The following is a 56,163-nucleotide window of genomic DNA, read 5'->3' as shown; positions in this document are numbered from 1 at the left end:
GAGGTCTACAAGGACAGTTGGGACAGCGGCATTGGTGCTCACAAACTGGGGGGGCGCTGGAACCCTCCGGGTCGATATGTTGTTTACGCCTCGGCTGATCCCTCGACTGCCATTCTGGAAGTAGCGGTGCACGCCGGCTTTGACGCGCTGGATACCGTGCCGCACGTACTCACCTGTTTTGAAGTACTTGATCAGAGCCTCATCAAGACGGTGCAGCCCGAGGACGTTCCCAATCCTGTCTGGCTGACGAGCGCATCTGCGTCACCGAACCAGCAGAAGTTTACAGACGCCCTTTTGGCCAGGCATCCATTTTTACTGATCCCGTCTGCTGTCACACGCCACTCCTGGAATTTGCTGATCAGCTGCGAGCTGGCCAAAGGCAAGTATCGTGTGATCCATCAGGAACGCTTTGGTTTGGATACGCGGCTTGTGAGGGTTTGAGTGCCCATCGGATGGGCCTTCCAATCGCCTCACAGCCGTCGCTCAATGCTGCGTGTTGACCAGGTATCCACGCAGTGAGACAGCAGGGACATATATTTGCGTTGCGCCTGCGGGCTGTTCGAATCTCAACTCACACCCTGTATCCATTCCCCACTCACCCTCACCCCCCAAATAAAGCACCATACCCGCCCATCGCTCATATCAAGGAATGATCCATGTCGCTGGCTATCGTCCATAGTCGTGCCCAGGTTGGAGTGGAAGCACCGGCGGTTACGGTTGAAGCACATTTGACCAATGGCCTGCCAGCCCTGACGCTGGTCGGTTTGCCGGAAGGCGCGGTCAAGGAGAGCAAGGACCGGGTGCGCAGTGCGATTCTCAATTCCGGGCTGGATTTTCCGGCGCGGCGTATCACGCTTAATCTTGCGCCAGCTGATTTGCCCAAGGATGGTGGTCGTTTCGATCTGGCCATTGCATTGGGTTTGCTGGCGGCCAGCGGGCAGATCCCGTTGGTTGCGTTGCAGGATGTCGAGTGCCTGGGCGAGCTGGCGCTGTCTGGGGCACTTCGGCCTATTCAGGGGGTGCTGCCTGCTGCCCTGGCGGCGCGTGCAGCGGAGCGGACGTTGATCATTCCGGCAGTGAATGCCGAGGAGGCCTGTCTGGCGTCCGGGCTGCGGGTGATCGCGGTGAGTCACCTGCTGGAGCTGGTCGGGCATTTCAACGGGCGCACGGTGATTGCGCCTTATCAGTCCAGCGGTCTGCTGCACCAGCCCAAACCGTATCCGGATTTAAGCGAGGTGCAGGGCCAGACCGCTGCGAAGCGCGCGCTGGTGATTGCCGCTGCCGGGGCGCATAACCTGTTGTTCAGCGGGCCACCCGGCACCGGCAAGACGCTGCTCGCCAGCCGCCTGCCGGGTTTGTTGCCGCCGCTGGATGAGCACGAAGCGCTGGAGGTGGCGGCGATTCAGTCGGTCGCCAGTCAGATACCGTTGACCAGTTGGCCGCAGCGGCCGTTTCGGCAGCCGCATCACTCGGCTTCGGGGCCTGCATTGGTGGGCGGCGGCAGTCGTCCGCAACCTGGCGAGATCACACTGGCGCATCACGGCGTTCTATTCCTTGATGAGCTGCCGGAGTTTGATCGCCGTGTGCTGGAGGTGCTGCGCGAGCCACTGGAGTCAGGGCATATCGTGATTTCCCGTGCGCGGGATCGTGTGCGCTTTCCAGCGCGGTTTCAGTTGGTGGCGGCGATGAACCCGTGCCCCTGTGGATATCTCGGCGAACCGACCGGGCGCTGCCGTTGTTCCACCGAGCAGGTGCAGCGTTATCGCAACAAGCTGTCCGGCCCGTTGCTGGACCGCATTGACCTGCACCTGACCGTCGCCCGCGAAGCCACCGCCCTCAACCCCGACCCGACTACCAGCGAAAACACCGCAAGTGCCGCGGCGGTGGTGGCTCAGGCACGCGAGCGTCAGCAACGTCGACAAGGCTGCGCAAATGCCTTTCTCGATCTACCGGGGCTGCGTGAATACTGCGCGCTGTCGAGCGTCGACGAAAGCTGGCTGGAAACGGCGTGCGAGCGTCTGACCCTGTCGCTGCGTTCAGCGCATCGGCTGTTGAAAGTAGCGCGAACCCTGGCAGATCTTGAGCAGGTGGACGCGATCAATCGCAGCCACCTGGCCGAGGCGTTGCAGTATCGACCTTCCACCAACTGACGCGCCCAAACGCAAAAACTCGCCGTCAACGATCAAGCCGGCGGCGAGCCCGTTTCGCTATGGGCATACGTTTTATGGGAACTCCTTATCGCGGATCGCCACTCAGCAGGCCGTAAAGGGAGATTACCCAATGAATATAACGCCGCTCACATCAACCACCAGCAAGGGATTGGCCGTTCAAGACGCAAGCAAAATTGCCATTCCCAACTCCACGCGCATGATCAATGCAAGCTCGATGAGATGGTTAAACAAGGGGCGTTGCGCCATCGGTAACCACATCAGCACCAGTATCGAGAAAGGGAAACTGTTCGAGTTGACCTCCTTGGGGGACAACATGTTCGGTGTCCCGGCCATTTCAGAACGCAACTCGACTCACCATCCCGTTTTGAGGTTTGAGCCCGACCCTGATCACGACTTGAACCTTGTCCGGGCTTATATGCAGGACAGCGCTGGCAAGCTCAGTCCTTGGGAGCCGTTACCTGACGCAGTCACCACGCCTCCGCCTCAATCGCTCCCAGACGCGCAAGCCCATTCTGCGTCGTCTTCATTACCCAGGCGGCCACCCGCAGACTCTGGGCTGAGTTCGTCACGCGTCGCGTTGAATCAAGCGCAACGCGCCGAAGCTTTTCTCAAGACAACATTAGCTTTGCGAGCCCGGAACGCTGCGCGTAAACAGCTCATGGACGTGCGCGATGCCATCCAGTCTGGCCGTGAAGACTCCTTCAACAAGAAGATCAGCGCCACCGAAAAGAACGCCAAGGGCATTAATTACGTGTGATCGAGCGCCGGCAACACAGGCTGCTGAAAGTGGCTCGGCCGTCGAGCAATTGAATACCCCAAACGCAAAAACTCGCCGTCAACGATCAAGTCAACGGCGAGCTTTGGGGGTAGCTAAAGAAGCTTACATGCTGCTATAGAACGGGAAGATCCCCATCAGCAGCGCGGCAACCAGGATGCACATGCACACCAAAATTGCCCATTTCAGGGTAAAGCGCTGGTGGTCACCAAACTCGATACCGGCCAGAGCAACCAGCAGGTAAGTCGATGGCACCAGTGGGCTGAGCAAGTGGACCGGCTGACCGACAATCGAGGCGCGGGCCATTTCCACCGGGCTGATGCCGTAGTGGGCAGCGGCTTCGGACAACACTGGCAGTACGCCATAGTAAAACGCGTCGTTGGACATGAAGAAGGTGAACGGCATACTGACCAGCGCGGTGATGACCGCGAGGTAAGGGCCCAGCGCATCCGGGATAACCGCCAACAGGCTTTTCGACATCGCGTCGACCATGCCCGTGCCGGACAGGATACCGGTGAAGATACCGGCAGCGAAGATCAGACCGACCACCGCCAACACGCTACCGGCGTGAGCCGAGACGCGGTCCTTTTGATCCTGCAGGTTAGGGTAGTTGATGATCATCGCGATGCTGAACGCGATCATGAACAGGACCGGCAGCGGCAGCAGGCCCATGATCAGGGTGACCATCAGCGCCAGCGTCAAAGCGGCGTTGAACCAGATCAGTTTCGGACGACGGGCATCCGGGAACTGCGAAACGCTGATTTCGCTATGGTCGACTTCGTCGCCCTGCAGGTGCAGTTCACCCAGACGAGCGCGCTCGCGTTTGCCGTAGAAGTAGGCAATCGCCAGGATCGCGATCACACCGGCGAGCATGGCCGGGATCATGGGTACGAAGATGTCCGATGCATCGACATGCAGCGCGCTGGCCGCACGAGCGGTCGGGCCGCCCCATGGCGTCATGTTCATCACGCCACCGGCCAGAATGATCAGACCGGCCATGATGCGCGGGCTCATGCCGACGCGGCTGTACAGCGGCAGCATGGCGGCAACGCAGATCATGTAAGTGGTTGCGCCGTCACCGTCGAGGGACACCACCAACGCCAGTACCGCAGTACCGACCGAGATGCGCATCGGGTCGCCTTTGACCATTTTCAGGATCTTGCGCACAGCCGGATCGAACAGACCGGAGTCGATCATCAGCGCAAAGTACAGAATGGCGAACATCAGCATCACACCGGTCGGCGCGAGCTTGGTGATACCTGCGAGCATCATCGGGCCGATCTGCGACGCGAAGCCACCGAACAGGGCGAAGATGATCGGAACCAGAATCAGGGCGATCAGCGCAGTCAGGCGCTTGCTCATGATCAGGTACATGAACGCAATAACCATGGCGAAGCCAAGGAAAGTCAGCATGGGAATACTCCAGACGTAATACGGCTACAGAACGTTGAAATGAACGATTCAGCTCAGTAGGAGCGGTACGTGGAGTGGTGGCGCAAGGGGGGTACGGATCGAGAAATCAGCAAGCATCGGAATCACCATTATTGTTGTTAATTGGGCCTGAAACACCTTGGAGTCCGTTCCTGGCTAACCGGTCTTTGTGCCGGAAGTGAGCTGATGCTAATGGCCTAAGCTTTCACCGACCTTTCAATCGGTGGTTATGGGTTTTTTATTGTCACAGGAGTAATAGCGCACAACAGGGAGACGCGCCGATGAGCCAGAGCCATTCAGGTGGCTGCCATTGCGGCAGCCTTCGCTATCAGTTCGACGCCCCGTTGCGGGACATTGCGCACTGTCACTGCTCCATCTGCCGACGCACCTCGGGCGCAACCGTGATGACCTGGATAAGCGTGCCACTCAACTCTTTCCAGTGGCTGACAGGCAGCCCGTCCACGTACGATTCCGCCTCGACCTGCGTCCGCTATTTCTGTGGCAACTGCGGAGCCCACCTGGCGCTGTTCACTCGCAACAGCCCGAACGAAATAGACGTCACCATCGCAACGCTCGACCAACCCGAACGGGCAACGCCATCTCGCCACATATGGATAGAGAACAGATTGCCATGGCTGCATCTGGATGAGGATCTGCCGGGAGATGAGGGCGAGCCTTAGTGAGCCGGGCGACGCTTCGCCTGTTCACAAACAGGCCTGTGCGAGCAAAGCAAGTCACTGCCAGGCTCGCTCCTGCGTGGCAAGTTTGTCAGGTGTCGATCACTGACTGAACTGCGACGCCAGTTCGCGCAGCAGTACTTCGGCCTCCAGCACTTTCCTGACCGATTCATTGGCTTTTTCACGGGTCAGGCCCAGGCGCTCGAAGAGCTCGTCAGGAATCTCCTGCTGAGGCCCCGCCCCTACGCCATTGGCCCGCAACAGGCGCACAGCCAGGAAAACCAGATTGGCGTAAGCGTAATGCTCGCCCGCGTAGTCGGGATCGTGCTGGAAGCGCAGCGCGGTAGCGAGTTCGTCGGGCATGTCCCAGTAGCGCATCAGCCAGGCACCGATCTGCTCGCGGCTGATGCCCAGCAGGTGGTGCTCGATGTAGCTGTGATGCAGGTGCGGGTTGACCTCCAGCTGGCGACAGATCAACGAGAAGTGTGGCGGAAACACATGGGCCAGCAACAAATAACCGAAGTTGTGCAGCAAGCCGGCGAGGTAGGTCAGGCCGCCTTCCGGGCGCTTGGCACGCGGGATGGCACGGGTCAGGCCTTCGATGACTGCCGCAGTGTAGATCGACTGCTGCCAGTAGGGCGTGGTCTGTTGCGGTTGATCCTTGGGCAGACTCAGGGTCTTGCCCAGCGCCAGACCCAGCGCCAGATTGATCACCAGGTCGAAGCCCAGCACCCGAACGATCGCATCTTCGACCGAACGAATCTTGCCGGTCGACGCGTAATAAGGCGACGCCGCCCAACTGACAACCTGTGCCGCCAGCGCCGGGTCGGTTTCCACCACGCCGGTGATGTCGTCGATGGTTGCATCGGGATCAACCCGAAGCTTGATGATTTTCTGGGCGGTGCCCGCCAGCGGTGGAATTTCCAGGGTCGCTTCCAGACGTTGCTGGATACGACGCGCCGTGAAGGCATGCATGGCCTGAGTGATTTCTGCGCGATCGTCGTGAGGCCGGTCCAGATTGGGGTGAATCCCTGCAATGGATTGACCGAAATGTGCGGCGCTGGCCTTGCTCAGCATGGACTTGAAATCATCACTGCTGATTTCCAGCCACAGACCCGGCTCACCCGAACCGACCAGCAGCAATGGCTCCTGCAACAAGCGTTCGTCATAGAGGCACGGCGAACTGGTCAGGGCAGGGAGACCCGGCAACATTTGCAGGTTGTGCTTGGTCAGCATGCGCGCCAGTCGCTCGTGCGGCACGGCGGTCAGCTGGCGCCCGGTCAGTTCGGTGATGCGGCTGAGGTCGAGCAACTGGCTTTGCGGAAACAGAATCAGCAGGGCGCCGACAGCGTCCTCGACCAGTACGGCCTGGACCTTGCGAGCGGGTTGCAGGTCTTTGTCGTCCAGGACTTCGTGATAGCTGATCGCCAACTTTTCAAGCAACTGCCGGATAACAGGCGGTGCGTGGTGCGGATCATTGACGTGCGCAACTTCTGTCATGGTCTTTGTCCAAATTCCTACATTTTTTGAAGTATAACCACGTTATTCGCTTTGGGTCTCACGCGGTTTCCAAAGCGTAGCCTGCATCACACCTGGCCATACTGCTGGCCATGACGCAGCCATCGATCCAGCAATGGGCTGACGTGTTGCGGCCAACGCTCAAGCAGGGCCTGAGCTGCGTCGCGCACGGCCGGCAGCAGGTCCGCGTCGCGCATCAGGTCAGCGACCTTGAATTGCAGCAGGCCCGTTTGTCGCGTGCCCAGCATTTCGCCCGGTCCGCGCAACTCCAGATCCTTCTCGGCGATGATAAAACCGTCATTGGTTTCGCGCATGATGCCCAGCCGCTGCCTTCCGATCTGGGAAAGTGGCGGGTGATAAAGCAGCACGCAATGACTGACCGCACTGCCGCGCCCTACACGACCGCGTAACTGGTGCAGTTGCGCCAGCCCGAGGCGTTCCGGGTTTTCAATGATCATCAGGCTTGAATTCGGCACGTCGACGCCGACCTCGATCACCGTAGTCGCCACCAGCAACTGCAGCGCGCCCTGCTTGAATTCAGCCATGATCGCGGCTTTTTCTGCGGGCTTCATGCGCCCGTGAATCAGCCCGACGCGCACTTCGCCCAGGGCGCTGCTCAGTTCTTCATACGTGGTTTCAGCGGCCTTGCAGGTCAGTTCTTCGGACTCTTCAATCAGCGTACAGACCCAGTACGCCTGACGACCCTCGGCGCAGGCGGCACGCACGCGCTCGACGACCTCCAGACGGCGGCTGTCGGCGACCAGCACGGTATTGACTGGCGTCCGTCCGGGCGGCAGTTCATCGAGGATCGAGGTGTCCAGGTCAGCATAGGCACTCATGGCCAGCGTGCGCGGGATCGGCGTGGCGGTCATGATCAACTGGTGTGGGCACATCAGGCCGCCGACGCCCTTTTTGCGCAGCGCCAGACGCTGCTGAACACCGAAACGGTGCTGCTCGTCGATGATCACCAGGGCCAGGTTCTTGAACTGCACTTCGTCCTGAAACAGCGCATGAGTGCCCACCACCATCGGTGTGCCAGTAGCTATCTGCTCCAGCGACGTCACGCGCGCCTTGCCCTTCAGCTTGCCCGCCAGCCAGGCCACACCGACGCCCAACGGCTCAAGCCAGCGCTGGAAGTTGATGTAATGCTGCTCGGCCAGAATCTCGGTAGGCGCCATCAGTGCCACCTGATAACCGGCTTCCAGCGCCTGCAAGGCAGCCAGCGCAGCGACTACCGTCTTGCCCGAGCCCACGTCGCCCTGAATCAGGCGCAGCATCGGCTCTGGCTGGCTGAGGTCATAGGCCACTTCCTTGCCGACTCGTTGCTGAGCACCTGTAGGCGCAAACCCAAGGTTGGCAAGAAATTGCTTCGGCAGCTTTTTCGCCACAGGCAGTGCCGGAGCGCGCTGTGAGCGCAGGCTTTCACGCAGGCGTTGTTGAGAAAGCTGATGGGTCAGGAGCTCTTCGAACGCAAGACGATGCTGTGCCCAGTGGTGTCCCAACGCCAGTTCGTCGACGTCAGCATCGGCGGGCGGATGATGCAGGTAGCGGATCGCATCATCCAGCGGTGCCAATTGATAATCGCGGGCCAGCTCTTCAGGCAGCCAGTCCGGCAGGCTTTTAGGGCCGAGCATTGCCAGGCTTTGCTGGCATAACTGGCGCAAGCGCTGCTGAGTCAGGCCTTCGGTGGTGGGATAGATCGGCGTGAGCGTCTGCTCGACAGGCGCAGGCTCATCACCGGTAATCGCCCGGTATTCCGGGTGGTAGATTTCCAGGCCGGAAGCGCCGGGCCGAGCTTCACCGAAGCAGCGCAGGTGCGTGCCACGCTTCATGCTCTCTTTCTGGGCATTACTGAAGTGATAAAAACGCAGACTGACCACGCCCGTACCGTCACCAAGGCGCACCAGCAGGCTGCGCCGCTTGCCCATCACCACATCGGCGCCGCTGACGACACCTTCGATCACCGCATCCTGACCGGGACGCAACGCACCGATGGGCACGATGCGGGTCCGGTCCTGATAACGCAACGGCAGATGGAACAGCACGTCCTGCAGGTTTTCCAGACCGACCCTGGCCAGCTTTTCTGCCATCGCCTCACCGACGCCCTTGAGCGCGGTGACCGAGACTCTGGAAAGCTCGCTCATTGTTTTTCTGCCTAGCTCGCTTCTGTTTTCGGACGAGCCACTGAGCACAGACGTGCGGAGTCAGCGAGAATCTCGATGGCTTTGGGCCGTGGGAAACTTGCGCGCCACGCGATGGCGACCGTGCGAAACGGCACGGGCGGCGTCAATGGGCGTACTTCGATCACGCCGGGAGCGTAATGATGGCTGTCGACCGCCGACAGCGGCAGGATCGAAATACCCAATCCCGATGCGACCATGTGGCGGATGGTTTCCAGCGAGCTGGACTCGACCGTCGTGTGCTTCGCGCCTTCGTTGCCCTTGCCCAGCGTCGGGCAGGCTTCCAGAACCTGATCACGGAAGCAGTGGCCTTCACCCAGCAACAGCAGGCTCTTGTCATTGAGCGCCGCAGCATCGATGGTCTCTTTCTGAGTCCAGGGATGGCCGGCCGGCATCAACACCGAGAATGGCTCGTCGTAGAGCGGCAGGGTCAGCACGTCCGCTTCGTTGAACGGCAAGGCAATGATCACGGCATCCAGCTCGCCGTTACGCAGTTTGTCGCGCAGGACGTGAGTGAAGTTTTCTTCGATGTACAACGGCATCTGCGGGGCAACCCGGTGCAGTTGCGGGATCAGGTGCGGAAACAGATAAGGGCCAACGGTGTAGATTGCACCGACTTTCAGCGGCGCGGTCAGTTGATTCTTGCCTGCCTGGGCCAGTTCGCGAATGCCCTGAGCCTGCTCCAGCACCTTCTGTGCCTGGGCCACAATTCCTTCGCCCACCGGGGTAAGACGCACAGCACTCTTGCTGCGCTCGAAAATCAGCACACCGAGTTCGTCTTCCAGTTTCTTGACACCCACCGACAGCGTTGGCTGGCTGACGTGGCAGCGCTCGGCAGCGTGGCCAAAGTGTTGCTCTTGGGCGAGCGTAACGATATAGCGCAATTCTGTAAGGGTCATAACGGGCGTCCATGAAGTTGCGGGCCCAGCATAGCGGGTGCAATCGATAGACGCACGTTATCAGAAGCACTCATGCGTAACAAAAGTGCGATTCAGCGTTTATCCAGCGAATAAACGAACGGTGCGAGGATTTCAATGGTGCCGTTGTTGAGAATTTCCTTGGGTGGCTTGGGCAGCGGCTGAGCGCGACGGATCATTTCCATGGTCGCTCGATCCAGCGCCGGGCTGCCTGAAGTATTGGCGATCGAGTAAGACAGCACGTTGCCATCAGCGTCCACCACGAAGCGCAGGCGAGCCACACCTTGCATGCCACGACGGCGTGCGTCCTCAGGGTATTTTTTGTACTTGCCGAGATGGCTCAGCAAATCGCCCTGCCAGTTTGGCAATGCGTTGCTGGGCGGCGAAGGCGCAGCAGCAGGCGGCGTCGGGGCAGCCGACTTCTCTGGTTTGGCCGGCGTCGGCGGAGTATCGACCGGCTTCTCTGCAGCAGGCTTTTCCTGAGGCGGCTCAGGCTTTTTCTGCGGCTTGGGCGGCTGCGGCTTCGGTTTGGGCTTTTCGACTTTTTTGGGCACCACGATTTCCGGCTTCGGCGCCTCGGCGACCTCCGGCATCGGTGTCTGCTCTTCCGGTGCGGGCGGCTGTGGTGGCTGAACAACCTGGGGAGGTGGCGGCGGTGCAAGCTCTGGCACTGGTGCGAGTTCGACCATCATGGCAGCCGGTGGCAGCTCGATCGCCTGAGAGGCGGGCCACCGAAGGGCAACAATGATCGCAATCGCGTGCACGGCCAGCACCAACAACAGACTACCGCTATAGCGCGTCAGTTTTTGGCGCGTACTGATCATTTCTTACCAGCCGTCTCAAGACCCACCAGACCGACCTTCAGGTAACCCGCACCCCGAAGCGTGTTCATGACTTCCATCAGATCGCCGTAATCCACACCCTTGTCGGCCTGGAAGAAGATCGTGGTGTCCTTCTTGCCCTTGGTGCGGGCATCCAGGATCTGACCGATCTGCTCGCGCGCCACCTTCTCGTCGCCCAGGTACAGGCTCTTGTCCGTCTTGACGCTGAGGAAGACCGGTTTTTCAGGTCTGGGTTGCGGCTTGGCCGTGGAGGCTGGCAGGTCGACCTTGATGTCCACGGTCGCCAGCGGGGCCGCCACCATGAATATGATCAACAGCACCAGCATGACGTCGATGAACGGCGTCACGTTGATTTCGTGGTTCTCGGCGAGATCGTCGCCGCCTTCGTTAAGATGCAGGCCCACGTGTTAGCCCACCTTGACCATGTGCGGTTGTTGTTGATTGCGTTCGGTCGGCTCGGGCAGGTGATCCAGATCGCGGCTGACCAACAGCAGAACGTGCGCAGAGGCATCGGAAACCTGAGCCTTGTAACCGGCGATGGAGCGGGCGAACACGTTGTAGATGACCACCGCCGGAATCGCGGCAACCAGACCGAGCGCGGTTGCCAACAGCGCTTCGGCAATGCCGGGCGCAACCACGGCAAGGTTGGTGGTCTGGGTCTTGGCGATGCCGATGAAGCTGTTCATGATGCCCCACACTGTGCCGAACAGGCCGACGAAAGGTGCGGTCGAACCAATGGTCGCCAGCACGCCGGTGCCCATGCTCATGTTACGGCCGCAGGCAGCCACCAGACGCTCAAGGCGGAAGCTGACACGCTCTTTGATACCCTCACGCTCACGGCTGTTGGCCGAGAGGCGCATCTCTTCGAGGGCATCGTGCACCAGCAGGTGGGCAAGGGTGCCTTCCTTGCTGGCGGTGGCGCTCGCTTCGTTGAGGGAGCGGGCTTTCTTCAGGTTGACGATCTCGCCACGCAAGCGGCGCTTGGCACCCAGCAGCTCGAAGCCTTTGGAGATCCAGATGGTCCACGTGATGATCGAAGCAATGGCGAGGCCGATCATGACCGCTTTGACGACCACGTCAGCGTTCTGGTACATGCCCCATGGCGACAGATCGTGCGCCATGCCCAGGCTGTTGTCTTCGGCGACCGGCTCAAGCGTCTGCGCAGGAACGGCGTCAGGTGCAGCGACACCGGTTGCAGCTGGTGCAGCCGCTGCCGGAGCAGTGGCAGGCGCAGACGTAGGTGCCGATTGATCCGCAAGCGCCATCGGCGCGAGCATCAGGCTCAAGACTAGGGCCGCGATACCGCGCCATGCGCGGGGCAGTCTGGTTGGCGAAGCGATTGATTGATTGCGTGTCATGCTGGCCGGACCTGAGAGAGAAATAGGGAGGGTTCCTGTACGTCGCGTAGTGCTTTCGACGCTCACGGGGAACAAATGGGCTGCCATTATTGCAAATCGTTCTTGTTAACAAAAGCAATGTGGTAGCTTTTTTACATATCAGCGTGAATGATCCTGTTTTTAAGAAGAGTTTTACGGTGCTGATACCACCTTCATCTGGAGATTTCGAATGACTGCGCCTTCCCTCCTGATCGCTGGTTGCGGCGATATCGGCTCTCGACTCGCCACCCGGCTGATGTCGGATGGCTGGGCTGTGCATGGGCTGCGACGTACGGTTTCCGAGCTACCGGACGGGGTGATCGGCGTTGAGGCTGATCTGTTCAAGGCTGAAAAACCGGATAGCTGGCCCACTGCGCCGCTCGATTACGTGGTTTATTGCGCCACACCTTCACAGCGTGACGAAGCGGGCTATCGAATGGCTTATGTCGAAGGGCTGAGAAACGTATTGGGCTGGCTGAAGCAGGCCGGTCAGCAGCCTAAACGGGTGATCTTCGTCTCCAGCAGTGGCGTCTATGGCCAGCAGGACGGCGAGTGGGTCGATGAGCACTCGGCTACCGAACCCGGCAGCTACACCGGCACGGTGATGCTGGAAGCCGAACAGCTGGCGCTGAACAGCGGGCTACCTGCCACTGCGGTGAGACTGACGGGCATTTACGGCCCTGGTCGCAGCGACCTGTCGAATCGTGTACGTCAGGGGCATAGCGTCAGGGTCGATCCGCCGGTCTACGCCAATCGCATTCATGCCGATGATGCAGCCAGCCTGCTGGCGTACCTGCTGCAAGCGGATCAGCGCGGCGTGGCGCTGGAAAGCTGTTATCTGGGCGTCGACGACGATCCTGCCGCGCTGGCCGATGTGGTGGCGTGGATACGTGAGTATCTGGGTGTCAGCGAATGGTCGGAGGAGGTCAGCCTGCAGCGTGTCGGCAGCAAACGCTGTAGCAATGCCAAGGCGCGCGCGTTGGGATGGGCACCGGTGTACCCGGATTACCGGGCTGGCTATGCGGCTCTACTGGGGTAACACTTCAAGGGTAGAGCGAGTGCAAATCAGGAGCGCCTCGAACGGCACTCCTGGTTCATGAAGCAATGATTCATGAAGCGCTTACTGCTGTTCCAGCAACCAGCGACGTGGGCCAGGACGCAATTCAGGCATCTGGTCTGCACCGGCATTGTTCACCGCCTGGAAGATTTCCAGTTGCTTACCCTTACGGGCAAAGATCCACGGGTTACCTTTCTCGGCTTTTTCCAGCCACATGCTGTCGTATTCGCCGCTCATCGCCGCACAATCACCGGCAAGGCAGAGTGCGAAACGATCGTTTTCCGGAAGCCCCTGCACGCCGCCGTCCGGCATGAACTGAACAGTGCTGCCTTGACCATCACCCTCGACAATCGTCCACTTGCCACCCATGTAGGCGCCGTACAAGGCTTGTTCGAAGCTGCTGCCAGGCTGGGCGCCTTCAGGAGCCGGTTTCTCAGGCTTCTGGAAGTGCTGCTCAGGACCCGACTCGCTGGCGGCCTGAACCAGCTCATCGCCCTTCACGCTCAGGTCTTCGAAGAAGTTGCCGTAGAAGTCGATGTGCAGCTTGCCTTCGGCAGCACTGACGATCTTGCCTTCGCCCAGTTCGAAACCATTGGAGTAGATAGCCTGGTTGGCCTTGGTGTTGACCTTCCATTCCAGGTTGGGACCATTGGCAAGCAGTGCCTGACGCAAGTTGCCTTGTTTGACGGCAGCATCAATGGCTGTCTGGTTGATCCAGGTGCCGTCCGGGTTGCGGTCGGCTTGGCTGGCGCAGCCGCCTAAAATGACGGCGAGCAGCGAGATGACGAGCGCGGAGCGCATAACGGATTCCTTCCTTCAGGGAAAACGGAGCGCACGGCACGCCCCGTCGGGGGATTTATTCGATGACGAGAATCGCGTCCATTTCAACCTGAGCACCACGCGGCAGTGCAGCAACGCCAATGGCGGCGCGGGCCGGGTAAGGCTGCGAGAAGTAAGTGCCCATGATTTCGTTGACCTTGGCAAAGTGAGACAGGTCAGTCAGAAAGATGTTCAGCTTGACGATGTCCTTGAAGGAGCCGCCTGCGGCCTCGGCCACCGATTTCAGGTTGTCGAAGACCTGAATGATTTGCGCCTCAATGCCCTCGACCAGCTCCATGGTGGCTGGATCCAGCGGGATCTGCCCGGACATGTAGACGGTATTGCCAGCTTTGATCGCCTGGGAATAAGGGCCGATGGCCACCGGGGCTTTTTCGCTGGTGATGACAGTCTTGGTCATGAAGAACTCCTGATAATTGAAAGACTTACGCGCGCATCCGGGTGATACGAGTCACCCCGGCAAGGGCGCGCAATTTCCTGATCACGCGGGCCAGGTGCACACGGTCGTGTACGCTGACCACCAGTTGGACCACGCTGATGCGACCATCACGCTCGTCCATGCTGATTTTTTCGATATTGCCATCGGCGGCGTTGACGCTGCTGGCCAGCAGGGCGATCAGCCCACGCTGGTGCTCCAGTTCGACACGCAATTCGACGTTGAATTCGCCAGTGACGTCCTTGGCCCAGGAAAGCTGGATGCATTTTTCCGGGTTGTGACGAATTTCACTGATGTTGCGGCAGTTATCCAGGTGCACGACCATGCCCTTGCCCGCAGACAGGTGGCCGACAATAGGATCGCCCGGGATGGGCGTACAGCACTTGGCGTAGCTGAGTACCAGACCTTCGGTGCCGCGAATCGCCAGCGGACCTTCCGGGCTTGGCAACTGATCGCCTTCACCCAGCAGGCGGCGGGCGACGACATAAGCCATGCGATTGCCCAGGCCGATGTCTTCCAGGAGGTCTTCCAGCACTTCGACACGGTATTCGGTCAGTACCAGCTGGATGCGCTCCTGAGAGACCTTGTCCAGGCTGCATTCGAAACCGTTGAGAACCTTGTTCAGCAGCCGCTCGCCGAGATTGATCGACTCGGAACGGCGCTGCAGCTTGAGCGCGTGACGAATGTGCGTACGCGCCTTGCCGGTGACGACAAAGTTCAGCCATGCCGGGTTTGGACGTGCGCCGGGAGCGCTGACGATTTCGACGGTGGAGCCGCTTTGCAGCGGTTCGGACAGCGGCGCCAGCCGGCGGTTGATACGGCAGGCGATGCAGCTGTTGCCGACGTCGGTGTGTACCGCGTAAGCAAAGTCCACGGCGGTGGAGCCTTTAGGCAGCTCCATGATCCGGCCTTTCGGCGTGAACACGTAGACCTCGTCCGGGAACAGGTCGATCTTGACGCTTTCGATGAATTCCAGCGAGTTGCCCGCGCGCTGCTGCATCTCCAGCACGCCCTTGACCCACTGCCGGGCTCGAGCGTGAGTGCCCTTGGGCTGCTCGTCGTCACTGGACTTGTACAACCAGTGCGCGGCGATTCCGTTGTTGGCCATTTCTTCCATTTCGCGGGTGCGAATCTGGATTTCAATGGGCACGCCATGCATACCGAACAAGGTGGTATGCAGCGACTGATAGCCGTTAGCCTTGGGAATCGCGATGTAATCCTTGAAGCGTCCAGGTAACGGCTTGTACAAATTATGTACAGCGCCCAGTACGCGATAGCAGGTATCAACCTTGTCGACGATGATGCGGAACGCGTAAACGTCCATGATCTCGTTGAAGGCGCGACGCTTGCCGCGCATCTTCTTGTAGATGCCGTAAAGATGCTTTTGCCGCCCGCTGACATCGCCTTCGATGCCGTCAACTGCCAGGCAATGGCTCAGGGATTCTTCGATCTTGTTGACCAGCTCCTTGCGATTGCCCCTGGCGCGCTTGACCGCCTGGTTGATTCGCGAGGAACGCATCGGGTACATGGCCTTGAAGCCAAGGTCCTCGAATTCGATACGCACGTTGTGCATGCCCAGCCGATTGGCGATAGGCGCATAGATTTCGAGGGTTTCCTTGGCGATGCGTCGACGCTTTTCGCCAGACAGGACTTCCAGCGTGCGCATGTTGTGCAGGCGATCAGCGAGCTTGACCAGGATCACGCGAATGTCGCGCGCCATGGCCATGGCCATTTTCTGAAAGTTTTCCGCCTGGGCCTCGGCCTTGGTCTCGAAATTCATCTGGGTCAGTTTGCTGACCCCGTCGACCAGTTCCGCGACGGTCTCGCCGAACTGCGCACTGAGCGCTTCCTTGGCAATACCGGTGTCTTCGATCACGTCATGCAGCATCGCAGCCATCAGGCTCTGATGGTCCATGTGCATGTCGGCAAGAATATTGGCCACCGCGAGCGGGTGGGTAACATACGCTTCGCCGCTGCGACGGCGCTGGCCGTCGTGGGCTTGTTCGGCGTAGAAGTACGCTCGGCGAACCAGATTGACCTGGTCCTTGCCGAGGTAAGCCGACAGTCTGTCGGCGAGGGCGTCTATGCTCGGCAAGGCGCTACCCCCTGCCAATGGCTTTTACCCTGCGCCGTACTACGTCGACCCGGCATAGGCTTAGACGGCCTCGTTTGACTCGTCCTCGAACGCTGCAAACAATGGCTCATCTTCGACGATCTCGGCTTCTGCGATTACATCGTAGCTCATCACGCCAGCCGCGATTTCGCGCAGGGCCATGACGGTAGGCTTGTCATTTTCCCACGCCAGCTTTGGCTCTTTGCCGCCGGTTGCCAGTTGACGGGCACGCTTTGTGGAGAGCATGACCAGCTCAAAGCGGTTATCCACGTGTTCTAGGCAGTCTTCAACGGTTACGCGGGCCATGGGTATTCCTCGTAGCAAATGCGGATGCGCGATGCCCGGATGGGCGAGCGGACTCGGTAGTTTACAAGCGGACAAGGTCAGGCATCAAGCGGCAAGCCACAAACGGTAAGGTTTTAAACTGTAACCCGATGCCCGAAAAGGGCTCGATCAGGCCAGCAACTCCTGAAAAAGCTCGCTGTACTGTTCCTGCTGGTGCTGCTGGGTCAGGCGATTGGCGCGAAAAATGGCCTTGAGGTCTTCCAGCGCGCCAGCAAAATCGTCGTTGACCACGATGTACTCGTATTCGTTGTAGTGGCTCATCTCGCTGACCGCTTCACGCATCCGCGCCTCGATGATTTCATCGCTGTCCTGGCCGCGGTTGGTCAGGCGTTGACGCAAAGCCTGCTGGGTGGGCGGCAAAATGAAGATCGATCGGGCCTGCGGCATTTGCGCGCGAACCTGACGGGCGCCTTGCCAGTCGATTTCCAGAATCAGGTCGTGACCTTCATCCAGCGTCTGCTGCAAGTGGCTTTGCGAGGTGCCATACAGATTGCCGAAGACTTCGGCCTGCTCAAGAAAGTCACCATGCTCGATCATGCGCAGGAACTCGGCACGATCGACGAAGTTGTAATTCACGCCATCCACTTCACCCGGACGCATCGCGCGGGTAGTGTGCGAAACCGACACGCGGATCTTTGCCTGCGCGCCGTGCTGGGGCTCTTGCTGAGCGTCCATCAGCGCCTTGACCAGACTGGTCTTGCCCGCGCCGGACGGGGCGGAAATGATGTACAGGGTGCCAGTGATATGGGTCATGTCAGGTTTAGCCTTACTCAATATTCTGCACTTGCTCACGCATCTGCTCGATCAACACCTTGAGGTTGACGGCAGCTTGCGTGCTGCGGGGATCAAAGGCTTTGGAGCCCAGTGTGTTGGCTTCGCGGTTAAGCTCTTGCATTAGGAAGTCGAGACGGCGACCCGCCTGACCGCCAGCCTTGAGCACGCGGCGTACTTCGGTAACGTGAGTGCCGAGACGGTCCAGTTCTTCGGCGACATCGCTCTTCTGCGCCAGCAGGACCATTTCCTGCTCCAGCCGCTGCGGGTCCAGCTCGGCCTTCATGTCGGCAAAGCGATCCAGCACCTTCTGGCGCTGGGCGGCCAGCATCTGCGGCACCAGAGTACGCAGAGTGGCCACTTCCTGAACGATGACAATCAACCGTTCGTCGAGAAGTCTGGCCAGGTCGGCGCCTTCGCGGCCACGACCGCTCTTCAATTCGGTCAGCCCTTCATTGAAAAGCGCCAGTGCTTCGGCGTTCAGCGCCTGCGGATCGCTGGCGTCAGCCACCAGCACACCGGGCCAAGCCAGCACTTCAAGCGGGTTCAGCGCAGCGGGCTGCTTGATCAGACCGGCAACCGACTCGGCCGCCGCGATCAATTGAGCGGCGCGCTCACGGTTCACTTGCAGCGGCCTACCGGCGGTCTCTTCGACAAAGCGCAGGGTGCATTCGACCTTGCCGCGCGAAAGCCCTTGGCGCAGAGCTTCACGAACCGCGCCCTCCAGATCACGAAACGATTCAGGCAGGCGCAGATGCGGCTCAAGGTAACGGTGGTTGACCGAGCGCAACTCCCAACTCAGCGTGCCCTGGGCGCCGGCCCGCTCTACCCGGGCGAAGGCGGTCATACTGTGCACCATGCGAAGTACCTCTTGATTCAGTCCATGAACGCGACGAATCGGCTGTCATGGGTGTCGTGAAAGCCGACTGGCTGCAGAGGCGCAGGATTGTAGCGCAGTGCGACGCCCGCTCCCAATCCGGCAACGTGACTGGAAATGCAAAGCGCTGTAAATCGCCCGGCCCTGGCATCCAGCGCTGTTTTTGGAGCGTGCGAATCATGCGGGTTCGGCCGCCGCGAGTTTTAGAGATGCCCAGCAGCAGTTGTGGCCCCTATAATGGTCAGCAGTTTTCCGTCTCAGTACAGGTATCCCAGATGAAACGTCCAAGTGGTCGCGCCGCCGATCAGCTCCGCTCGATTCGCATCACCCGCAACTACACCAAACACGCCGAGGGTTCTGTACTGGTCGAGTTTGGTGACACCAAGGTGATCTGCACCGTCAGCGTCGAAAACGGCGTACCACGCTTCCTCAAGGGCCAGGGCCAAGGCTGGCTGACCGCCGAGTACGGCATGCTGCCGCGCGCCACCGGCGAGCGTAACCAGCGTGAAGCCAGCCGTGGCAAACAGGGTGGTCGCACCCTGGAAATCCAGCGCCTGATCGGTCGTTCGCTGCGTGCAGCGCTGGACATGTCCAAGCTGGGCGACGTCACCCTGTATGTCGATTGCGATGTCATTCAGGCCGATGGCGGCACGCGTACCGCGTCCATCACCGGCGCGATGGTTGCACTGGCCGATGCGCTGAAAGTGATCAAGAAGCGCGGCGGCCTGAAAGGCGGCGACCCGCTCAAGCAGATGATTGCCGCGGTTTCCGTGGGCATGTATCAAGGTGAGCCGGTGCTTGATCTGGACTACCTTGAAGATTCCGCTGCCGAAACCGATCTGAACGTGGTGATGACCAGTGCTGGCGGCTTCATCGAGGTCCAGGGCACTGCCGAAGGCGCGCCATTCCAGCCTGAAGAGCTGAACGCGATGCTTGCACTGGCCCAGAAAGGCATGACCGAACTGTTCGAACTGCAGCGCGCCGCGCTGGCCGACTGATACCCCAGGGGAGTCTGAAAATGAGTGACAGCTTGCAACCGTTGAGCAAACCGCCGCAAAGCGCTCGTCAGTGGGCGATGTTCTGTCACTTGTCAGCATTTGCCGGGCTGATGTTTCCGTTCGGCAACCTGCTGGGACCGCTGATTATCTGGCAGTTGAAGAAAGACTCTGACCCGTTTATCGATGCGCAGGGCAAGGAAGCGCTGAATTTTCAGATCACGGTGGCCATTGCGGCGACGATCAGCATGCTGCTGATACTGCTGGTGATCGGTTTTGCGCTCTTGACGCTGGTAGGGATTGGCGCAGCAGTGCTGGCCATCATCGCCGGGATCAAGGCCAACGACGGGGTGGATTATCGCTACCCGTTTACCTTGCGGCTGATTAAATAGCGCTCACTGCGAACAACGCGAAAAGCCGACGTCAAGTCGGCTTTTTCGTATGCGCTGCCGCCTGACTGTCAGATAGTCAGGGTCCAGTCGTAGTCCACAATCAGCGGCGCATGCTGCGAGAAGCGTGGCTGACGCGGCAGACGGGCGCTACGCACGAAGCGGCGCAAACCCGGTGTCAGGATCTGATAGTCAAAGCGCCAGCCCAGATTCAGCATCTCGGCCTGCTCGTTATCCGGCCACCAGCTGTACTGATCGCCTTCGCGACTGACTTCACGCAGGGCATCGACATAGCCCATGGTGCCGACAATCTCGTCCATCCAGGCACGTTCCGGCGCCAGGAAACCAGGAGACTGCTGGCTGTCACGCCAGTTCTTGATGTCGAGCTTCTGCTGCGCCACATAGAGCGACCCGCAGTAGATGTACTCGCGACGCTTGCGGCGCTGCTTGTCCATGTACTTGCCGAAATCGTCCATGAGCTTGAATTTCTGATTCAGGTCTTCATCGCCGCTCATCCCCGAGGGAAAGAGCAGGGTGGCAATACTGACCTTGTCGAAATCTGCTTGCAGGTAACGCCCGTACCGGTCGGCTGTCTCGAAGCCCAGCCCGCTGATGACCGCCTTCGGCTGCAACCGCGAATAAAGCGCTACACCACCCTGAGCGGGAACCTCGGCTTCGCAGGCATAGAGGAAGTAGCCATCCAGCTGAAAAGCTGGATCATCCAGTTCAAAGGTGGAGGCGCGGGTGTCCTGTAAGCAGATGACGTCGGCATTCTGAGCTTGCAGCCAACTGAGCAAACCGCGCTCGACTGCCGCCTGAATGCCATTTACGTTCACACTGATGATCCGCATAAATGGCCCCAAAAATCACGTGCGTGTATGATACCCGAGCTCAAACCAATTAGCTAAATCCGTGGTATTCGGGGCTTTTTTCATGCAGGCGTATCAACGCGATTTCATTCGTTTTGCCATCGATCGCGGTGTTCTGCGTTTCGGTGAGTTCACCCTCAAGTCCGGGCGCACCAGCCCGTACTTCTTCAATGCCGGGCTCTTCAACACCGGTTCGGCGCTGGCACAGCTGGGGCGTTTCTACGCAGCGGCAGTCGCTGAAAGCGGTATCCGCTTCGACGTGCTGTTCGGCCCGGCCTACAAAGGCATACCGCTGGCGTCCGCGACAGCCGTGGCGCTGGCTGAACATCATGGCCGGGATCTGCCGTGGTGTTTCAACCGCAAGGAAGCCAAGGCACACGGCGAAGGTGGCAGCCTGGTCGGCTCTCCGCTGGCAGGTAATGTGCTGATCATCGACGACGTGATCACTGCGGGCACTGCGATTCGCGAAGTCATGCAGATCATCAAGGATCAGGACGCGACGGCGGCCGGCGTACTCATCGCCCTCAATCGCCAGGAACGCGGCAATGGCGAGCTGTCGGCGATTCAGGAAGTCGAACGCGACTTCGGCATCCCGGTGGTGAGCATCGTATCGCTGAATCAGGTGCTCGAATTCCTCGCTGACGATCCGCAGCTCAAGCAGCATCTGCCGGCTGTCGAGGCTTATCGCGCGCAATACGGGATCTGAGGAAGGCCTATGGCAGTCGTCGGCAGGGTGCAGGGTCTGGTTTCAGGCAAGCTGAGCGCTGCGGGGCTCTGGCTCTCGCTGGGTATTCTTGCGCCCTTGGTCTCCCAGGCCGCCGACGCGCCAGAGGTTCGCCTTTATCGCTATGTCGACAGTCGTGGTGTAACGGTGATTGATACGCAAGGCGTGCCGCCCGACTACGTGGCCAAAGGTTACGAGGTGCTCAACGGGCGTGGCCGGGTGATACAGGTCGTGCCGCCCGCACCGACGGCCGAGCAGATTCGCCAGGCCGACGCAGACAAGCGCCAGGCCAGCGCCGATGCTCAACTGCTGAGCCTGTACAGCAGCGTTGCCGAGGTAGACCGCGTCAAGGCTCGCAAACTGGCCGAACTGGACGCACTGGTCGGCGTGGCCCAAGGCAACATTCAGGGGCTCGCCGCGCAGCAGCGCAGCCTGCAAGGCCAGGCCGCCGACCTGGAACGCGCAGGACGCCCGGTTCCGCAAGCGCTCATCGATCAGTTGAATGACCTGCGCGACCAACAGCAGAAGCTGCAAGCCGATATCGCCGGGTATCAGGCTGCACAGGTGAAAGCCGAAACAGACTTCGCCGCCGCCCGCGCTCGAGTGCAGCGGCTGACGCAGTAGCCGCTGCACTGCGCCGCGCCTTCAACATCGGACGCGGAGCGTCCAGAACTGCATGCCCACGCGGAGCATGGGCACGAGAATCAAAAGCCCGGACACCTCTCGTTCCGCATGCTCGCGCGGGAACGCCTCCCTAGACGCTCCACGTCAAAGATCTGCCCCGCGCTACGAGCTTAAGCCCTAGAGCAATCGCCCACAAAAAAACCCCGTCAGCGTCGGCTCACGGGGCTTTGGGTGTTACGGCTGAATCAATGCCGCTTGCGATTAGTGATCTGGGTGCCGACGCCGCTGTCGGTGAAGATCTCCAGCAAGACCGCATTGGGTACTCGACCGTCGATGATGTGCGAGCTGTTGACCCCGCCCTGTACCGCTTCCAGCGCGCAACGGATCTTCGGCAGCATGCCGCCGTAGATGGTGCCGTCGGCGATCAGGCCGTCGACCTGCTCGGTGGTCAGGCCGGTCAGGACTTCGCCCTGCTTGTTCATCAGGCCGGCGATGTTGGTCAGCAGGATCAGCTTCTCGGCCTTGAGAGCCTCGGCAACCTTGCCCGCCACCAGATCGGCGTTGATGTTGTAGGACTCGCCTTCCGGCCCCACACCGATAGGCGCGATGACCGGAATGAAATCCCCTTTGACCAGCATGTTCAGCAGACCGGTATTGACCCCAACCACTTCGCCCACCTGACCGATGTCGATGATTTCAGGCTTGGTCATTTCCGGTGTCTGGCGCGTGACGGTGAGCTTTTTCGCGCGAATCAGCTCAGCGTCCTTGCCGGTCAGACCGATGGCGCTGCCGCCATGGCGGTTGATCAGATTGACAATGTCCTTGTTGACCTGGCCACCCAGCACCATTTCCACCACATCCATGGTCTGCGCATCAGTCACACGCATGCCATCGATGAAGTGGCTCTCGATGGACAGGCGCTTGAGCAGATCACCGATCTGCGGCCCGCCGCCATGAACCACCACCGGATTGATGCCCACCGCTTTCATCAGCACGATGTCGCGCGCAAAGCCGGTTTTCAGCTCTTCGCTCTCCATGGCGTTGCCGCCGTACTTGATAACCAGCGTCTTGCCGACAAAGCGGCGAATGTACGGCAGCGCTTCGGAAAGGACCTTGGCTACATTAGAGGCGGCATCGCGTTCGAGGGTCATTCAGGGCTCCAGTCAAAAGGAAAAGCAATCAAAATGGCAGGTCGAGGTCCGGTGCAACTTTCTTCAGCTCGGCGTGGAACACATCCTTGATGCGCTGCAACTCGGCCTCGGTTTCGGCTTCGAAACGCAGCACCAGTACCGGCGTGGTATTGGAGGCGCGAACCAGACCCCAGCCCTTCGGATAGTCCACACGAACACCGTCGATGCTGGTCAGTTTGGCGTCGCCCCATTGCGCGTTTTTCTCAAGGGCTTCGATGATGCTGAACTTGGTGACATCCGTCACCTTGATGTTGATCTCGGGCGTCGAAATATCGTTCGGGAAAGTCTCGAACAGGTCTTCGGCATTGGCCGATTCCTGGCTGAGGATCTCCAGCAGGCGTGCAGCGCTGTAGATGCCGTCGTCGAAACCGAACCAGCGCTCCTTGAAGAAGATGTGCCCGCTCATTTCACCGGCCAGCAGAGCGCCGCTTTTCTTCATCTCTTTCTTGATCAGCGAGTGACCGGTTTTCCACATGACTGGACGGCCACCATGCTCACTGATCAGCGGCGTCAGGCGACGGGTGCATTTGACGTCGAAAATGATGTCAGCACCAGGGTTGCGCTTGAGTACATCCAGTGCAAACAGCATCAACAGGCGGTCCGGGTAGACCACATTACCGGCGTTGGTCACCACGCCGACGCGGTCGCCGTCACCGTCGAAAGCCAGGCCCAGATCGGCGCCGGTTTCCTTGACCTTGGCGATCAGGTCTTGCAGGTTTTCCAGCTTGCCCGGGTCCGGGTGGTGGTTGGGGAAGTTGCCGTCCACTTCTGCGAACAGGGAAATCACTTCGCAACCCAACGCTTCGATCAGTTGCGGAGCGATCACACCCGCTGCGCCGTTGCCACAATCGACCACAACCTTGAGCTTGCGCGCCATGACGATGTCGTCCTTGATCTGCTTGAAGTAGCGATCAAGGATGTCGACTTTGGTGATGCTGCCTTTCTGCGAGGTCAGGTTGTTGGTCTTGATACGCTCGTGCAGCGCCTGGATCTGCTCGTTGGCGAGGGTATCGCCTGCGATGACGATCTTGAAGCCGTTGTAGTCCTTCGGGTTGTGGCTACCGGTCAACATGACGCCGGTCTTGCCCGCCAGCACGTTGGCTGCGTAATACAAGGCAGGCGTCGGCACCAGGCCAACGTCGCTGACGTGGCAACCACTGTCGTGGAGGCCTTGAATCAGTTGCTGCACCAGCTCCGGACCGGAAAGACGACCGTCACGGCCAACGCTTACGTTAGGCTCGTTCTGCGCCAGGCTTTCAGAGCCAATCGCACGACCGATCCAGTAGGCCGTTTCGGCGTTGAGCGTATCCCCGACGACACCACGGATGTCGTAGGCGCGGAAAATAGTCTCGGGAAGTTGGGGTGCAACGGATGCTGGGCTATTCATAACGAGGGGATGCTCCGATCTCAGGAAGTCCTGGTTTTCATCGAGAAGGTCGATATCTAGAATATCGGTATCTTGAAACAGCGGATCGGTCCAGTCAGTGCGCGACGCAGCGACTGTGGGCGAAGCACTGCCTATGGTAATTTCTGCAGCGCGCTGCTCGCCCGCCGCCGAGGCAGAAACGGCCTGCGGCTGGCTGCGTAGCGAAACACGAGCAAGGGCCTGAGCCAGACCATTGAGGGCCGGCAGGCTCAAACCGAAGGGTTTGACGGCTTTTCCGCGCGAGAGTTCTTGAAGCAGCTGATCCAGTTGCCGTGCATCGGCACAAATCCGCCGCTGCAACGCCCGCTCATGAAGGTAAAGGCCAAGCAACACGCCTGCTGCAGCGCTAAACAAGGCCAGCAACAGGAGCAGGACGGGCGGTGAAGTTAGCAGCGCCGGCCCCGGCGTAAACTCGAGTTTCCAGCCCGCATACCCGGTGTCGAAGCTCTGCGGCTTGCCATCTCCAGCCTGACCGCGCTGCAGGAAAACCTGAGCAGGCGCACTGCCAAACTGTTGACTGAGGATAATCTGCCCGGCGTCGGCGGGAAGTGCCGGCACGGAGCCGAGCAGGCGTTGCATGTCGAATGCCAGCAACAACGTGCCAGCGACCGGCCGGGTTGCATCCGCTCGCACCGGCGCAACGCTGTAGATCAGCCAGCGCTCGCCAACCTTGCGGGCCTCGGGGGCAACGCTCTCGCCCTGCGCGGCCTTGTTGAGCATATCCAGCGTGGCGAAGCTGACCGGCAGCGCGCCTTGCTGATCGACGTCAGCCAGCCCCTTGGGGAAAAGCCGCGCACCTGCCACACCACTCCACTGAGTGAGCCCCGCCTGTGCCGCCACCAATGCCGCTGCGTTGTTGTCCTGCAACGCCTGAACAAGCACCGGGCCGGAGGCGGCAGCCTGAGTGTTGGCGTTGATCTGCCGCAACGTCACATTGACAGCGGCCGCCTGGCTGCCGCCCCATGCCTGGGCAAGTTGATTCTGCTGCTGCGGACCGGTCATCAGCGCGATCCAGACGATCGCCGCAGCGATGACCAGGCCGATCGCCGCAGGCACAAGACCCGGAGCGAGGGCGCCAAGGTTCGCGGCCGGAAGTGAGTGATCGGCCGGTGTAGCTTGCTTTGAAGCACTGTGCTGACTGCCTTTCACCGACCTCTCCCTGAGCCTGACCCGAAACCGGACTGTTTTTGTCGACTGACGATCAATGACTTCCGGAATGACCGAAACCGCCAGCGCCACGCTGACTTTCGTCGAACGCTTCGACCAGCTCGAAGTGCGCCTGCACCACCGGCACCAGCACCAACTGGGCGAGGCGCTCGCCGACGGCGATGTTGAAAGCGGTCTGGCCACGGTTCCAGCAGGAAACCATCAGCTCGCCCTGATAATCCGAGTCGATCAAGCCCACCAGATTGCCCAGCACGATGCCGTGTTTATGACCCAGACCGGAGCGCGGCAGGATCAACGCGGCAAGGCCTGGATCGCCAATGTAGATCGACAGGCCGGTAGGGATCAGCAAGGTCTGGCCTGGCTCGAGCACAGTGTCTTCCTTGAGCATGGCGCGCAGGTCCAGGCCGGCCGAACCGACGGTGGCGTAAGCCGGGAGCGGAAATTCGTTGCCAATGCGAGGGTCGAGGATCTTGGCTTGTAGAGCGTGCATTCGTAATTAAACCTGAGTCATGCGGTCGGCGATAAAAGTGATCAGCTGGCGAGCAATCTTGGCCTTGCTGGTCTGGGCAAAAAGCGTTGCGTGCAACGCCCGGTCAATCACACTGCAGGCGTTCTCCTCGCTGTTGAAGCCGATGCTGGGGTTGGCCACATCATTGGCGACGATCAGGTCGAGGTTCTTGTCCTTGAGCTTGCGCGCAGCGTAGTCGAGCAGGTGTTCGGTCTCGGCAGCAAAGCCGACGCTGAACGGGCGATCCGGGCGCGTGGCGATGGTGGCCAGAATATCCGGGTTACGAACCATCTGCAGCAGCAAGCCATCACCCTTTGCAGGATCTTTTTTCAATTTGTGCGGGGCGACCACTTCCGGGCGATAGTCGGCCACCGCCGCCGAGGCGATGAACAGGTCGCACGGGATCGCATCTTCACAGGCCGCCAGCATGTCGCGAGCACTGACCACATCGATACGCGAGACGCGATCCGGCGTGGGCAGGTTGACCGGGCCGGTGATCAGCGTGACCCGGGCACCGGCCTCGACCGCGGCTTCGGCGAGGGCAAACCCCATCTTGCCGGAGCTGTGGTTGGTGATGTAACGCACCGGGTCGATGTTTTCCTGAGTCGGGCCAGCGGTAATCAGGACGTGCTTGCCGGTCAGGCTCTGCCGCTGGAAGCAATCGGCGGCGCACTGGGCCAGATCGTCGGCTTCAAGCATGCGTCCGAAGCCGACATCGCCACAGGCCTGACTGCCGGAGGCCGGGCCGAATACCCGAAAGTCACGCGCTTCAAGCAGGCGGGTATTGGCCTGCACCGACGTGTCACGCCACATGGCCTGGTTCATCGCCGGAGCGATGGCGACGGTCGCATCAGTGGCCAGCACGATGGTGGTCAGCAGGTCATTGGCGATGCCTTGAGCAAGTCGGGCGATCAGGTCGGCGGTGGCGGGAGCGATCAGGATCAGGTCGGCCCATTTGGCCAGTTCGATATGGCCCATCGCGGCTTCGGCGGCCGGGTCGAGAAGGTCCAGATGCACCGGATGCCCGGACAACGCCTGCATGGTCAGCGGCGTGATGAACTCCGCTCCGCCCTTGGTCATCACCACACGCACTTCAGCGCCCTGATCGCGCAGACGACGGACCAGCTCGGCGCTCTTGTAGGCCGCGATGCCGCCGCCGACGCCCAGAACGATGCGTTTTCGATACAGCCGCTGCATAGACCTGCCTTTTTGATCGAGTGAATTACGCGACGGCCATGACGCCTCCCCAGGCCAGATCGTCGCGCAAAAAAGATGGGCTAAGATAGCACAGCGACCGCAGCGGGACAGCGGCGCCCAATCACATGGAGGTGCTATGAGTATTCGCAGTTGGCCCGCGGCAGAACGCCCGCGGGAGCGCTTGTTGGAGCTGGGAGCAGAGGCTCTTTCCGATGCCGAGTTGCTGGCTATCTTTTTACGTACCGGAGTGGCCGGAAAGAGCGCTGTAGACCTCGCGCGTCATCTTCTGAATCAATTCGGCGGGCTCAGGCCATTACTGGATGCAGACCTGTCTGCCTTTACCTCTCAGCTCGGTCTGGGGCCTGCGAAGTTTGCTCAGTTACAAGCCGTAATGGAAATGGCGCGGCGGCACATGGCCGAGTCGTTGCGCCGGGATTCAGCACTGGAAAACCCGGCCCAGGTGCGCAGTTACCTCAAGGCGCTGCTTCGCCATGAACCCCATGAAGTGTTCGGCTGCCTTTTTCTGGACACCAAGCACCGGGTCATGACCTTCGAAATACTGTTTCGCGGGACGATCAACGCGTCCTACGTGCATCCGCGCCAAGTGGTGAAGCGCGCCATGGCTCACAACGCTGCCAGCCTGATCCTCTGCCACAACCACCCCTCAGGCATCACCACGCCCAGCCGCTCGGACGTCGACCTGACCAAACGCCTCAGGGAAGCGCTGCTGCTTATCGACGTCCAGGTGCTGGACCACGTGATCATCGGCGACGGCGAGCCGCTGTCGATGGTGGAGAAGGGGTTGATGTAGCGAATTCAGGCGAGCCCGGAAAGGGAAACATGACCCGGAGCGACGACCCGCATTGCCGCAGATCGTCGTCAAAGCACCCGAACCGTAGGAGCGAACTTGTTCGCGAAGGGGCCGGTGCAGCCCCCGAAAATGAAGCGCTTGAACCATTGCCTTCGCGAGCAAGATCCCACGGCTTCAGTGCTTTCTGGACGCTCTGCGTCAGCTTTCGAGGTGACGCAGAGCGAGGCCAGACCAGCGACTTACTTGACCTGCACCTTGTAGAAATCCTGGCGTCCGAACGGGCTGACCTGATACCCCGTCACGTCCTTGCTGACCAACGCTGATGCCGTCGGGTGAGCGAGGGGGATCCACAGTGCCTGTTGCTGGATCTGTTGCTGGGCCTGGTGATAAAGCTTGCTGCGCACGGCCTGATCGCTGGTGGATTTGCCATCGGTGATCAGCTTGTCCAGCGTCTTGTCGCAATAACGGGCGAAATTGGTGCCCGATTGCACGGCAGCGCACGAGAACTGCGGCGTCAGGAAGTTATCCGGATCACCGTTGTCGCCCGCCCAACCCATGAACAACAGATCATGCTCACCGGCCTTGGCGCGTCGAATCAGCTCGCCCCACTCAATGACCTTGATTTCAGCATCGATACCGACCTGCTTCAGGTCAGCCTGCAACAGTTGGGCACCCTGCGTAGGGTTGGGATTCAGCAGGCTGCCGGAAGGCCGCGTCCAGATAGTAGTTTTGAAACCATCCTTCACACCCGCCTTGGCCAGCAACGCTTTGGCCTTGGCAACATCGTGCGGGTAACCCGGCAGATCCTTGGCATAACCCCAGGTGTTGGGCGGGTAAGGGCCGTTGGCGGCTTCGGCGGTGCCTTCGAACACCGCTTTCAGGTAGTTGTCCTTGTCGAACGCCAGGTTGAGCGCCTGGCGCACTTCCGGCTTGTCGAACGGTGGGTGCTGGCTGTTGATCGCGACGAACGCGGTCATGAACGCTTCGGTCTTCTCGACCTTGAGCGAATCGATCTTGCTGGCGGCCTGGATATCCAGAGGCTTGGGGGAGAGGGCGATCTGGCATTCGTTCTGACGGAGTTTCTGCAAACGCACATTGGCGTCCGGCGTGATGGCGTACACCAGCGTGTCGACATCAGACTTGCCGGCGAAGTAGTCCTTGAACGCTTCATAGCGCACCACAGCGTCTTTCTGGAAACGCTTGAAGACAAACGGCCCGGTGCCGATCGGCTGGCTGTTGAGCTTTTCCGGAGTGCCCGCTTTCAGCAGTTGCGCGGTGTACTCAGCCGAGTAGATCGAAGCGAAACCCATGCTCAGTGTGGCGAGAAAGGTCGAGTCAGCATGATTGAGCGTAAAGCGCACAGTGTGCGGGTCGGGCGCTTCAATACGCTTGATCAGCGCAGGCAGCTGCATGGACTGCGCGTGCGGGAAGCCGCTTTGGGCAATCTTGTGCCAAGGGTTCTGCGGGTCGAGCATGCGCTGGAAGCTGAACAGCACATCGTCCGCCGTCAGTTCGCGAGTCGGCGTGAAGTAGTCCGTGGTATGGAATTTCACCCCGGAACGCAATTTGAAATCGTAGGTCAGGCCATCGGCAGACACGGTCCAGCTTTCTGCCAGGCTCGGCACCAGCTTGCCGCTCTTGGCGTCGAAGTCCACGAGACGATTCATCAAGACATCGGCCGATGCATTGGTGGTGGTCAGCGAGTTGTACTGTACAACGTCAAAACCTTCAGGGCTGGCCTCGGTGCAGACGGCGAGACTGGATGCCTGAGCTGCAATCGGAAGCAACAGCGGGACCAGCAAAAACGGGAGTGCAGCTAGACGCATGGCGATATTTCCTGTTCAGAAAGGGGCCCATCTGCCGGTGCAGTCTGGTGAGGGACTTACCCTAGACTATGTGCTGACACAGAACAATCGTCATGGCGCGACGAGCGGTCGGCTTCCCGGCGCCCCCGCCAATGCTTGAGCGCACAGCAATGCAAGGGCTGCCCAGTTGTACTAAAGTGCTTTGCCTGTTGTTGCGCCACAGGGTTTCTGGTATAAAGCAGCGCTCTTTTCTAGGGGCCCGGTTCCTTCACTGTAGGTGTAGCCGGTAAGACCCTTAAAGAAACGCGGCGCCTGGCGCCAAATGACTGAGAGATTAAGCGGCCAACCCATGCCGGGTTGGGCATGTGGTTTTAGAGGGCTGAGGCATGTCGAGAGTATGTCAAGTTACCGGTAAGGGTCCGGTGACTGGGAATAACATTTCCCACGCAAACAACAAAACCCGTCGTCGTTTCCTGCCAAACCTGCAGCATCACCGCTTCTGGGTTGAAGGCGAGAAGCGTTTTGTTCGTCTGCGCGTATCTGCTAAAGGCATGCGTATCATCGACAAGCGTGGCATCGAAGTTGTGCTCGCTGAACTGCGTCGCGACGGCAAAATTTAAGGGAGAGAATCATGCGTGAGTTGATCCGTTTGGTGTCGAGCGCTGGTACAGGCCATTTCTACACCACCGACAAGAACAAACGTACTACCCCGGATAAAATCGAAATCAAAAAATTCGATCCGGTTGTACGCAAGCACGTGATCTACAAAGAAGGCAAAATCAAGTAATTGATTATGTCGGCTACAAAAAAACCCACCTTCCGGTGGGTTTTTTTGTGCCTGCCATAAAATGAGAAGCTGCTGGCTCAGCCTGCTTTAGCCTCGAACACCACATAAATCTTGCGGCACGCTTCCAGCACTTCCCATGTCCCTTTGAAGCCTGCCGGAATCACGAAGCGGTCGCCTGCGCGCAGGGTTTTCGCGTTGCCCTGCTCGTCGCGCAGGACTGAAACACCCTGCACAATCTCGCAATACTCGTGCTCCGAATAATTCACCTGCCACTGCCCGGGCTCACCATTCCAGACGCCTGCACTCATCTGGCCGCAGGGGCTGTTGTAGTGGTTGTAGAGAGTCTGAGCCGGATCGCCCTTGAAGACTTTCTCCGCCGCAGGACGATAATGTTCGGCGCTGGTGCTGGCTTCGCTGAAGTCGACGATGCTTGCGATACTCATGATGACCCCTTGTCTTGAACACGTTGACGATTTGACGAACAAACCCGGCAATAGTGCCTTGGCTACTGATCTCGACTGTTTAATAAAATCAACAAAAAAGCGCTCTAACGGCTATCTCTGTCAAATATATTGGTTTTGACCCGTCGGCTGGTTTAGGGTGATGCCTGCCCTGAACTTCAGATTGTGTCTGCAATCCATCATGACACGCCAACACTCAAAGAGGAGGACATGCCGATGACCACCCTGACTCGTACTGACTGGGAACAACGTGCCCTAAATTTGAAGATTGAAGGCCGCGCCTTCATTCAAGGTGAGTACACCGCTGCCGCCTCCGGCGAAACCTTCGACTGCATCAGCCCGGTCGATGGCCGCCTGCTCGCCAAGGTCGCCAGTTGCGACGCTGCCGATGCCCAGCGCGCCGTAGACAGCGCTCGCAGCGTTTTCGAATCAGGCGCCTGGTCACGCCTGGCCCCGGCCAAACGCAAGGCCACCATGATCCGTTTCGCGGGGTTGCTTGAGCAGAATGCTGAAGAACTGGCCCTGCTTGAAACGCTGGACATGGGCAAGCCGATCAGCGACTCGCTCGGTGTCGACATACCCGGCGGCGCCAGGGCCTTGAGCTGGAGCGGCGAGGCTATCGACAAGCTGTACGACGAAGTGGCCGCAACGCCCCATGATCAATTGGGTCTGGTGACACGCGAACCGGTCGGCGTAGTCGCCGCCATCGTGCCGTGGAACTTCCCACTGATGATGGCCTGCTGGAAGCTCGGCCCTGCGTTGTCTACCGGTAACTCGGTGATCCTCAAGCCGTCAGAAAAATCCCCGCTGACCGCGATCCGTATTGCGCAACTGGCTATCGAGGCCGGTATTCCGGCAGGCGTGCTCAACGTCTTGCCAGGCTATGGCCACACCGTAGGCAAGGCGCTGGCCTTGCACATGGATGTCGACACCGTGGTGTTCACCGGTTCGACCAAAATCGCCAAGCAGTTGATGATCTACGCGGGCGAATCGAACATGAAGCGCGTCTGGCTGGAAGCTGGCGGCAAGAGCCCGAACATCGTATTTGCCGATGCGCCGGACTTGCAGGCCGCCGCCGACTCCGCTGCCAGTGCGATTGCGTTCAACCAGGGCGAAGTGTGCACTGCCGGTTCACGCCTGCTGGTCGAGCGCTCCATCAAGGATCGCTTCCTGCCGATGGTGATCGAAGCGCTGAGCGCCTGGAAGCCCGGCAACCCGCTGGACCCGGCGACCAACGTCGGTGCGCTGGTCGATACCCAGCAGATGGACACGGTGCTGTCCTACATTGAGGCCGGTCACACTGACGGCGCCAAACTGGTCGCAGGCGGCAAGCGCATCCTGCAGGAGACTGGCGGCACTTACGTTGAGCCAACGATTTTCGACGGTGTGAACAACGCGATGAGAATCGCTCAGGAAGAGATCTTCGGCCCGGTACTGTCGGTGCTCACATTCGACAGCGCCGAAGAAGCGATCCAGATCGCCAACGACACGCAATACGGCCTGGCCGCTGCGGTGTGGACCTCGAACATTTCCAAGGCACACCTGACCGCCAAGGCATTGCGCGCGGGCAGCGTCTGGGTCAACCAGTACGACGGCGGCGACATGACCGCACCATTCGGCGGTTTCAAACAGTCGGGTAATGGTCGTGACAAATCACTGCATGCGTTTGATAAATACACCGAACTGAAATCCACCTGGATCAAGTTGTAAGTCCGCTCTTGAATATGCAGCGCGGCGCAGACCTGTGACGCGGAGCGTCACGCAAGGCATGCCCACGCCGGAGCGTGAGGAACGATAGGCGTCCGAAAGAATACCTATTGTGCCCATGCTCCGCGTGGGCACGCAGTTCTGGACGCTCTGCGTCCGCTCTTGAATGTGCCAGCGCGGCGCAGATTTGTGACGCGGAGCGTCACGCAAGGCATTCCCACGCTGGAGCGTGAGGAACGATAGGCGTCCGAAAGAACACCTATTGTGCCCATGCTCCGCGTGGGCATGCCGTTCTGGACGCTCTGCGTCCAATCCTGAATGTGCAGCGCGGCGCAGATTTGTGACGCGGAGCGTCACGCAAGGCATGCCCACGCTGGAGCGTGAGGAACGATAGGCGTCCGAAAGAACACCGAATGTGCAACGAGGGTTGCAGGAGCTTCAAAATGCGTTGGGGTACTTACTTTGCCGTGCTGGCGTCGGTATTGGGCGTCGGTCTGGCAATGGGCGTCAGCATGCCGCTGGTTTCATTGCGCCTGGCAGGCTGGGGCTATGGCTCATTTGCCATCGGCATCATGGCGGCGATGCCCGCAATAGGCGTGCTGGTGGGGGCTGCACTGGCCAGTCGCCTGGCCGCACGCTTCGGCACAGCCAATCTGATGCGTCTGTGCCTGTGGACCGGGGCTGTATCGGTCGGCGCGCTGGCGCTGTTGCCGTACTACTGGGTCTGGCTGGTTCTGCGCCTGATGCTCGGGGTGATTCTGACCATCGTTTTCGTCTTGGGCGAAAGCTGGATCAACCAACTGGTGATCGAGCGCCTGCGCGGGCGACTGGTCGCGCTGTATGGCAGCACTTATGCGCTGAGCCAACTGGCAGGCCCGTTACTGCTGGGGGTTATCGGTACGCAGGCAGACTATGGCTTCTGGATCGGTGTGCTGTTGCTGGTCGGCTCGCCTTTTCTGCTTCTGGGACGAACCGGCGCACCGTCGACCGAATCCTGCAACGTCACCTTCACCGATCTGCTCGGCTTCTGTCGCGGCATGCCCGCCATTGCCTGGGCGGTGGCGCTGTTCGCCGCGTTTGAAGCGTTGATCCTGACGCTATTGCCGCTCTACTGCATACGCCATGGCTTCACCCCGGAAATCGCCCTGATCATGATCAGCGTCGTGGTGGTCGGCGACGCGCTGCTGCAACTGCCAATCGGCATGCTCGCCGACCGCATCTCGCGGCGCGCGATGTTCACCGGCTGTGCGTCGTTGCTGCTGGCGTCCAGTCTGCTGGTGCCGCTGCTGATCGACACCGTTCTGATCTGGCCGCTGTGGACCGTGTTCGGGGCCAGCGCTGGCGGGCTGTTCACCTTGTCGCTGATCCTGATCGGTGAGCGTTATCGCGACGACGCGCTGGTGCGTGCCAACGCGCACGTCGCTCAGCTCTGGGGCATCGGCTGCCTGATCGGGCCGCTGGCAGCAGGTGCAGGCAGCCAGTGGGTCAGCGGAGAAGCCTTGCCGCTACTGATGGCGGCGGGCGCGTTCGGGCTGTTGATTCTGATCAGGCGGCGCGGCGCTTTCGGCACACAGGCTGCACCCGCCTAAAGCATTCTTTCAAGACCGATGGCGCGGCTCATCCACGCATTGAAACGCCGCCACACGTCGCCCGGCTCTGTGTGCAAGGTGTGGATCCGGCCGTTGTCTTCGGTCACCCACACCACCTTGCCGTCTTCCAGCCGAGCCTCGTAAGTGAGCGATGGCGCCATCCCCTGCAAGGTCAACTCACGCAGCTCTTCGGCCAGTTGCGGACTGTCGACCAGCACCCCGACTTCGGTGTTCCACAGCACCGAACGCGGGTCGAAGTTGAACGAGCCGACGAACACCTTCTGCCGATCAAAGATCATCGCCTTGCTGTGCAGGCTCGACTCGGAACTGACCAGCGAGTGGCTTTTCTTGAACAAATGAGGACCGCTGCTGCGCATGGTTTCGGTATCGCCGGGCTGACGGCGCAGTTCAAACAGCTTCACCCCATGCTCCAGCAGCGCCTTGCGATACGGTGCGTAGCCACCATGCACAGCGGGCACGTCGGTAGCTTCCAGCGAATTGGTCAGCAGGCTGACCTTGACGCCTGCATCGGCACGGCCAGTCAAGTACAGCAAGCCTTCCTGACCCGGCACGAAGTAGGCGGAGATCAGCATCAACTCCTTGCGCGTGTTCAGCAGCTCCGGCGCCAGTTGCGTGGTCAGTAACAAGTGCGGGTCCGGCTCGCCCTGCGCCAGCACTTTGGTCGGTGCATCCCACAAGGCCTGGTTGTAGGCCCAGACCAACTCGTTGAGCCAGGTTTTCATGCGTGGCTGAGTCTTGTAGGCCATCAGTCGCTCATAAAGTGCCTTATGCTGCTGGTGCGCCTGTTCCAGCGAGTCGTCCAGCTTCTTGCGGGCTTCGGCCAGGTCCTGGCCGTCCGGCAGGAAATACATGAAGTCACCGATAGGCTTGCTGAGCGTGCTGTTCCAGTACTGATCGAAACTGTGCCCCAGCTGCTCGGCGACCGGGCCGACACTCAGCATGTCGATATCGGTGAAATTCAGGTTCGGCTCGGCGTCGAAATATTCATCGCCCAGATTGCGGCCGCCGACAATCGCCACGCTGCTGTCGGCCAGCCACAGTTTGTTGTGCATGCGCCGGTGCTGACGCGACAGGTTCATCAGGCGTCCGAGGCTGCGCGTTATGCCGGTCTCACGGCCCAGGTTCTGCGGGTTGAACAAACGGATCTGTATGTTCGGATGTGCCGCCAGCGTGGCGATTGCCTGATCCAGGCCGTCGCTGGTGGTGTCGTCCAGCAGGATGCGCACGCGAACGCCACGGTCAGCCGCCTTGAGCAGCTCGTCGATCAGCGCGCGCGTGCTCAGGCCGTCATGGACGATGTAGTACTGCAGGTCAAGACTGCTTTTGGCATTACGGATCAGTTCGGCGCGCGCCTTGAACGCATCACTGCTGTCAGGCAGCAAGCGAAAGCCCGAGCGCCCTTCGTGCGGCATCGCCATGGCCTGAATCGAACGGCCAAACGCAGAGCCCGAGGGCGGCATGGCCTGGCTCGGCTCGCCAGCGATCTGCTGATGTGCGCAACCGCTGACGCACATCGCAACCAGCAAGCAAAAGGGCAAGGCCCATGAGTTATTCAAATTGATTTCCGCGTCTGGACATGGCTCGACTTGGCGATATGACCCGCAAAACCGGGAAAGATTTGCCAGGCTCAGTCAGTTTGCGCAATCAGTGACGAAATTGTCTCGCCCACGATCCGCACAGCACTCTCGATTTCCCGCGTCGGCTTGGACGCGTAGTTCATGCGCAGGCAGTTGCGGTACTTGCCCGACGCCGAAAAAATACTGCCCACTGCGACCTGCACACCCTTGTCCAGCAAGACGCGATTCAAGCGCTGGCTGTCGAAGTCTTCAGGCAGCTCCACCCACAGCAGGAAAGCACCTTGCGGGCGACTGGCACGCGTGCCTTCGGGAAAGTAGCGCATCACCCAGTCGATGATCTGATCGCGACTGCGCTGGTATTGCGCGCGCATACGCCTGACGTGTGGCTCGTAATGACCGCCCTCAAGAAAATCGGCAATCGCCAGTTGCGGCTGCGGCGCCGTCGAACCGGTGCCGATGTACTTCATGTGCAGCACCTGCTCCAGATAACGGCCCGGCGCGACCCAGCCAACGCGCAATCCGGGCGCGAGGGTCTTGGAAAACGAACTGCACAGCAGCACGCGGCCGTCTTCGTCGAAGGACTTGATGGTGCGCGGGCGAGGGTAGTTGTAGGCCAGATCGCCATACACATCGTCCTCGATGATTGCCACGTCAAAGCGTTGTGCCAGGCTCAACAACGCACGCTTGCGGGCCTCGGGCATCACGTAACCCAGCGGGTTATTGCAATTGGGCGTGAGCTGGATGACCTTGATCGGCCATTGCTCAAGGGCCAGTTCCAGCGCCTCCAGGCTGATGCCGGTCAAGGGGTCGGTCGGGATTTCCATGGCTTTCATGCCGACGCCCTTGAGAGTCTGCATGGCGCCAAAGAAGCTCGGCGAATCCACCGCCACGATGTCACCCGGCTGACAAAGGGCGCGAATACTGGCCGACAGCGCTTCGTGGCAGCCGGTCGTGATGATCAGGTCGTTGGCGGTCAGGTTGCAGCCTGAATCAAGCATCAGACGGGCGATCTGCTCGCGCAGTCTCGGCACACCGTAGATGTTGTCGTAATACAGGCCCGGCATGTCCTGATGGCGACTCAACTGGCCCAGGGCACGCATCAACGGCTTGAGGGTAGGGCTGGTGACGTCAGGCATACCGCGCCCCAGCTGGGTAACCGCATCGCGAGGCGCAACCCGAATCAGATCCAGCACCTGGTCCCATTGCGAGATATCCACAGGCCGCTGTACCGGGCGCCCGACAGCGGGCAGCGCGGGTGCCCGCTTGCTCACCGACACGAAATACCCGGACTTGGGTTTCGGCGAGGCGAGCCCGTTGTCTTCCAGCACTCGATAGGCTTGCTGCACGGTACTCAGGCTGACGCCATGTTCGACGCTCAAGGCGCGCACGGAAGGCAAGCGGTCGCCAGGACGATAAAAGCCGTTTTCGATGCGCGAGCCGAGCAGCTCGGCAAGATTGACATAGAGCGTCATGGCGTACTCTTGAATTTTATGAACGTCTGGACCATACAGATGAAGCCAAAATATAGCATTCAGTCAGGATTTCAAACTGTCTGTATGGAAAATATAAATAGTTTTTGAATCTGTAATGGTTTAGCTATCCGTTTCATCATGAACCCACACCCACCCAGGATGAGGGAACCGTAAATGAACGGGTTCAGCGATGTACGCCTAGCGCTTCACAGTCAGGAACTGAATGAATACCGGCCGAAGCACCTCACGACGGCCCGTGCCGAGAAGGCTGATCTGCTGACGGGCATGAGCCGCTGGGCGCTGTATCAACACCGCTGGGCATCGCGCCGCACCTTGCTGGAGATGACCGACGATCAACTGCGCGATATCGGTCTTGATTTCCAGCAGGCCAGAGCCGAGGCACTGAAGCCTTTCTGGAGAACGTGAGCGTTCAGCGCAGCTCTTTGAGTCGATGCCAGAGCATGCCCAGCGCCAGTAACGGAGAGCGCAAGTGCTTGCCGCCGGGGAAGGTCATGTGCGGCACGCTGGCGAACAACTCGAAGCCATCGCTATGCTGCCCGGCGATGGCTTCGGCCAGCAGACGACCCGCCAGGTGCGTGGCATTCAGGCCGTGCCCCGAGTAAGCCTGGGCGTAGAACACGTTCGGGTGCTGCTTGAGTTGGCCGATCTGCGGCAGGCGATTGGCACCGATACCGATCATACCGCCCCACTGATAATCGATCTTCACACTGGCCAGTTGCGGAAACACATCCAGCATCTTCGGTCGCATGTAGGCCGCAATATCGTTCGGGTCACGCCCGGAATAATGGCAGGCACCGCCGAACAGCAAGCGGCGGTCGGCGGACAATCGGTAATAATCCACCGTCACGCGCTGATCGCAGACCGCCATGTCCTGCGGCAGCAACTCGCAGGCCTGCGCCTCGCTCAGAGGCTCGGTCGCAATGATGTAACTGCCCGCAGGTAACACTTTGCCGCTGATTTCCGGGTTCAGGTCATTGAGATACGCATTGCAGCCCAGCACCAGGGTTGTCGCCGATACCGCACCTTGCGCCGTGTGCACTTTGACCTGCGGGCCATAGTCGATGCGGGTCACAGCGGAATGCTCGAACACCTGCACGCCCAGCGACTGCGCAACAGCCGCTTCGCCCAGCGCCAGATTCAACGGATGCAGATGCCCCGAACCCATGTCGATCAGCCCGCCGACATAGCGCGTGGAACCCACCACACTGTGCATCTGATCGGGTTGCAACAGTTTCAGCTCGTGGCGATAGCCCAGGCTGCGCAGCTCATCCGCATCTTCGGCGAGGCTGATCAGGTCACGCGGTTTGTTGGCCAGATCGCAATAACCCCATTTCAGGTCGCAATCGATGCCATGCCTGGCAATACGCTGGCGGACTATCTCGACCGCTTCAATGCCCAGCAGCTTGAGCTGACGCACACCTTCGCTGCCGATGACGTTGGCAAATTGCTCGACGCCATGCCCGACGCCGCGAATCAACTGACCGCCATTGCGCCCGCTGGCGCCCCAGCCGATCTTGCGGGCTTCCAGCAGGGCGACGCTGAAGCCTCGTTCAGCCAGATCGATGGCGGTGTTGAGCCCGGAAAATCCGCCGCCCACCACGCACACATCCACCTTCAAGTCGCCTTGCAGCGCAGGATGATCCGCTTGCGGATGGCTGCTGGCGGCGTAATAGGAAGCGGTGTGCGAGTCGTGACGGGCTGGCTGCTGAACGCGGGCGTTCATGGATTTGTCCTGTTGGCGGCGTCTGGGTGGTCTGGAGGATAAGCCGCTGTCATGCGCCTGCCAACTGAGGCAAACTCCCGGCATTGCGTCCAGGTGGTCAATTCAATGAGCTGCAACCGTCAAAAAGTCCTCGATTTACGACGTCAGATTCCCTCGTTCGAGTGCGTACCTGGCTGTCATGACTGCTGCGGCCCGGTCACGACGTCCTCCGAAGAAATGTCACGCCTGCCGCGCAAGACTGCCGCCGAGCAGGAAGCCGCGCTGGACGAACTCAACTGTGTGCACCTCGGCCCGCAGGGCTGCACGGTGTATGAAGAGCGTCCGCTGATCTGCCGTCTGTTTGGCACCACTGCAAGCCTGCCATGCCCCAACGGCCGTCGCCCGGTCGAACTGATCCATCCGCGGGTCGAGAAACAGATTCACCAGTACATGGCGTCGACCCGACAGGTACTGGTGTAACCCGGGCCTGCGACATCAGTCGGCAATCGGCAGGTTCAGGCTCTCTTTCACTTCTTCCATCACGATATAGCTCTTCGACTCGCGCACGTGAGGGAGCTTGAGCAGGATGTCGCCCAGCAGTTTGCGATAGGACGCCATCTCGGAAATCCGCGCCTTGACCAGATAATCAAAGTCGCCGGACACCAGATGGCACTCCAGTACATGCGGCAGCTTGAGCACGGCGCGGCGGAACTCTTCGAACGTATCGCCGGACTTGTAATCCAGGCTGATTTCCACGAATACCAGCAGGCTGGCCTTGAGGCTTTGCGGGTTCAGGCGGGCGTTGTAGCCCATGATGATCCCTTCGCGTTCCAGCCGGCGGACCCGTTCCGTACAGGGTGTGGTCGAGAGGCCGACCCGCTCGCCCAGCTCGGTGAACGAGATGCGCCCGTCCGCTTGCAGGATGCGCAGGATATTGCGGTCGATCTTGTCCAGCTCGCGGTTTGACTGGTGTTGAGTGCGCACGGGTACATTCCCCTCTGGCAAAGCGTTGTTGGCCGTGAATAAACGCTGAATATAAATGTTTATACAGTGAGAAGCACTGCCTATTGCTCAATATACTGCGCACATTCTTGCTTAAAACTTCGAAATATCAGCGGATATCCGCGATGAGGTTATCGACATGCGTGTTCTGGTCCTTGGCAGTGGTGTGATCGGTACGACCAGTGCTTACTATCTGGCGCGTGCCGGCTTCCAGGTGACTGTGGTTGACCGTCAGCCTGCAGCGGGCATGGAAACCAGCTTCGCCAACGCCGGTCAGGTCTCGCCGGGCTATGCCTCGCCCTGGGCTGCGCCGGGTGTGCCGCTGAAAGCCATCAAATGGCTGTTGCAGCGCCATTCCCCGCTGGCAATCAAAGCCACCGCGGATATCGATCAGTACCTGTGGATGGCGCAAATGCTGCGCAACTGCACGGCCAGCCGCTATGCCGTCAACAAAGAGCGCATGGTGCGTCTGTCCGAGTACAGCCGCGATTGCCTCGACGAACTGCGCATCGAGACCGGTATTGCCTACGAAGGTCGCCGCCTGGGCACCACCCAGCTGTTCCGCACCCAGGCGCAACTGGACAATGCCGCCAAGGACATTGCCGTGCTGGAGCAGTCGGGTGTTCCTTATGAATTGCTCGATCGCGCAGGCATCGCCCGGGTCGAGCCCGCGCTGGCGGGTGTCACCGGTATCCTCAGCGGCGCACTGCGCCTGCCCAACGACCAGACCGGCGATTGCCAGTTGTTCACGACCCGGCTGGCCGAGATGGCGATAGCGCTGGGCGTCGAGTTCCGTTACGGACAGAACATCGAGCGCCTCGACCACGCCGGCGACCGCATCAACGGCGTATGGATCGATGGCCAGCTGGAAACAGCCGACCGCTATGTGCTGGCGCTCGGCAGTTATTCGCCACAGCTGCTCAAGCCACTGGGCATCAAAGCCCCGGTGTACCCGCTCAAGGGCTACTCGCTGACCGTGCCGATCACCCGCCCTGACATGGCGCCGACGTCGACCATTCTCGATGAAACCTACAAGGTGGCCATCACCCGCTTCGACAACCGCATCCGGGTCGGCGGCATGGCAGAAATCGCCGGCTTTGATCTGTCGCTCAATCCACGTCGACGCGAAACACTGGAGATGATCGTCGGTGACCTCTATCCTCAGGGCGGCGACCTGACCCAGGCCAGTTTCTGGACCGGGTTGCGTCCGACAACGCCCGACGGCACGCCGATCGTAGGTGCCACAGCGTTCCGTAACCTGTTCCTCAATACCGGTCACGGCACGCTGGGCTGGACGATGGCGTGCGGTTCCGGCCGCCTGCTGGCCGATCTGATTGCCTGCAAGACGCCTCGAATCAGTGCCGAAGGTCTCGATATCTCTCGCTATGGCAACACCCAGGAGAATGCAAAGCATGTCAATCCAGCGCCAGCTCACCAATGAGCGCATGAGTCAGGTGGTTGTCCACAATGGCACCGTGTATCTGTCGGGCCAGGTGGGCGATGACCTGACTGCGGGTGTCGAGCAGCAGACCAAAGAAGTCCTGAACAGCATCGAGCGCTTGCTCGATCTGGCCGGCACCGACAAGACACGCATTCTGTCGGTGACCATTTACCTGAAAGACATCGATGCTCACTTCGCTGGCATGAACAGCGTATGGGACAAGTGGCTGCCCAAAGGCTTCGCCCCTGCGCGTGCGACGGTCGAAGCCAGGTTGTGCGAGCCGGAAATCCTCGTCGAACTGTCGGTGGTTGCTGCGCTGCCATAACGTTGCACACCTGCCCGGCGAGCGGTATACCGCGTCGGGCACTTTCCTCTGCTCACTTTCTTCAGGCGATCAACGTCACCATGCGTCCAGCCCGCGCCCTTATCGATCTCCAGGCACTGCGCCACAACTATCAACTGGCCCGTGAAAGCAGCGGTGGCAAAGCCCTCGCGGTGATCAAGGCCGACGCCTACGGTCACGGCGCAGTGCGTGTGGCCCAGACACTGGAGGCGCAGGCCGACGGTTTTGCAGTGGCCTGCATCGAAGAAGCGCTCGAACTGCGGGCGGCGGGTATCCGCGCGCCGATTCTGCTGCTGGAAGGGTTTTTCGAGGCCGACGAGCTGGCCCTGATTGTCGAGCATGACTTCTGGACAGTCGTGCATTCGCCCTGGCAACTGGACGCCATCGAACGGGCACACCCAGGCAAGCCGCTGACGGTCTGGCTCAAGCTCGACACCGGCATGCACCGCGTCGGCCTGCATCCGTCCGAGTATCGCGCGGCGTATCAACGCCTGCTGACAACCGGTAAGGTGGCGAAGATCGTATTGATGACCCACTTCGCCTGCGCGGACGAGCTGAACAGCCCGTCGAGCGCAGCACAGTGCGCCGTTTTCGAAACCACCTGCCAGGGGCTGGCGGCGGAGACCAGCCTGAAGAATTCTCCGGCGGTGATGGGCTGGCCGAAAATCCCCAGTGACTGGTCGCGCACCGGCATCATGCTGTACGGAGCGACACCGTTCGATCAGGCGCAGCCCCTTGCCGACCGCCTGCAACCGGTCATGACCCTGGAATCGAAGATCATCAGCGTCCGCGAGCTGCCAGCCGGTGCAGCCGTCGGCTACGGCGCAACGTTCGTCACCGACAAGCCATCGCGTATCGGCGCGGTTGCGATGGGTTATGCCGACGGTTATCCGCGCCATGCCCCGAGCGGGACGCCGGTGCAGATCGACGGCCAACGCTCAACACTGGTTGGCCGGGTATCCATGGACATGCTCTGCGTAGACCTGACCCACCTGCCGCAGGCTGGTATCGGCAGTCGGGTCGAGCTGTGGGGCAAAGCAGTGCCGGCCAGCGAAGTCGCTGCGCAGGCAGGCACGATTCCTTACCAGATATTCTGCAACCTGCGGCGAGTCCCGCGGATCTATTCCGAACACTGATTGCTGATCATTCTTGCGGCTCCCTGGCTGCGTCGGTGCCTGTCGAACTGTTGTAAATATTGAACGCTGTTGCCATGATGGCGTTCATACCGACTTGACCTGACAAAGACTGAGGGAATACCGCATTGGACGTGGGTGAACGGCTGCAATCGATCCGCAAGCTCAAGGGCCTGTCCCAGCGTGAACTCGCCAAACGGGCAGGCGTGACCAACAGCACCATCTCCATGATCGAGAAAAACAGCGTCAGCCCTTCGATCAGCTCCCTGCGCAAGGTACTGAGCGGCATCCCCATGTCCATGGTCGAATTCTTCTCGGAAGAGACCGTTCCGGAGAATTCGGCTCAAGTGGTCTACAAGGCCAGTGAGTTGATCGATATCTCGGACGGTGCCGTAACCATGAAGCTGGTCGGCAAGTCGCATCAGGGCCGCGCCATCGCCTTCCTCACGGAAACCTATCCGCCGGGTGCCGATACCGGCGAAGAAATGCTGGTTCACGAGGGCGAAGAAACCGGCATCCTCGTGGAAGGGCGGCTTGAGCTGGTGGTCGGACTCGATACCTACGTGCTCGAAGCGGGCGACAGCTATTATTTCGAAAGCACCCGGCCGCATCGCTTTCGCAACCCGTTCGACGTCCCGGCGCGCTTGATCAGCGCCGCGACGCCTGCCAATTTCTGAGCGCCTTCGCGATGAGTGCAGCGTGAGACTGACCCGCAAGATTCTGAGCATCGCAGTCGTTCTGACGTTGTGGGCCTTCAACGTGCAAGCCGCCGATACCGCCCGAGACCCTGACGGCATCATCGCCGCCCATTGCGTCGCCTGTCACAGCGTAGGCCTGCTCAACGCGCCGAAGATCGGCGATACCCAAGCCTGGGAAGCACGCGCGCAAAAAACCGGCGGCCTCGATGGTCTGCTGGCCAGCACTATAAAAGGCATCGGCATCATGCCGCCGAAAGGCACCTGCGGCGATTGCACCAACGACGAACTGAAGAGCGCCATTCAGAGCATGTCCGGGCTGAAGTAAGCGTAGATTCTCGTTCCCACGCTCTGGTATGACCCCCGAAGGTTGGACGATTATCTCTACGCTGCCTGAGCGGCCTGCATTCTGTATTCCACAGGGCTCAGGCCGTTAAGTTTCAGTTTGATGCGTGAGTGATTGTAATACTCAATGTACTCGTCGATGCCGGCATGAAGCTCATCCAGATCGTTAAATTTGTTCAGATAGAAAAACTCGGACTTCAGCGTGCCAAAAAAACTTTCCATAGCCGCGTTGTCGTAGCAGTTGCCCTTGCGCGACATGCTGCATGTGATCGAATGCTCATTGAGTAATCGTTGGTAAACAGGCATCCGATATTGCCAGCCCTGGTCTGAGTGCAAAATAGGCTTTTCATGCGGCTCAAGCTTCTTGAACGCTCCTTCAAGCATTTCGTCGACCATGGAGTACAGCGGGCGCCTGGCGATTGCATAGGAAATGATTTCGCCGTTGTACAGATCCATGATGGGCGACAGATAGAGCTTCTGGCCTCCCACTTTGAACTCGGTCACGTCCGTGGCCCATTTTTCATTAAGGTGTTGGGCCTTGAAATCACGCTTGAGAATGTTGGGCGCAGCCTTGCCTACTTCGCCCTTGTAAGAACGGTATTTCTTCACACGCACCAGGCTCTTCAGGCCTAGCTGCCCCATCAGTTTCTGCACCGTCTTGTGGTTCACAAGATGGCCTGCGCGCCGCAACGCTGCCGTGATACGACGATAGCCATACCGGCCTTTATGCTCGTAGAAAGCTGTCTGAATCAGGTCTTTGAGCCCGGCGTACTTATCGCCCGCTTGCAGTACCTTTTGTTGATAGTAAAAAGTGCTGCGCGCCAGACCGGCAAGCTTCAGCAGGCCATCCAGAGAATGCCCCAGTCTCAGTTCGGTTACGATTTGCGCTTTTTCTGTTGCGCTATTCGTTGCTTCTTCTGAGCCAAGGCATCGAGCTTTTTTAGATAGTCGACCTCCATCCGCAGTTGCTTCACCTCGGCAAGCAACTCGTCACGCGAGCGCGATTCATCGTCGATTGAGGGGGCGTTCACAGGGGGAAGTGCAGTCGTCATCTTTCTTGGGCGTCCGGCTTTTGTGGGTGGCTTGGAGGAGGCATCAAAGGCTCCCTCTTCATAATAGCGCTGCCATAGACCGATGATGCCGAACTGACGGATATCGAACAAGGCCGCTGTCTGGCGCAGAGATAAACGCTCATCATGCATGCGCTTCAAAACAGTCAGCTTGAACTCGTCACTGTAGCGCTGGCGTTTTTTCTCTTGCAGGCCCGCTACGCCATGAATCTGATAGGCCGCAACCCACTGCCTAAGACAGGAAAAATCCACATCGTGGCGATGTGCAACATCCCTCAAACCGGCCTTGCCGGCACAATATTCCTGCACGGCCGCGAGTTTTGCCTGTTCTGTATATCTACCCATGATGCCTCCAAAGGTTGTATCCAACCTTCGGGGGTCATACCACTCCGCGTGGTAATGCATTTCGTGACGCTCTGCGTCACATTGCAGCCATGACGCATCACTCAACCCGGCCCGATATACAGGCAGCGCCAAAGCCTGAGACTTCTTTGCGCTTGATACCGCGCCAGGCTGCAGATGTGTGACGCGGAACGTCACCCAATGCATACCAACGCGGAGCATTGGCACGAGAGTCAGCTGGACGTGTATATAACGCTGGAACGAGAGGGAGATGATGCTCTGCGTGTCGAGCATGCAGCACTTTTGCTTCGTCACCGGTCCAACCTGCACCCAATAATAATTCAGGAGAGCTTGGATGCCGTATTCCTGTTCCATCCAGCAAGCCGTCGACCACGTTCTGGCGCAGTTACCCGAGCATATCCACCTCGGCATGCCGCTGGGCCTCGGCAAGCCCAATCGGTTCGTCAACGCGCTGTACCAACGCATCAGCCAGTTGCCCGAACGACGCCTGACGATCTACACCGCTTTGACGCTCGGCCGCCCCATGCCTGGTGAAGGTTTGCAGGCGCGGTTTCTGGAACCGTTCCTGGAACGGACCTTCGGTGACTACCCGGAACTTGACTACCTCGCCGCGCTACGTCGCGACAAACTGCCTCCCAACATTCACGTCCAGCAGTTCTTCTTGCAGCCGGGCAGCCTGCTCGACAGCGCGCCCGCCCAACAGGACTACGTCAGCAGCAACTACAGCCATGCCGCGCGCGACATCAACGCCAACGGTCTGAACCTGGTCGCGCAACTGGTGGCGCGTGATGATCAACGACCGGGCAAGCTGAGCCTGAGCTGCAATCCGGACGTGACCCTCGACCTGTTGCCGATGATCGCCAAACGACGGGCCGCCGGGGAAATCATCCTGATGCTCGGCCAGGTCCACGTCGACCTGCCGTACATGCCGGGTGACTCGGAGCTCGACGTCGAGGCCTTCGACCTGCTGCTGGACGAAGACGAGCGCAGCACGCTGTTTTCCACGCCCAACATGCCAGTGGGATATCAGGATCACCTGATCGGCTTGCATACCAGCACGCTGGTGCGCGACGGCGGGACGTTGCAGATCGGTATTGGCTCGATGGGCGATGCGCTGACCGGTGCCTTGCTGGCGCGGCAGGCCGACAACGAAACCTGGCGCAGCCTGCTGGCCGACCTGAACATGAGCAACTGGCAGATTCTGATCGACCGCGAAGGCGGTACACAGCCGTTTGCCAGCGGGCTTTACGGGTGTAGCGAAATGTTCGTCAACGGCCTGCTGGTGCTGGCCGATGCCGGGATCGTGCGGCGCAAAGTGTATGCCGATGCAGAGCTGCAACGACTGGCCAATATGGGCACCCTGGACGAAGACGCACATCCGGACGGCGTGGTCGTGCATGGCGGGTTTTTCCTTGGACCGTCGAGTTTCTACGAGCGCCTGCGCGAGCTGCCGGCCGAGCGACTGGCGCAGTTCAACATGACCGCCATCAGCTACATCAACGAGCTGTACGGCCAGGAAGACCTCAAGCGCCTGCAACGCCGCGATGCACGCTTCATCAACAGTGCATTCACCGTCACCCTGATGGGCGCGGCAGTGGCCGATCAACTGGAAGACGGCAGAGTGCTCAGCGGTGTTGGCGGCCAATACAACTTTGTCGCTCAGGCCCATGCCCTGGAAGGCGCGCGTTCGATTCTGATGCTGCGCAGCTGGCGTGAATCGGGTGGTGAAGTGAGTTCCAACATCGTCTGGCAGTACGGCCATACGACGATCCCCCGGCACCTGCGCGATATCGTCGTCACCGAGTACGGCATCGCCGATCTGCGTGGCCAGACCGACGCGACGGTAATCGAGCGTATTCTGAACATCAGCGATTCACGCTTTCAGCCCGGCCTGATCGAGCAGGCGCAGAAGGCGGGCAAGCTGCCCAAGGATTTCCAGCTCGACCCGCGCTTCACGCAGAACACGCCGGAGCGCCTGCGGGACGTCGCAACGCATTACCCGTCACTGTTTACCGAATACCCCCTGGGCTGCGACTTCACGCCCGAAGAACGCGACCTGCTGCGCGCGCTGAACTGGCTGAAAAGCAAACTCAAGCTGAGCGAGATTCTCGATCTGGGCAAAGCCACCCTCGACGCCCCCGATCCGGAAGCCTTCCAGCAGCATCTGCAGCGCATGCAACTGGACAATCCGCAGGGCCTGCGCGAGGAGTTGTATCAACGCTTGCTGCTGGCCGGATTGCAGAACACGACCGGACTGACGGGGTGAGTCCTGCCTGACTCCAATGCAAGCGAGCCGGGCGACGTTGCGCTTGCTCGCGAAGGCGGATTAACGGATATCAGCAGGTTTTTAGCGGCGGCACCGGCCTCTTCGCGAACAAGTTCGCTCCTACGGTTCGGGGATTTTCGCGACGATCCGGGACTTTGTGCGAGCTTGCTCGCGAAGGCAATGGTTCAAGCGCCTCATTTTCGGGGGCTGCACCGCCCTCTTCGCGAACAAGTTCGCTCCTACGGTTCGGGGATTCTTACGACGATCCGGGGCTTTGTGTGGGAGCAGGACGCGGAGCATTGGCAAGAGGGTCGTCGCCAGCTACACCACTGAAAACACCAACATAACCGCAGCGCCGATCCCGCATGCAGCAAACAGCTGCTGCAGACGAGGACCGGCCAGGTAGCGGGCGATCTGCCGGCCACCGATCAGGCCGAGTACCGCGCCGCACGCAAACGGAGCGCCCACCGCCCAGTGCATCACGCCAGTCAGCGACGCGGTGATCACGCTGCCGGTCGAGACCAGCGCGATCACCGCCAGTGACGTCGCCACAACGCTTTTCATGTCCAGATCGCTGTAGCGGGTCAATGCCGGAATGATCACGAAGCCGCCGCCGACGCCGAGCAGGCCGGAGAGCAAGCCGGAGCCCATGCCGGTCAGCGTCAGAGCGCGCAGACACGGCATGGTCCAGCGCAGCCGTCCTTGCAGCGGGTTGAGCACGCAAGGCAATGTTTCCGACCGCGCAGCCGGTTGGCCGTCGCGCAGTTCGCGACTGGCCCTCATGAACATGCGCCCGCAGGCATACAGCAACACGCCGGAAAAAATCAGCGCCAGTGGCGCATTGGGCAAGCGATGGGCGAGCCATAGACCGAGCGGCGCCACAAGCACGCCGATACCGGCGATGTAACCCGCAGCCCGATAGCGGACGATGCCCTGACGCAGGCCCAACACCGCACCGACCCCGGCTGCCAGCCCCACTGCCAGCAGGCCGACAGGTGCGGCTTCGACAATCGTCAAACCCAGCCCGAACACCAGCAACGGTACCGCGAGGATGCCGCCGCCTGCCCCGGTCAAGGCCAGTACCACGCCAATGATTGCGCCCAGACCTGCGCCCAACAGTTGATGCTCAACCATGTGGGGCATCAGCCTTTTTCGGTCTGGCCAGCCACTCGCGCCCCTTGAGCATGCCGTGCCAGTAAATCGCAGGCAACGCGCGCGCCTTCAACCACCACGCCAGCCGGGTGGGCTTGCGTCCATCCAGCAACCAGCTCGGGAAACTCGGTGCAACCTTGCCGCCGTATGTGAACTCGGCGAGTACGATCCTGCCTTTCTCGACGGTCAGCGGGCAGGAGCCATAGCCGTCATATTCAGCCGCTTCACTCAGGCGACCCAACGCGACCAGCACATTGTTAGCCACCACCGGCGCCTGCTTGCGTGCTGCCGCCGCGGTCTTGGCGTTACTGGTGTTGGTGGCATCGCCCAGCCCGTGAACATTGGCGAACTGCCGATGCCGCAGCGTGGCAGGGTCCACGTCTACCCAGCCAGCCGCGTCGGCGAGCGGGCTGCTGCGAATGAAATCGGGCGCAATCTGCGGTGGCACCACATGCAGCATGTCAAAGCTTTGTTCGACAGTATCGCTGCTGCCGTCAGGCTGGCTCCGAATGAAGGTGGCGCGTTTACCCGGCCCGTCGACTGCCACCAGCCGATGACTGAACTTGAGGTCGATGGCGTAGCGATCCACGTAGCTCATCAGCGCAGGTACATAGTCCGCGACGCCAAACAGCACGCCACCCGCGTTGTAGAACTGCGTATTGATCTGCGCAAGCCGACCGGCTTTCAGCCAATGATCGCAGGACAGGTACATGGCCTTCTGCGGCGCGCCTGCGCACTTGATCGGCATGGGCGGCTGGGTGAACAGCGCGCGGCCCTGTTTCAGGTTCTGCACCAGCTGCCAGGTGTACGGCGCCAGGTCAAAGCGGTAATTGGACGTCACGCCATTGGCGCCGAGGGTCTCGACCAGGCCGTCGATGGCAGCCCAGTCCAGCTTCAGACCGGGGCAGACCACCAGTTGCTGATAGCCAATGGTGCGTCCGTCTTCCAGCGTCAGTGCATTGTCCTGAGGCTCGAACGTCGCCACCGCAGCTTTGATCCACTGCACGCCTTCGGGGATCAGCGAGACCATACTGCGCGCCGTCGATTGCGCTTCAAAGATGCCCGCGCCGACCATCGTCCAACCTGGCTGGTAGTAATGGGTGTCGGCAGGATCGATGAGCGTGATCTGCAGCGAAGCATCGCGGGCGAGCAGGCTTGCAGCGGTAGAGATGCCGGCAGCACCCGCACCGACAATCAGGATCTGGCAGGTAATACTCGAGTCATTCATCGCGGAATTTCCAATAGCGGGCAGGGTTCAGAGCGCATTGAGCGGAATCTTCAGATAGACGACGCCGTTGTCTTCCGGCTCCGGAAAGTGCCCGCAACGCATGTTGACCTGCACCGACGGCAGCATCAGCACCGGCATCTCCAGCGTCATGTCGCGGGCTTCGCGCATGGCGACGAAGGCGTCTTCATCGACACCGTCATGCACATGAATATTACTGGCGCGCTGCTCGGCGACGGTGGTCATGTATTTCAGCGCCCGGCCGTTGGGCAGGTAGTCGTGACACATGAACAGGGTGGTCTGCGGCGGCAAGGCCAGCAGTTTGCGGATCGAGCGATACAGCGTGCGTGCATCGGCCCCTGGAAAGTCGCAGCGGGCGGTGCCGTAATCAGGCATGAACAACGTATCGCCGACGAACGCGACGGTCTTTTCGCCAACCTGCACCAGATAACTCATGCAGGCCGGGGTATGCCCGGGCGTGTGCATGGCTTTCACCTGCAGCGTGCCGATGGCGAATGACGCGTCATCGTTCAGCAGCACGTCGAACTGGCTGCCGTTGCGCGCAAAATCGGACTGCGCATTGAACAGCGCGCCGAAGGTTTCCTGCACGACCGTGATGTGGCTGCCGATCACCGTCTGCCCACCCAGCTTTTGCTTCAGGTAAGGCGCCGCCGACAGGTGATCCGCGTGTACATGGGTTTCGAAAATCCACTGCACAGAGGCCTGCAAGGCACGCACCCGGCCGATCATGCGGTCGGCAGACTCGGTCCGTGTGCGACCGGATTTGGGGTCGTAATCGAGCACGCTGTCGATCAGCGCGCATTGCTTGCTCTCCAGGTCCATCACCAGATAACTGATGGTCCCGGTATCGCCGTCGAATAACGCTTCGACGTAAAGCTGTTCACCAATGATCATGTGCAATTCCCATGGCTGTACTCGCCCGGAGGCCGCGTCGGCAGGCGGGACGGTTGGCAGTCGTTGCCTTGCAGTCTCAATAAGCATGCCAACCGGTCTGAAACGCTTACCACTTAGTAACTGCAAGGGTGAGGTCCGTTCGCTGGTTTATCCCGCCGCCAGTCAGATCAGCGTAACTGCCATTTATTGGCAGCCAGCTGGCAGTCAATGGCATAAACTGGCAGCCCGTCGGGTCAGCGCGTATCCCGTTTTCAGGAGCAATCATGTCAGTCATCGCCACCGATTTTCCCGGCAGCCGCATGCAGTCGCTGGTGTCGTACCTGGAACATGACCTGCGCCCGACCATCGTGCTGGACACCGACTACAACATCATCGCCGCCAACACCGCCTACCAGCGACAGTTTGGCGTCGAGGGCACGCCCCATGTTGGCGAGAAGTGTTATCGAGTGTCACATCAGTTCGCGGTGCCCTGCGATCAGGCCGGTGAGCACTGCCCGATGCGCAAGGCTCATGAGACCCGGCTGCCGGAACGTCTGCTGCATATTCACCACACGCCACGCGGCCCTGAGCATGTCGATGTAGAGCTGCGGCCGATTCTCGACGATCAGGGCAACGTGATCGCCTACGTCGAGCGGCTGAGTTCAGTGGCGGTGGCGTCGGTGCAGCCTCAGCAACGCGGGCTGGTGGGGCGTTCGGCGGCGTTCAAGGAAGTGCTGAGCGCCCTGCAACGCGCTGCGCCGGCGCAGATTCCGGTGTTGTTGCAGGGTGAGTCCGGCACCGGCAAAGAACTGTTTGCGCGTGCGCTGCATGCCAGCAGCTCAAGGTCGGCCGGGCCGCTGGTGGTGGTCGACTGCACGGGGCTGACTGAAAGCCTGCTGGAAAGCGAGCTGTTCGGCTACGAAAAGGGCGCATTCACCGGCGCCTTGCAGCGCAAGACCGGCCTGGCTGAAGCCGCGCATGGCGGTACGTTGTTTCTCGATGAGATCGGCGAAGTGCCGCTGGCCATGCAGGTCAAGCTGCTGAGGCTGATCGAGTCGGGCAGCTTTCGTCCGGTGGGCAGCCTGAGAAGCGTGCATTCCGATTTTCGGCTGGTGGCGGCCACTCACAAGCCGCTCAAGGAAATGGTCGCCGAGGGCAGCTTTCGCCAGGATTTGTTCTACCGCATCAGCGCCTTCCCGATTCGTCTGCCAGCCCTGCGCGAACGCAGCGAAGACCTGCCGCTGCTGATTGACAGCCTGCTGCAACGGATCGCGCCCGGTGCCGCGCCGCGTGTCGATCCCGACGCGATGAAGCTGCTGAGTTTCTACAGCTACCCCGGCAACATCCGCGAACTGCGCAACATCCTCGAACGCGCCCGGCTGTTTACCGATGACGGCGTGATTCGCGTGCAGGATTTGCCCGCTGAAGTACGCGGGCATGACGAGGCGGGCGGCGTGTCTTATCGCCGCCCGGACGACAGCCTGGAGAAGCTCGCTCACGCCCTGCGCGTATTCAAAGGCTCGCGCAGTGAACTGGCCGAAGAGCTGGGGCTGAGCGAGCGCACCCTTTACCGGCGCTTGCGTGCGCTGGGTATTCCACGCTAAAGCACACTGCGCGGCGTAGAGTCTGTGACGCAGAGCGTCACGAACGGCATTCCCACGCTGGAGCGTGAGGAACGAGAGGTGTGTCCGGAAAAACGCTATCGTGCCCATGCTCTGCGCTCAGCGCTATACACAAGTCTCGATGAGCCCGAAAAATGGGGCTGACACCCCGATAATTCTCGTTCCCACGCTCCGCGTGGTAATGCATTTCGTGACGCTCCGCGTCACACGGCAGCTCTGAGGCATCAGTGATGTATGCTTCTGGCCCAAGTCACCTTTGCGCCCTTACGGCGCCCTACTTTGAGGGACCAAAGCAGGCAAAGTCCTCGCTCCTGTTTCCGGCCCGACTTCGTCGGGTTCCTTCGCCCTGGCACTGATCCGGGGGTCGCCGCAACCGGCCATCCATGGCCCGGTGCGGCTAGCCTGGCGTCCTGCCAGGCTACCCCCGGATCAGCGCCAGGACTCAGCCGTCACTAACGTCGCACTCTGCGTCGCCAGTGCCATCGCGATAAAAAAGCGCTTCTATGTGCAGTCGCCACGGGCGAGGCATGGCGCAATGCACGAGAGTCGGTTGGACTTGTGTATAACGATGAGCGCTTCGCGTGGGCATGCATTTCCGGACGCTCTCGAGTGCATTACCTGAACGTCACCACGCCACCGGCCAGCGACTCGACCCGCGCCAGCGATTCAACGTGATAGCCCTGGGCATCCAGTTCGGCACGGCCGCCCTGGAAGGACTTTTCGATCACGATCCCCAGCCCGGCAACGGTGGCGCCAGCCTGCTTGATGATTGAGATCAGCGCCTGCGCGGCTTTGCCATTGGCCAGGAAGTCATCAATGATCAGCACCTTGTCGTTGCTGTTCAGATGGCGTGGCGAAATGGCTACGGTGCTTTCCACCTGCTTGGTGAACGAGTACACACTGGCCGACAGCAGGTTCTCGGTCAGGGTCAGTGACTGGTGCTTGCGGGCGAAGATCACCGGTACGCCCATGTTCAGGCCTGCCATCACTGCCGGTGCAATACCGGATGCTTCGATGGTCACGATCTTGGTGACGCCTGCATCGGCAAACCGTCGGGCGAATTCATCGCCGATTTGCTTCATCAACGCCGGATCGATCTGGTGATTGAGAAACGCATCGACCTTCAACACCTGATCAGACAGGACGATGCCTTCTTCGCGAATCTTCTTGTGCAGTGCTTCCACTTCAATTCCTTGGCTGCGCCATTGCGCAATAAATGATCAATTTCGTGTGTCGGCTAGCGTTTCAGCATGGCACGAATGTCGGCCAGCGCGGTGTTGCCGCGCACCGCTTTGACTTCTGTCGGCGTGTCGTCGTTACCTTCCCAGGCCAGATCGTCCGGGGGGAGTTCATCCAGAAAACGGCTGGGCGCACAGTCGATGATTTCCCCGTACTGCTTGCGCTTGGCCGCGAAGGTAAACGCCAGGGTCTGCCGCGCGCGGGTGATGCCCACGTAGGCCAGACGGCGTTCTTCTTCGATGGTGTCGGCTTCGATGCTGGAGCGGTGCGGGAGGATCTCTTCTTCCATCCCCATGATGAACACGTAAGGAAACTCCAGACCCTTGGACGCGTGCAGGGTCATCATCTGGACGCCTTCGGCACCGTCTTCCTCTTCCTGCTGACGTTCGAGCATGTCACGCAAGACCAGCTTGCCGATGGCTTCCTCGATGGTCATGCCGCCTTCTTCGTCTTTTTCCAGCGTGTTTTTCAGCGCTTCGATGAGGAACCAGACGTTGCTCATCCGGTAGTCGGCGGCCTTTTCACTGGAGCTGTTCTGGCGCAGCCAGTTCTCGTAATCAATGTCCATGACCATGCTGCGTAGCGCGGCGATGGGGTCGTTCTGCGCGCATTGCTGGCGCACGCCATCCATCCAGCGCTTGAAGCGCTGCAAGCGGTCGGTGTAGCGGCTGTCCAGATGCTCGCCAAGGCCGATCTCGTCGGTGGCGGCGTACATCGACACCTTGCGCTCGGTGGCGTAATTGCCGAGTTTTTCCAGCGTGGTCGAGCCGATTTCCCGGCGCGGAACGTTGATCACGCGCAGGAAGGCGTTGTCGTCATCCGGGTTTACCAGCAGCCGGAAATAGGCCATCAGGTCTTTCACTTCCTGGCGGCCGAAGAAGCTGTTGCCGCCCGACAGGCGATACGGCACCTGATGGTGCTGCAATTTCAGTTCGATCAGCTTGGCCTGGTAGTTACCGCGATAGAGGATGGCGAAATCACTGTAAGGCCGGTCGGTGCGCAGGTGCAGGGTGAGGATTTCCATCGCCACGCGCTCGGCTTCGGCGTCCTCGTTACGGCAGCGAATTACCCGGATCTCGTCGCCATGGCCCATGTCGGACCACAGTTGCTTTTCGAAAGCGTGCGGGTTGTTCGAGATCAGCACGTTGGCGCAGCGCAGGATGCGGCTGGTCGAGCGGTAGTTCTGCTCCAGCATGACCACTTTCAGCGACGGGTAATCGTCCTTGAGCAGCATCAGGTTTTCCGGCCGCGCACCGCGCCAGGCGTAGATCGACTGGTCATCGTCGCCCACCACGGTGAACTGGTTGCGCGAGCCGATCAGCAGTTTCACCAGCAGGTACTGGCTGGCGTTGGTGTCCTGATACTCGTCTACCAGCAGGTAACGCACCTTGTTCTGCCACTTTTCCAGGATGTCGGCGTGTTCCTGGAACAGCTTGACCGGCATCAGGATCAGGTCATCGAAGTCCACCGCGTTGTACGCCTTGAGCGTGCGCTGATAGTGGGTGTAGACGATGGCGGCGGTCTGTTCCTTGGGGTTGCGGGCGTTTTCCAGTGCCTCTGGGGGCAGGATCAGGTCGTTTTTCCACGAGCCAATCATGTTCTTGATTTCGTCGACGCCATCGTCGCCCGAATACTCTTTCTGCATGATGTCGGTCATCAGGGCCTTGACGTCGGTCTCGTCAAAGATCGAAAACCCCGGTTTGTAACCCAGCCGCGTGTGCTCCTTGCGGATGATATTCAGGCCCAGGTTGTGAAACGTCGATACCGTCAGACCACGTCCTTCGCCGCCTTTGAGCAAGGTGCCGACCCGCTCTTTCATCTCGCGCGCCGCCTTGTTGGTAAAGGTCATGGCGACGATGTACTGGGCGCGGATGCCACAGTTCTGGATCAGGTGCGCAATCTTGCGGGTGATCACGCTGGTCTTGCCGGAACCGGCACCGGCGAGCACCAAAAGAGGGCCGCCGACGTAGTTCACGGCTTCCTGTTGCCGGGGATTGAGTCGGGACAT

General features: G+C 60.1%; 53 protein-coding genes (1 of these 53 only partly in view). 23 read left to right on the top strand and 30 right to left on the bottom strand.

The genetic code is table 11. From position 1 onward, the window contains the following. The 3 genes from I9H07_RS00265 to I9H07_RS24865 form a co-directional block, all read left to right on the top strand. A protein-coding gene (locus I9H07_RS00265; RefSeq protein ID WP_236423339.1) for an RES family NAD+ phosphorylase crosses the window boundary here: on the top strand, nucleotides 1–441 show its 3' portion. 51 nt of this gene lie to the left of the window's left edge; 441 of the gene's 492 nt are visible here — the last part of the coding sequence; the start codon falls outside the window, past its left edge; the stop codon is at nucleotides 439–441. A 215-nt stretch (nucleotides 442–656) separates the two neighbouring features. Then, nucleotides 657–2,150, top strand: coding sequence for a YifB family Mg chelatase-like AAA ATPase (locus I9H07_RS00260; RefSeq protein WP_058391003.1), 1,494 nt, complete (start codon nucleotides 657–659; stop codon nucleotides 2,148–2,150). A 130-nt stretch (nucleotides 2,151–2,280) separates the two neighbouring features. After that, a complete protein-coding gene (locus I9H07_RS24865; RefSeq protein WP_283107544.1) occupies nucleotides 2,281–2,928 on the top strand; it encodes a type III effector in 648 nt (215 codons plus the stop codon). 123 nt (nucleotides 2,929–3,051) lie between these two features. Here the strand turns inward: I9H07_RS24865 and I9H07_RS00250 are convergent, their stop codons facing one another. Beyond that, complete coding sequence (locus I9H07_RS00250; RefSeq protein WP_024674982.1) at nucleotides 3,052–4,359, bottom strand: CitMHS family transporter; 1,308 nt, start codon at nucleotides 4,357–4,359, stop codon at nucleotides 3,052–3,054. 299 nt (nucleotides 4,360–4,658) lie between these two features. Here I9H07_RS00250 and I9H07_RS00245 point away from each other — a divergent pair, with 299 nt between their 5' ends. Then, nucleotides 4,659–5,057, top strand: coding sequence for a GFA family protein (locus I9H07_RS00245; protein ID WP_236423341.1), 399 nt, complete (start codon nucleotides 4,659–4,661; stop codon nucleotides 5,055–5,057). Nucleotides 5,058–5,156: 99 nt separating this feature from the next. On the opposite strand, the gene I9H07_RS00240 is transcribed toward I9H07_RS00245, so the two are convergent. The 6 genes from I9H07_RS00240 to exbB all read right to left on the bottom strand — a co-directional run bounded on the left by I9H07_RS00240 (nucleotide 5,157) and on the right by exbB (nucleotide 11,869). After that, nucleotides 5,157–6,554, bottom strand: coding sequence for an aminoacyl-tRNA deacylase and HDOD domain-containing protein (locus I9H07_RS00240; protein WP_024674984.1), 1,398 nt, complete (start codon nucleotides 6,552–6,554; stop codon nucleotides 5,157–5,159). 86 nt (nucleotides 6,555–6,640) lie between these two features. Then, nucleotides 6,641–8,716: an ATP-dependent DNA helicase RecG gene (gene recG, locus I9H07_RS00235; protein ID WP_024674985.1), complete on the bottom strand. Its 2,076-nt coding sequence runs from the start codon at nucleotides 8,714–8,716 to the stop codon at nucleotides 6,641–6,643. Between the two features lie 11 nt (nucleotides 8,717–8,727). Further along, nucleotides 8,728–9,651, bottom strand: a complete 924-nt coding sequence (locus I9H07_RS00230; protein ID WP_024643567.1) for a hydrogen peroxide-inducible genes activator — start codon at nucleotides 9,649–9,651, stop codon at nucleotides 8,728–8,730. 92 nt (nucleotides 9,652–9,743) lie between these two features. Continuing rightward, nucleotides 9,744–10,493, bottom strand: a complete 750-nt coding sequence (locus tag I9H07_RS00225) for an energy transducer TonB (protein ID WP_024674986.1) — start codon at nucleotides 10,491–10,493, stop codon at nucleotides 9,744–9,746. Then, nucleotides 10,490–10,915, bottom strand: coding sequence for a TonB system transport protein ExbD (gene exbD, locus I9H07_RS00220; RefSeq protein WP_007248288.1), 426 nt, complete (start codon nucleotides 10,913–10,915; stop codon nucleotides 10,490–10,492). Before exbD ends, I9H07_RS00225 begins: the two co-directional genes overlap by 4 nt. 3 nt (nucleotides 10,916–10,918) lie before the next feature. Continuing rightward, the gene (gene exbB, locus I9H07_RS00215; protein ID WP_236423342.1) at nucleotides 10,919–11,869 is read right to left on the bottom strand and encodes a tonB-system energizer ExbB; all 951 of its coding nucleotides are present in this window, start codon (nucleotides 11,867–11,869) and stop codon (nucleotides 10,919–10,921) included. A 208-nt stretch (nucleotides 11,870–12,077) separates the two neighbouring features. Here exbB and I9H07_RS00210 point away from each other — a divergent pair, with 208 nt between their 5' ends. Next, nucleotides 12,078–12,926, top strand: a complete 849-nt coding sequence (locus I9H07_RS00210) for an SDR family oxidoreductase (RefSeq protein WP_058391007.1) — start codon at nucleotides 12,078–12,080, stop codon at nucleotides 12,924–12,926. Between the two features lie 81 nt (nucleotides 12,927–13,007). Here the strand turns inward: I9H07_RS00210 and I9H07_RS00205 are convergent, their stop codons facing one another. From I9H07_RS00205 to I9H07_RS00180, 6 genes are all read right to left on the bottom strand, one after another. Next, nucleotides 13,008–13,745 carry a hypothetical protein gene (locus I9H07_RS00205; protein WP_236423344.1) on the bottom strand — a complete coding sequence of 246 codons (738 nt, stop codon included), beginning with the start codon at nucleotides 13,743–13,745 and terminating at the stop codon, nucleotides 13,008–13,010. A gap of 55 nt (nucleotides 13,746–13,800) precedes the next feature. Further along, the gene (locus tag I9H07_RS00200) at nucleotides 13,801–14,181 is read right to left on the bottom strand and encodes a RidA family protein (RefSeq protein WP_007248293.1); all 381 of its coding nucleotides are present in this window, start codon (nucleotides 14,179–14,181) and stop codon (nucleotides 13,801–13,803) included. A 25-nt stretch (nucleotides 14,182–14,206) separates the two neighbouring features. Continuing rightward, nucleotides 14,207–16,312 (bottom strand): bifunctional GTP diphosphokinase/guanosine-3',5'-bis pyrophosphate 3'-pyrophosphohydrolase, encoded by a 2,106-nt coding sequence (gene spoT, locus I9H07_RS00195; RefSeq protein WP_024674991.1) that lies wholly within the window; start codon nucleotides 16,310–16,312, stop codon nucleotides 14,207–14,209. Between the two features lie 60 nt (nucleotides 16,313–16,372). After that, nucleotides 16,373–16,636, bottom strand: coding sequence for a DNA-directed RNA polymerase subunit omega (gene rpoZ / locus I9H07_RS00190; RefSeq protein ID WP_024643574.1), 264 nt, complete (start codon nucleotides 16,634–16,636; stop codon nucleotides 16,373–16,375). Nucleotides 16,637–16,783: 147 nt separating this feature from the next. Beyond that, nucleotides 16,784–17,428 carry a guanylate kinase gene (gmk, locus tag I9H07_RS00185; protein ID WP_007248295.1) on the bottom strand — a complete coding sequence of 215 codons (645 nt, stop codon included), beginning with the start codon at nucleotides 17,426–17,428 and terminating at the stop codon, nucleotides 16,784–16,786. Between the two features lie 13 nt (nucleotides 17,429–17,441). Further along, nucleotides 17,442–18,305, bottom strand: coding sequence for a YicC/YloC family endoribonuclease (locus tag I9H07_RS00180; RefSeq protein ID WP_024674992.1), 864 nt, complete (start codon nucleotides 18,303–18,305; stop codon nucleotides 17,442–17,444). A 293-nt stretch (nucleotides 18,306–18,598) separates the two neighbouring features. Here I9H07_RS00180 and rph point away from each other — a divergent pair, with 293 nt between their 5' ends. Continuing rightward, nucleotides 18,599–19,321 carry a ribonuclease PH gene (gene rph / locus I9H07_RS00175; protein WP_003313989.1) on the top strand — a complete coding sequence of 241 codons (723 nt, stop codon included), beginning with the start codon at nucleotides 18,599–18,601 and terminating at the stop codon, nucleotides 19,319–19,321. Between the two features lie 20 nt (nucleotides 19,322–19,341). Further along, a complete protein-coding gene (locus I9H07_RS00170) occupies nucleotides 19,342–19,710 on the top strand; it encodes a DUF4870 domain-containing protein (RefSeq protein WP_236423345.1) in 369 nt (122 codons plus the stop codon). Nucleotides 19,711–19,778: 68 nt separating this feature from the next. On the opposite strand, the gene I9H07_RS00165 is transcribed toward I9H07_RS00170, so the two are convergent. Beyond that, nucleotides 19,779–20,558: an exodeoxyribonuclease III gene (locus I9H07_RS00165; RefSeq protein ID WP_024674994.1), complete on the bottom strand. Its 780-nt coding sequence runs from the start codon at nucleotides 20,556–20,558 to the stop codon at nucleotides 19,779–19,781. 82 nt (nucleotides 20,559–20,640) lie between these two features. Between I9H07_RS00165 and pyrE the strand changes: the two genes are divergently transcribed. Further along, nucleotides 20,641–21,282, top strand: coding sequence for an orotate phosphoribosyltransferase (gene pyrE, locus I9H07_RS00160; RefSeq protein ID WP_024674995.1), 642 nt, complete (start codon nucleotides 20,641–20,643; stop codon nucleotides 21,280–21,282). Nucleotides 21,283–21,291: 9 nt separating this feature from the next. Then, nucleotides 21,292–21,924: a hypothetical protein gene (locus I9H07_RS00155; RefSeq protein WP_024674996.1), complete on the top strand. Its 633-nt coding sequence runs from the start codon at nucleotides 21,292–21,294 to the stop codon at nucleotides 21,922–21,924. Nucleotides 21,925–22,169: 245 nt separating this feature from the next. Here I9H07_RS00155 and argB read toward each other — a convergent pair whose 3' ends face one another. From argB to coaBC, 4 genes are read right to left on the bottom strand one after another with little or no spacing between them, the layout of a single operon-like run. Then, a complete protein-coding gene (argB, locus tag I9H07_RS00150) occupies nucleotides 22,170–23,075 on the bottom strand; it encodes an acetylglutamate kinase (RefSeq protein WP_024674997.1) in 906 nt (301 codons plus the stop codon). 28 nt (nucleotides 23,076–23,103) lie between these two features. Further along, nucleotides 23,104–25,689, bottom strand: a complete 2,586-nt coding sequence (locus tag I9H07_RS24910) for a phosphomannomutase/phosphoglucomutase (RefSeq protein WP_329606141.1) — start codon at nucleotides 25,687–25,689, stop codon at nucleotides 23,104–23,106. A gap of 52 nt (nucleotides 25,690–25,741) precedes the next feature. Beyond that, a complete protein-coding gene (gene dut / locus I9H07_RS00140) occupies nucleotides 25,742–26,197 on the bottom strand; it encodes a dUTP diphosphatase (protein ID WP_058392737.1) in 456 nt (151 codons plus the stop codon). A gap of 6 nt (nucleotides 26,198–26,203) precedes the next feature. Then, a complete protein-coding gene (gene coaBC, locus I9H07_RS00135) occupies nucleotides 26,204–27,412 on the bottom strand; it encodes a bifunctional phosphopantothenoylcysteine decarboxylase/phosphopantothenate--cysteine ligase CoaBC (protein WP_024675000.1) in 1,209 nt (402 codons plus the stop codon). 136 nt (nucleotides 27,413–27,548) lie between these two features. On the opposite strand from coaBC, the gene radC reads away from it, so the two are divergent. Beyond that, nucleotides 27,549–28,223, top strand: a complete 675-nt coding sequence (gene radC, locus I9H07_RS00130) for a RadC family protein (protein ID WP_024675001.1) — start codon at nucleotides 27,549–27,551, stop codon at nucleotides 28,221–28,223. Between the two features lie 239 nt (nucleotides 28,224–28,462). Here radC and I9H07_RS00125 read toward each other — a convergent pair whose 3' ends face one another. Further along, nucleotides 28,463–30,049 carry an ABC transporter substrate-binding protein gene (locus I9H07_RS00125; protein ID WP_024675002.1) on the bottom strand — a complete coding sequence of 529 codons (1,587 nt, stop codon included), beginning with the start codon at nucleotides 30,047–30,049 and terminating at the stop codon, nucleotides 28,463–28,465. A gap of 365 nt (nucleotides 30,050–30,414) precedes the next feature. On the opposite strand from I9H07_RS00125, the gene rpmB reads away from it, so the two are divergent. Both rpmB and rpmG read left to right on the top strand, forming a co-directional pair. Next, nucleotides 30,415–30,648, top strand: a complete 234-nt coding sequence (gene rpmB, locus I9H07_RS00120; protein ID WP_002551514.1) for a 50S ribosomal protein L28 — start codon at nucleotides 30,415–30,417, stop codon at nucleotides 30,646–30,648. A gap of 11 nt (nucleotides 30,649–30,659) precedes the next feature. Continuing rightward, nucleotides 30,660–30,815: a 50S ribosomal protein L33 gene (rpmG, locus tag I9H07_RS00115; RefSeq protein ID WP_002551515.1), complete on the top strand. Its 156-nt coding sequence runs from the start codon at nucleotides 30,660–30,662 to the stop codon at nucleotides 30,813–30,815. A 77-nt stretch (nucleotides 30,816–30,892) separates the two neighbouring features. Here rpmG and I9H07_RS00110 read toward each other — a convergent pair whose 3' ends face one another. After that, on the bottom strand, nucleotides 30,893–31,258 hold the full coding sequence (locus tag I9H07_RS00110; protein ID WP_236423346.1) for a cupin domain-containing protein: 366 nt from the start codon (nucleotides 31,256–31,258) through the stop codon (nucleotides 30,893–30,895). A gap of 234 nt (nucleotides 31,259–31,492) precedes the next feature. Between I9H07_RS00110 and I9H07_RS00105 the strand changes: the two genes are divergently transcribed. After that, complete coding sequence (locus I9H07_RS00105; protein ID WP_058392745.1) at nucleotides 31,493–32,986, top strand: aldehyde dehydrogenase; 1,494 nt, start codon at nucleotides 31,493–31,495, stop codon at nucleotides 32,984–32,986. Nucleotides 32,987–33,396: 410 nt separating this feature from the next. After that, nucleotides 33,397–34,572 (top strand): MFS transporter, encoded by a 1,176-nt coding sequence (locus I9H07_RS00100; protein ID WP_329606140.1) that lies wholly within the window; start codon nucleotides 33,397–33,399, stop codon nucleotides 34,570–34,572. Here the strand turns inward: I9H07_RS00100 and I9H07_RS00095 are convergent. Beyond that, on the bottom strand, nucleotides 34,569–36,149 hold the full coding sequence (locus I9H07_RS00095) for a phospholipase D family protein (protein ID WP_058392738.1): 1,581 nt from the start codon (nucleotides 36,147–36,149) through the stop codon (nucleotides 34,569–34,571). The genes I9H07_RS00100 and I9H07_RS00095 overlap by 4 nt on opposite strands. A gap of 71 nt (nucleotides 36,150–36,220) precedes the next feature. Next, complete coding sequence (locus tag I9H07_RS00090) at nucleotides 36,221–37,642, bottom strand: PLP-dependent aminotransferase family protein (RefSeq protein WP_024675924.1); 1,422 nt, start codon at nucleotides 37,640–37,642, stop codon at nucleotides 36,221–36,223. A gap of 174 nt (nucleotides 37,643–37,816) precedes the next feature. On the opposite strand from I9H07_RS00090, the gene I9H07_RS00085 reads away from it, so the two are divergent. After that, nucleotides 37,817–38,068, top strand: coding sequence for a DUF1127 domain-containing protein (locus tag I9H07_RS00085; RefSeq protein WP_236423348.1), 252 nt, complete (start codon nucleotides 37,817–37,819; stop codon nucleotides 38,066–38,068). A gap of 4 nt (nucleotides 38,069–38,072) precedes the next feature. Here I9H07_RS00085 and I9H07_RS00080 read toward each other — a convergent pair whose 3' ends face one another. Continuing rightward, nucleotides 38,073–39,386, bottom strand: coding sequence for an NAD(P)/FAD-dependent oxidoreductase (locus I9H07_RS00080; RefSeq protein WP_236423350.1), 1,314 nt, complete (start codon nucleotides 39,384–39,386; stop codon nucleotides 38,073–38,075). A gap of 105 nt (nucleotides 39,387–39,491) precedes the next feature. On the opposite strand from I9H07_RS00080, the gene I9H07_RS00075 reads away from it, so the two are divergent. Next, nucleotides 39,492–39,845 (top strand): YkgJ family cysteine cluster protein, encoded by a 354-nt coding sequence (locus tag I9H07_RS00075; RefSeq protein ID WP_024675921.1) that lies wholly within the window; start codon nucleotides 39,492–39,494, stop codon nucleotides 39,843–39,845. 15 nt (nucleotides 39,846–39,860) lie between these two features. Here the strand turns inward: I9H07_RS00075 and I9H07_RS00070 are convergent, their stop codons facing one another. Continuing rightward, the gene (locus tag I9H07_RS00070; protein WP_004655323.1) at nucleotides 39,861–40,349 is read right to left on the bottom strand and encodes an Lrp/AsnC ligand binding domain-containing protein; all 489 of its coding nucleotides are present in this window, start codon (nucleotides 40,347–40,349) and stop codon (nucleotides 39,861–39,863) included. A gap of 157 nt (nucleotides 40,350–40,506) precedes the next feature. Between I9H07_RS00070 and dadA the strand changes: the two genes are divergently transcribed. The 5 genes from dadA (at nucleotide 40,507) to I9H07_RS00045 (ending at nucleotide 44,307) form a co-directional block, all read left to right on the top strand. Next, nucleotides 40,507–41,808: a D-amino acid dehydrogenase gene (dadA, locus tag I9H07_RS00065; RefSeq protein ID WP_058824766.1), complete on the top strand. Its 1,302-nt coding sequence runs from the start codon at nucleotides 40,507–40,509 to the stop codon at nucleotides 41,806–41,808. After that, on the top strand, nucleotides 41,780–42,133 hold the full coding sequence (locus I9H07_RS00060; RefSeq protein WP_024675919.1) for a RidA family protein: 354 nt from the start codon (nucleotides 41,780–41,782) through the stop codon (nucleotides 42,131–42,133). Before dadA ends, I9H07_RS00060 begins: the two co-directional genes overlap by 29 nt. A gap of 80 nt (nucleotides 42,134–42,213) precedes the next feature. Beyond that, nucleotides 42,214–43,287, top strand: coding sequence for an alanine racemase (alr, locus tag I9H07_RS00055; protein ID WP_236423351.1), 1,074 nt, complete (start codon nucleotides 42,214–42,216; stop codon nucleotides 43,285–43,287). Between the two features lie 125 nt (nucleotides 43,288–43,412). Then, a complete protein-coding gene (locus I9H07_RS00050; RefSeq protein ID WP_007248320.1) occupies nucleotides 43,413–43,961 on the top strand; it encodes a cupin domain-containing protein in 549 nt (182 codons plus the stop codon). Nucleotides 43,962–43,983: 22 nt separating this feature from the next. After that, on the top strand, nucleotides 43,984–44,307 hold the full coding sequence (locus I9H07_RS00045; protein ID WP_236423353.1) for a c-type cytochrome: 324 nt from the start codon (nucleotides 43,984–43,986) through the stop codon (nucleotides 44,305–44,307). 56 nt (nucleotides 44,308–44,363) lie between these two features. On the opposite strand, the gene I9H07_RS00040 is transcribed toward I9H07_RS00045, so the two are convergent. Then, nucleotides 44,364–45,739 (bottom strand): IS3 family transposase gene (locus I9H07_RS00040; protein ID WP_236425799.1). Its coding sequence is split into 2 segments (ribosomal slippage): nucleotides 44,364–45,268 and nucleotides 45,268–45,739, totalling 1,377 coding nucleotides; the frame shifts between segments, so codons are not numbered across the junction. Nucleotides 45,740–46,091: 352 nt separating this feature from the next. Between I9H07_RS00040 and I9H07_RS00035 the strand changes: the two genes are divergently transcribed. After that, nucleotides 46,092–48,023 carry an acetyl-CoA hydrolase/transferase C-terminal domain-containing protein gene (locus tag I9H07_RS00035; protein ID WP_236425781.1) on the top strand — a complete coding sequence of 644 codons (1,932 nt, stop codon included), beginning with the start codon at nucleotides 46,092–46,094 and terminating at the stop codon, nucleotides 48,021–48,023. Nucleotides 48,024–48,344: 321 nt separating this feature from the next. Here the strand turns inward: I9H07_RS00035 and I9H07_RS00030 are convergent, their stop codons facing one another. The 3 genes from I9H07_RS00030 to I9H07_RS00020 are packed head-to-tail and all read right to left on the bottom strand — an operon-like array spanning nucleotide 48,345 to nucleotide 51,315. Continuing rightward, nucleotides 48,345–49,157 carry a sulfite exporter TauE/SafE family protein gene (locus tag I9H07_RS00030; protein ID WP_236425158.1) on the bottom strand — a complete coding sequence of 271 codons (813 nt, stop codon included), beginning with the start codon at nucleotides 49,155–49,157 and terminating at the stop codon, nucleotides 48,345–48,347. Beyond that, entirely contained in the window at nucleotides 49,150–50,403 is a 1,254-nt protein-coding gene (locus I9H07_RS00025) for an NAD(P)/FAD-dependent oxidoreductase (RefSeq protein WP_236425159.1), read from the bottom strand. Before I9H07_RS00025 ends, I9H07_RS00030 begins: the two co-directional genes overlap by 8 nt. 27 nt (nucleotides 50,404–50,430) lie before the next feature. Further along, nucleotides 50,431–51,315: an MBL fold metallo-hydrolase gene (locus I9H07_RS00020; protein WP_024675913.1), complete on the bottom strand. Its 885-nt coding sequence runs from the start codon at nucleotides 51,313–51,315 to the stop codon at nucleotides 50,431–50,433. A 263-nt stretch (nucleotides 51,316–51,578) separates the two neighbouring features. On the opposite strand from I9H07_RS00020, the gene I9H07_RS00015 reads away from it, so the two are divergent. Further along, a complete protein-coding gene (locus I9H07_RS00015; RefSeq protein WP_236425160.1) occupies nucleotides 51,579–52,898 on the top strand; it encodes a sigma-54 interaction domain-containing protein in 1,320 nt (439 codons plus the stop codon). 632 nt (nucleotides 52,899–53,530) lie between these two features. On the opposite strand, the gene I9H07_RS00010 is transcribed toward I9H07_RS00015, so the two are convergent. Together I9H07_RS00010 and rep are read right to left on the bottom strand one after the other, a co-directional pair. Then, the gene (locus tag I9H07_RS00010) at nucleotides 53,531–54,100 is read right to left on the bottom strand and encodes a xanthine phosphoribosyltransferase (protein WP_024672577.1); all 570 of its coding nucleotides are present in this window, start codon (nucleotides 54,098–54,100) and stop codon (nucleotides 53,531–53,533) included. 53 nt (nucleotides 54,101–54,153) lie between these two features. Next, on the bottom strand, nucleotides 54,154–56,163 hold the full coding sequence (gene rep, locus I9H07_RS00005; protein WP_024672576.1) for a DNA helicase Rep: 2,010 nt from the start codon (nucleotides 56,161–56,163) through the stop codon (nucleotides 54,154–54,156).

The sequence above is a fragment of the Pseudomonas syringae genome, from assembly GCF_023278085.1.
Taxonomy (GTDB): Bacteria; Pseudomonadota; Gammaproteobacteria; order Pseudomonadales; family Pseudomonadaceae; genus Aquipseudomonas; species Aquipseudomonas syringae_Q.
This window is presented reverse-complemented; position numbering and strand designations above follow the sequence as displayed.

What these genes read in the sequence shown, in the direction of transcription:
- I9H07_RS00260 (WP_058391003.1), top strand. Translation starts at nt 657, where the DNA reads ATGTCGCTGGCTATCGTCCATAGTCGTGCCCAGGTTGGAGTGGAAGCA.
- I9H07_RS24865 (WP_283107544.1), top strand. Translation starts at nt 2,281, where the DNA reads ATGAATATAACGCCGCTCACATCAACCACCAGCAAGGGATTGGCCGTT.
- I9H07_RS00250 (WP_024674982.1), bottom strand. Translation starts at nt 4,359, where the DNA reads ATGCTGACTTTCCTTGGCTTCGCCATGGTTATTGCGTTCATGTACCTG.
- I9H07_RS00245 (WP_236423341.1), top strand. Translation starts at nt 4,659, where the DNA reads ATGAGCCAGAGCCATTCAGGTGGCTGCCATTGCGGCAGCCTTCGCTAT.
- I9H07_RS00240 (WP_024674984.1), bottom strand. Translation starts at nt 6,554, where the DNA reads ATGACAGAAGTTGCGCACGTCAATGATCCGCACCACGCACCGCCTGTT.
- recG (WP_024674985.1), bottom strand. Translation starts at nt 8,716, where the DNA reads ATGAGCGAGCTTTCCAGAGTCTCGGTCACCGCGCTCAAGGGCGTCGGT.
- I9H07_RS00230 (WP_024643567.1), bottom strand. Translation starts at nt 9,651, where the DNA reads ATGACCCTTACAGAATTGCGCTATATCGTTACGCTCGCCCAAGAGCAA.
- I9H07_RS00225 (WP_024674986.1), bottom strand. Translation starts at nt 10,493, where the DNA reads ATGATCAGTACGCGCCAAAAACTGACGCGCTATAGCGGTAGTCTGTTG.
- exbB (WP_236423342.1), bottom strand. Translation starts at nt 11,869, where the DNA reads ATGACACGCAATCAATCAATCGCTTCGCCAACCAGACTGCCCCGCGCA.
- I9H07_RS00210 (WP_058391007.1), top strand. Translation starts at nt 12,078, where the DNA reads ATGACTGCGCCTTCCCTCCTGATCGCTGGTTGCGGCGATATCGGCTCT.
- I9H07_RS00205 (WP_236423344.1), bottom strand. Translation starts at nt 13,745, where the DNA reads ATGCGCTCCGCGCTCGTCATCTCGCTGCTCGCCGTCATTTTAGGCGGC.
- I9H07_RS00200 (WP_007248293.1), bottom strand. Translation starts at nt 14,181, where the DNA reads ATGACCAAGACTGTCATCACCAGCGAAAAAGCCCCGGTGGCCATCGGC.
- rpoZ (WP_024643574.1), bottom strand. Translation starts at nt 16,636, where the DNA reads ATGGCCCGCGTAACCGTTGAAGACTGCCTAGAACACGTGGATAACCGC.
- gmk (WP_007248295.1), bottom strand. Translation starts at nt 17,428, where the DNA reads ATGACCCATATCACTGGCACCCTGTACATCATTTCCGCCCCGTCCGGC.
- I9H07_RS00180 (WP_024674992.1), bottom strand. Translation starts at nt 18,305, where the DNA reads ATGGTGCACAGTATGACCGCCTTCGCCCGGGTAGAGCGGGCCGGCGCC.
- rph (WP_003313989.1), top strand. Translation starts at nt 18,599, where the DNA reads ATGAAACGTCCAAGTGGTCGCGCCGCCGATCAGCTCCGCTCGATTCGC.
- I9H07_RS00170 (WP_236423345.1), top strand. Translation starts at nt 19,342, where the DNA reads ATGAGTGACAGCTTGCAACCGTTGAGCAAACCGCCGCAAAGCGCTCGT.
- I9H07_RS00165 (WP_024674994.1), bottom strand. Translation starts at nt 20,558, where the DNA reads ATGCGGATCATCAGTGTGAACGTAAATGGCATTCAGGCGGCAGTCGAG.
- pyrE (WP_024674995.1), top strand. Translation starts at nt 20,641, where the DNA reads ATGCAGGCGTATCAACGCGATTTCATTCGTTTTGCCATCGATCGCGGT.
- I9H07_RS00155 (WP_024674996.1), top strand. Translation starts at nt 21,292, where the DNA reads ATGGCAGTCGTCGGCAGGGTGCAGGGTCTGGTTTCAGGCAAGCTGAGC.
- argB (WP_024674997.1), bottom strand. Translation starts at nt 23,075, where the DNA reads ATGACCCTCGAACGCGATGCCGCCTCTAATGTAGCCAAGGTCCTTTCC.
- dut (WP_058392737.1), bottom strand. Translation starts at nt 26,197, where the DNA reads ATGCACGCTCTACAAGCCAAGATCCTCGACCCTCGCATTGGCAACGAA.
- coaBC (WP_024675000.1), bottom strand. Translation starts at nt 27,412, where the DNA reads ATGCAGCGGCTGTATCGAAAACGCATCGTTCTGGGCGTCGGCGGCGGC.
- radC (WP_024675001.1), top strand. Translation starts at nt 27,549, where the DNA reads ATGAGTATTCGCAGTTGGCCCGCGGCAGAACGCCCGCGGGAGCGCTTG.
- I9H07_RS00125 (WP_024675002.1), bottom strand. Translation starts at nt 30,049, where the DNA reads ATGCGTCTAGCTGCACTCCCGTTTTTGCTGGTCCCGCTGTTGCTTCCG.
- rpmB (WP_002551514.1), top strand. Translation starts at nt 30,415, where the DNA reads ATGTCGAGAGTATGTCAAGTTACCGGTAAGGGTCCGGTGACTGGGAAT.
- rpmG (WP_002551515.1), top strand. Translation starts at nt 30,660, where the DNA reads ATGCGTGAGTTGATCCGTTTGGTGTCGAGCGCTGGTACAGGCCATTTC.
- I9H07_RS00110 (WP_236423346.1), bottom strand. Translation starts at nt 31,258, where the DNA reads ATGAGTATCGCAAGCATCGTCGACTTCAGCGAAGCCAGCACCAGCGCC.
- I9H07_RS00105 (WP_058392745.1), top strand. Translation starts at nt 31,493, where the DNA reads ATGACCACCCTGACTCGTACTGACTGGGAACAACGTGCCCTAAATTTG.
- I9H07_RS00100 (WP_329606140.1), top strand. Translation starts at nt 33,397, where the DNA reads ATGTGCAACGAGGGTTGCAGGAGCTTCAAAATGCGTTGGGGTACTTAC.
- I9H07_RS00090 (WP_024675924.1), bottom strand. Translation starts at nt 37,642, where the DNA reads ATGACGCTCTATGTCAATCTTGCCGAGCTGCTCGGCTCGCGCATCGAA.
- I9H07_RS00085 (WP_236423348.1), top strand. Translation starts at nt 37,817, where the DNA reads ATGAACGGGTTCAGCGATGTACGCCTAGCGCTTCACAGTCAGGAACTG.
- I9H07_RS00080 (WP_236423350.1), bottom strand. Translation starts at nt 39,386, where the DNA reads ATGAACGCCCGCGTTCAGCAGCCAGCCCGTCACGACTCGCACACCGCT.
- I9H07_RS00075 (WP_024675921.1), top strand. Translation starts at nt 39,492, where the DNA reads ATGAGCTGCAACCGTCAAAAAGTCCTCGATTTACGACGTCAGATTCCC.
- dadA (WP_058824766.1), top strand. Translation starts at nt 40,507, where the DNA reads ATGCGTGTTCTGGTCCTTGGCAGTGGTGTGATCGGTACGACCAGTGCT.
- I9H07_RS00060 (WP_024675919.1), top strand. Translation starts at nt 41,780, where the DNA reads ATGTCAATCCAGCGCCAGCTCACCAATGAGCGCATGAGTCAGGTGGTT.
- alr (WP_236423351.1), top strand. Translation starts at nt 42,214, where the DNA reads ATGCGTCCAGCCCGCGCCCTTATCGATCTCCAGGCACTGCGCCACAAC.
- I9H07_RS00035 (WP_236425781.1), top strand. Translation starts at nt 46,092, where the DNA reads ATGCCGTATTCCTGTTCCATCCAGCAAGCCGTCGACCACGTTCTGGCG.
- I9H07_RS00030 (WP_236425158.1), bottom strand. Translation starts at nt 49,157, where the DNA reads ATGGTTGAGCATCAACTGTTGGGCGCAGGTCTGGGCGCAATCATTGGC.
- I9H07_RS00025 (WP_236425159.1), bottom strand. Translation starts at nt 50,403, where the DNA reads ATGAATGACTCGAGTATTACCTGCCAGATCCTGATTGTCGGTGCGGGT.
- I9H07_RS00020 (WP_024675913.1), bottom strand. Translation starts at nt 51,315, where the DNA reads ATGATCATTGGTGAACAGCTTTACGTCGAAGCGTTATTCGACGGCGAT.
- I9H07_RS00015 (WP_236425160.1), top strand. Translation starts at nt 51,579, where the DNA reads ATGTCAGTCATCGCCACCGATTTTCCCGGCAGCCGCATGCAGTCGCTG.
- rep (WP_024672576.1), bottom strand. Translation starts at nt 56,163, where the DNA reads ATGTCCCGACTCAATCCCCGGCAACAGGAAGCCGTGAACTACGTCGGC.